The 57,671-nt window shown below is 62.1% G+C and carries 48 protein-coding genes and 3 pseudogenes (2 of these 51 running past the window's edge); 18 read left to right on the forward strand and 33 right to left on the reverse strand.

Translation table 11 applies throughout. The annotated features are described in order from the left end of the window. The 3 genes in view from DKB71_RS21415 to DKB71_RS21425 are tightly spaced (at most 60 nt apart) and all read left to right on the forward strand, a layout consistent with a single transcriptional unit that may run on beyond the window. Window positions 1–1,994, forward strand: the 3' portion of a protein-coding gene (locus tag DKB71_RS21415) for an Ig-like domain-containing protein (RefSeq protein WP_408597269.1). The gene continues 256 nt to the left of window position 1, outside the view; the window shows 1,994 of its 2,250 coding nt (coding positions 257–2,250); its start codon lies off the left edge, out of view; the stop codon is at window positions 1,992–1,994. Window positions 1,995–2,054: 60 nt separating this feature from the next. Beyond that, a complete protein-coding gene (locus DKB71_RS21420; protein WP_274076850.1) occupies window positions 2,055–2,516 on the forward strand; it encodes a curlin in 462 nt (153 codons plus the stop codon). Between the two features lie 27 nt (window positions 2,517–2,543). Further along, window positions 2,544–3,998, forward strand: coding sequence for a curlin (locus tag DKB71_RS21425; RefSeq protein WP_408597271.1), 1,455 nt, complete (start codon window positions 2,544–2,546; stop codon window positions 3,996–3,998). Between the two features lie 298 nt (window positions 3,999–4,296). Here the strand turns inward: DKB71_RS21425 and DKB71_RS21430 are convergent, their stop codons facing one another. The 21 genes from DKB71_RS21430 to DKB71_RS21530 form a co-directional block, all read right to left on the reverse strand. Continuing rightward, window positions 4,297–4,614 carry a DUF6124 family protein gene (locus DKB71_RS21430; RefSeq protein ID WP_408597273.1) on the reverse strand — a complete coding sequence of 106 codons (318 nt, stop codon included), beginning with the start codon at window positions 4,612–4,614 and terminating at the stop codon, window positions 4,297–4,299. 1,399 nt (window positions 4,615–6,013) lie between these two features. After that, window positions 6,014–6,886, reverse strand: a complete 873-nt coding sequence (locus tag DKB71_RS21435; RefSeq protein ID WP_274076680.1) for a CsgG/HfaB family protein — start codon at window positions 6,884–6,886, stop codon at window positions 6,014–6,016. 30 nt (window positions 6,887–6,916) lie between these two features. Then, window positions 6,917–7,336 carry a curli assembly protein CsgF gene (locus DKB71_RS21440; RefSeq protein ID WP_274076679.1) on the reverse strand — a complete coding sequence of 140 codons (420 nt, stop codon included), beginning with the start codon at window positions 7,334–7,336 and terminating at the stop codon, window positions 6,917–6,919. Further along, window positions 7,333–7,722, reverse strand: a complete 390-nt coding sequence (gene csgE, locus DKB71_RS21445) for a curli production assembly/transport protein CsgE (protein ID WP_274076678.1) — start codon at window positions 7,720–7,722, stop codon at window positions 7,333–7,335. Before csgE ends, DKB71_RS21440 begins: the two co-directional genes overlap by 4 nt. After that, window positions 7,719–8,258 (reverse strand): type II secretion system protein, encoded by a 540-nt coding sequence (locus tag DKB71_RS21450; RefSeq protein ID WP_323608251.1) that lies wholly within the window; start codon window positions 8,256–8,258, stop codon window positions 7,719–7,721. Before DKB71_RS21450 ends, csgE begins: the two co-directional genes overlap by 4 nt. Continuing rightward, window positions 8,233–8,607, reverse strand: a complete 375-nt coding sequence (locus DKB71_RS21455; RefSeq protein WP_323608250.1) for a type II secretion system protein — start codon at window positions 8,605–8,607, stop codon at window positions 8,233–8,235. Before DKB71_RS21455 ends, DKB71_RS21450 begins: the two co-directional genes overlap by 26 nt. 4 nt (window positions 8,608–8,611) lie before the next feature. Beyond that, window positions 8,612–9,085 (reverse strand): type II secretion system protein, encoded by a 474-nt coding sequence (locus DKB71_RS21460; protein WP_046815448.1) that lies wholly within the window; start codon window positions 9,083–9,085, stop codon window positions 8,612–8,614. A gap of 2 nt (window positions 9,086–9,087) precedes the next feature. Beyond that, window positions 9,088–10,920, reverse strand: coding sequence for a secretin N-terminal domain-containing protein (locus DKB71_RS21465; RefSeq protein ID WP_323608248.1), 1,833 nt, complete (start codon window positions 10,918–10,920; stop codon window positions 9,088–9,090). Beyond that, on the reverse strand, window positions 10,917–11,435 hold the full coding sequence (locus DKB71_RS21470) for a hypothetical protein (protein ID WP_408597278.1): 519 nt from the start codon (window positions 11,433–11,435) through the stop codon (window positions 10,917–10,919). The genes DKB71_RS21465 and DKB71_RS21470 overlap by 4 nt, the downstream gene beginning before the upstream one ends. Further along, window positions 11,435–11,983 carry a GspMb/PilO family protein gene (locus DKB71_RS21475; protein WP_408597280.1) on the reverse strand — a complete coding sequence of 183 codons (549 nt, stop codon included), beginning with the start codon at window positions 11,981–11,983 and terminating at the stop codon, window positions 11,435–11,437. The genes DKB71_RS21470 and DKB71_RS21475 overlap by 1 nt, the downstream gene beginning before the upstream one ends. Continuing rightward, on the reverse strand, window positions 11,970–12,515 hold the full coding sequence (locus DKB71_RS21480; RefSeq protein WP_274076671.1) for a PilN domain-containing protein: 546 nt from the start codon (window positions 12,513–12,515) through the stop codon (window positions 11,970–11,972). Before DKB71_RS21480 ends, DKB71_RS21475 begins: the two co-directional genes overlap by 14 nt. Before the next feature lies 1 nt (window position 12,516). Beyond that, entirely contained in the window at window positions 12,517–13,320 is an 804-nt protein-coding gene (locus tag DKB71_RS21485; RefSeq protein ID WP_323608243.1) for a hypothetical protein, read from the reverse strand. Then, complete coding sequence (locus DKB71_RS21490) at window positions 13,301–15,007, reverse strand: GspE/PulE family protein (RefSeq protein ID WP_274076669.1); 1,707 nt, start codon at window positions 15,005–15,007, stop codon at window positions 13,301–13,303. Before DKB71_RS21490 ends, DKB71_RS21485 begins: the two co-directional genes overlap by 20 nt. An 84-nt stretch (window positions 15,008–15,091) precedes the next feature. Further along, entirely contained in the window at window positions 15,092–15,625 is a 534-nt protein-coding gene (locus DKB71_RS21495) for a response regulator (protein WP_274076668.1), read from the reverse strand. Between the two features lie 221 nt (window positions 15,626–15,846). Further along, window positions 15,847–16,800 carry a peptidylprolyl isomerase gene (locus DKB71_RS21500; protein ID WP_323608241.1) on the reverse strand — a complete coding sequence of 318 codons (954 nt, stop codon included), beginning with the start codon at window positions 16,798–16,800 and terminating at the stop codon, window positions 15,847–15,849. 14 nt (window positions 16,801–16,814) lie between these two features. After that, window positions 16,815–18,365 carry an ABC transporter substrate-binding protein gene (locus DKB71_RS21505; RefSeq protein WP_408597284.1) on the reverse strand — a complete coding sequence of 517 codons (1,551 nt, stop codon included), beginning with the start codon at window positions 18,363–18,365 and terminating at the stop codon, window positions 16,815–16,817. Window positions 18,366–18,374: 9 nt separating this feature from the next. Continuing rightward, on the reverse strand, window positions 18,375–19,007 hold the full coding sequence (locus tag DKB71_RS21510) for an SCO family protein (protein ID WP_408597286.1): 633 nt from the start codon (window positions 19,005–19,007) through the stop codon (window positions 18,375–18,377). Then, window positions 19,004–19,672, reverse strand: a complete 669-nt coding sequence (locus DKB71_RS21515) for an SCO family protein (protein WP_274076664.1) — start codon at window positions 19,670–19,672, stop codon at window positions 19,004–19,006. The genes DKB71_RS21510 and DKB71_RS21515 overlap by 4 nt, the downstream gene beginning before the upstream one ends. A 13-nt stretch (window positions 19,673–19,685) precedes the next feature. After that, a complete protein-coding gene (locus DKB71_RS21520; RefSeq protein WP_408597288.1) occupies window positions 19,686–21,638 on the reverse strand; it encodes a cytochrome D1 domain-containing protein in 1,953 nt (650 codons plus the stop codon). 151 nt (window positions 21,639–21,789) lie between these two features. Continuing rightward, entirely contained in the window at window positions 21,790–27,627 is a 5,838-nt protein-coding gene (mnxG, locus tag DKB71_RS21525) for a manganese-oxidizing multicopper oxidase MnxG (RefSeq protein WP_408597290.1), read from the reverse strand. 205 nt (window positions 27,628–27,832) lie between these two features. After that, a complete protein-coding gene (locus DKB71_RS21530; RefSeq protein ID WP_408597292.1) occupies window positions 27,833–28,441 on the reverse strand; it encodes a lytic transglycosylase domain-containing protein in 609 nt (202 codons plus the stop codon). 206 nt (window positions 28,442–28,647) lie between these two features. Here DKB71_RS21530 and gspG point away from each other — a divergent pair, with 206 nt between their 5' ends. From gspG to DKB71_RS21545, 3 genes and pseudogenes are all read left to right on the forward strand, one after another. Continuing rightward, window positions 28,648–29,097: a type II secretion system major pseudopilin GspG gene (gspG, locus tag DKB71_RS21535; RefSeq protein ID WP_046815462.1), complete on the forward strand. Its 450-nt coding sequence runs from the start codon at window positions 28,648–28,650 to the stop codon at window positions 29,095–29,097. Between the two features lie 14 nt (window positions 29,098–29,111). After that, the gene (locus tag DKB71_RS21540) at window positions 29,112–30,299 is read left to right on the forward strand and encodes a type II secretion system F family protein (protein WP_323627758.1); all 1,188 of its coding nucleotides are present in this window, start codon (window positions 29,112–29,114) and stop codon (window positions 30,297–30,299) included. 150 nt (window positions 30,300–30,449) lie between these two features. Beyond that, window positions 30,450–31,001 (forward strand): annotated as a pseudogene (locus DKB71_RS21545) (hypothetical protein). Window positions 31,002–31,125: 124 nt separating this feature from the next. On the opposite strand, the gene DKB71_RS21550 reads toward DKB71_RS21545, so the two are convergent. The 5 genes from DKB71_RS21550 to DKB71_RS21570 all read right to left on the reverse strand — a co-directional run bounded on the left by DKB71_RS21550 (window position 31,126) and on the right by DKB71_RS21570 (window position 36,492). Continuing rightward, the gene (locus DKB71_RS21550; RefSeq protein ID WP_408597295.1) at window positions 31,126–32,022 is read right to left on the reverse strand and encodes a LysR family transcriptional regulator; all 897 of its coding nucleotides are present in this window, start codon (window positions 32,020–32,022) and stop codon (window positions 31,126–31,128) included. 135 nt (window positions 32,023–32,157) lie between these two features. Continuing rightward, complete coding sequence (ycaC, locus tag DKB71_RS21555; protein ID WP_274076656.1) at window positions 32,158–32,784, reverse strand: isochorismate family cysteine hydrolase YcaC; 627 nt, start codon at window positions 32,782–32,784, stop codon at window positions 32,158–32,160. 37 nt (window positions 32,785–32,821) lie between these two features. Then, window positions 32,822–34,660 (reverse strand): amidohydrolase, encoded by a 1,839-nt coding sequence (locus tag DKB71_RS21560; RefSeq protein WP_274076655.1) that lies wholly within the window; start codon window positions 34,658–34,660, stop codon window positions 32,822–32,824. Continuing rightward, window positions 34,657–35,259 (reverse strand): antibiotic biosynthesis monooxygenase, encoded by a 603-nt coding sequence (locus DKB71_RS21565; protein ID WP_323627756.1) that lies wholly within the window; start codon window positions 35,257–35,259, stop codon window positions 34,657–34,659. Before DKB71_RS21565 ends, DKB71_RS21560 begins: the two co-directional genes overlap by 4 nt. 312 nt (window positions 35,260–35,571) lie before the next feature. After that, on the reverse strand, window positions 35,572–36,492 hold the full coding sequence (locus tag DKB71_RS21570) for a LysR substrate-binding domain-containing protein (protein WP_408597298.1): 921 nt from the start codon (window positions 36,490–36,492) through the stop codon (window positions 35,572–35,574). Between the two features lie 157 nt (window positions 36,493–36,649). On the opposite strand from DKB71_RS21570, the pseudogene DKB71_RS21575 reads away from it, so the two are divergent. Both DKB71_RS21575 and DKB71_RS21580 read left to right on the forward strand, forming a co-directional pair. Next, window positions 36,650–37,063 (forward strand): annotated as a pseudogene (locus DKB71_RS21575) (helix-turn-helix domain-containing protein); the annotation flags it as partial. 130 nt (window positions 37,064–37,193) lie between these two features. Next, window positions 37,194–39,998, forward strand: a complete 2,805-nt coding sequence (locus DKB71_RS21580) for an ATP-binding protein (protein ID WP_408597300.1) — start codon at window positions 37,194–37,196, stop codon at window positions 39,996–39,998. On the opposite strand, the gene DKB71_RS21585 is transcribed toward DKB71_RS21580, so the two are convergent. Further along, window positions 39,963–41,447: an ATP-binding protein gene (locus DKB71_RS21585; protein WP_408597302.1), complete on the reverse strand. Its 1,485-nt coding sequence runs from the start codon at window positions 41,445–41,447 to the stop codon at window positions 39,963–39,965. The two genes, DKB71_RS21580 and DKB71_RS21585, sit on opposite strands and share 36 nt — an antisense overlap. Before the next feature lie 589 nt (window positions 41,448–42,036). Between DKB71_RS21585 and DKB71_RS21590 the strand changes: the two genes are divergently transcribed. Then, window positions 42,037–42,645: a DUF1062 domain-containing protein gene (locus DKB71_RS21590; RefSeq protein ID WP_408597304.1), complete on the forward strand. Its 609-nt coding sequence runs from the start codon at window positions 42,037–42,039 to the stop codon at window positions 42,643–42,645. 8 nt (window positions 42,646–42,653) lie between these two features. Here the strand turns inward: DKB71_RS21590 and DKB71_RS21595 are convergent. Beyond that, a pseudogene (locus tag DKB71_RS21595) lies at window positions 42,654–44,150 on the reverse strand (MFS transporter). A 339-nt stretch (window positions 44,151–44,489) separates the two neighbouring features. Further along, window positions 44,490–45,440 carry a GlxA family transcriptional regulator gene (locus DKB71_RS21600; protein ID WP_408597306.1) on the reverse strand — a complete coding sequence of 317 codons (951 nt, stop codon included), beginning with the start codon at window positions 45,438–45,440 and terminating at the stop codon, window positions 44,490–44,492. Between the two features lie 271 nt (window positions 45,441–45,711). On the opposite strand from DKB71_RS21600, the gene DKB71_RS21605 reads away from it, so the two are divergent. Next, entirely contained in the window at window positions 45,712–46,434 is a 723-nt protein-coding gene (locus DKB71_RS21605; protein WP_408597308.1) for a pirin family protein, read from the forward strand. Between the two features lie 68 nt (window positions 46,435–46,502). Here DKB71_RS21605 and DKB71_RS21610 read toward each other — a convergent pair whose 3' ends face one another. Beyond that, window positions 46,503–47,393: a LysR family transcriptional regulator gene (locus tag DKB71_RS21610; RefSeq protein WP_408597310.1), complete on the reverse strand. Its 891-nt coding sequence runs from the start codon at window positions 47,391–47,393 to the stop codon at window positions 46,503–46,505. 113 nt (window positions 47,394–47,506) lie between these two features. Between DKB71_RS21610 and DKB71_RS21615 the strand changes: the two genes are divergently transcribed. The 3 genes from DKB71_RS21615 to DKB71_RS21625 all read left to right on the forward strand — a co-directional run bounded on the left by DKB71_RS21615 (window position 47,507) and on the right by DKB71_RS21625 (window position 51,019). Beyond that, window positions 47,507–48,721 carry a YbfB/YjiJ family MFS transporter gene (locus DKB71_RS21615; protein ID WP_408597312.1) on the forward strand — a complete coding sequence of 405 codons (1,215 nt, stop codon included), beginning with the start codon at window positions 47,507–47,509 and terminating at the stop codon, window positions 48,719–48,721. A gap of 141 nt (window positions 48,722–48,862) precedes the next feature. Further along, on the forward strand, window positions 48,863–49,861 hold the full coding sequence (locus DKB71_RS21620) for an NAD(P)H-quinone oxidoreductase (RefSeq protein ID WP_408597314.1): 999 nt from the start codon (window positions 48,863–48,865) through the stop codon (window positions 49,859–49,861). A gap of 204 nt (window positions 49,862–50,065) precedes the next feature. After that, a complete protein-coding gene (locus DKB71_RS21625; RefSeq protein WP_408597316.1) occupies window positions 50,066–51,019 on the forward strand; it encodes an alpha/beta hydrolase in 954 nt (317 codons plus the stop codon). Between the two features lie 3 nt (window positions 51,020–51,022). Here DKB71_RS21625 and DKB71_RS21630 read toward each other — a convergent pair whose 3' ends face one another. Next, entirely contained in the window at window positions 51,023–52,837 is a 1,815-nt protein-coding gene (locus tag DKB71_RS21630; protein WP_408597318.1) for an ABC transporter ATP-binding protein, read from the reverse strand. Continuing rightward, window positions 52,834–53,874 carry an AraC family transcriptional regulator gene (locus tag DKB71_RS21635; RefSeq protein WP_274076642.1) on the reverse strand — a complete coding sequence of 347 codons (1,041 nt, stop codon included), beginning with the start codon at window positions 53,872–53,874 and terminating at the stop codon, window positions 52,834–52,836. Before DKB71_RS21635 ends, DKB71_RS21630 begins: the two co-directional genes overlap by 4 nt. Before the next feature lie 165 nt (window positions 53,875–54,039). Between DKB71_RS21635 and DKB71_RS21640 the strand changes: the two genes are divergently transcribed. The 4 genes from DKB71_RS21640 to DKB71_RS21655 all read left to right on the forward strand — a co-directional run bounded on the left by DKB71_RS21640 (window position 54,040) and on the right by DKB71_RS21655 (window position 56,563). Next, window positions 54,040–54,891, forward strand: coding sequence for a 3-hydroxybutyryl-CoA dehydrogenase (locus tag DKB71_RS21640; RefSeq protein ID WP_408597320.1), 852 nt, complete (start codon window positions 54,040–54,042; stop codon window positions 54,889–54,891). Continuing rightward, window positions 54,878–55,537 carry a TetR/AcrR family transcriptional regulator gene (locus DKB71_RS21645; RefSeq protein WP_274076640.1) on the forward strand — a complete coding sequence of 220 codons (660 nt, stop codon included), beginning with the start codon at window positions 54,878–54,880 and terminating at the stop codon, window positions 55,535–55,537. The genes DKB71_RS21640 and DKB71_RS21645 overlap by 14 nt, the downstream gene beginning before the upstream one ends. Window positions 55,538–55,627: 90 nt before the next feature. Then, window positions 55,628–56,041 (forward strand): VOC family protein, encoded by a 414-nt coding sequence (locus tag DKB71_RS21650; RefSeq protein WP_408597323.1) that lies wholly within the window; start codon window positions 55,628–55,630, stop codon window positions 56,039–56,041. Between the two features lie 93 nt (window positions 56,042–56,134). Next, window positions 56,135–56,563: a hypothetical protein gene (locus DKB71_RS21655; RefSeq protein ID WP_274076638.1), complete on the forward strand. Its 429-nt coding sequence runs from the start codon at window positions 56,135–56,137 to the stop codon at window positions 56,561–56,563. A 226-nt stretch (window positions 56,564–56,789) separates the two neighbouring features. Here the strand turns inward: DKB71_RS21655 and DKB71_RS21660 are convergent, their stop codons facing one another. Next, window positions 56,790–57,515: a sulfite exporter TauE/SafE family protein gene (locus tag DKB71_RS21660; protein ID WP_408597325.1), complete on the reverse strand. Its 726-nt coding sequence runs from the start codon at window positions 57,513–57,515 to the stop codon at window positions 56,790–56,792. Window positions 57,516–57,624: 109 nt separating this feature from the next. On the opposite strand from DKB71_RS21660, the gene DKB71_RS21665 reads away from it, so the two are divergent. Continuing rightward, window positions 57,625–57,671, forward strand: the 5' portion of a protein-coding gene (locus DKB71_RS21665; protein ID WP_408597326.1) for a LysR substrate-binding domain-containing protein. It continues 844 nt past the right edge of the window; only the first 47 of its 891 coding nucleotides appear in the window; it begins with the start codon at window positions 57,625–57,627; its stop codon lies beyond the right edge, outside the window.

A 57,671-nucleotide genomic window follows, 5' to 3' on the forward strand; every position in this document is an offset into this window, starting at 1 on the left:
ACGACACCCTGCCGATGGTGTTCCCGGATAACTGGCCACCGGAAACATTCTGGTTCCTCGCCGAAACCACCATCAACGATGTCGGTGGCTATGGCGTGGATGCCTACGTGGCCGGGATTGAAGCGGCATTCGCGTCCGAGAACCCTGTCGATGGCGATCAGGCCAGTTTCGCGCGGATTCGTCTGCGGATAAACGTACCAGTGGCCGGCGTCTACACCATCACCCACCCATACGGCGTGGAAACGGTCAACGTCACCACACCGGGGCGTCGGGCGATCAACATCACCCGTGACATCGGCATCGGCGCACCGGGTAACTTCGCCGGCGCTCTCACTGGCGAGGTCGGGCCATTCCTGCGCAGCGTCAACGGCCCCTATACCGAAGTGAACCCGGACACTGGCGCCATCGAGACCTTCGTCGGCGACCCGAATCTCACCGAAGCGGTAACGGGCAGCCCCAACAACACCAACTTCCTGCGTGTCCAGGGTCCGCCCGGCACCATCGAAACCAACCTCTTCACCGTATCCGGCAAGGTCCTCGACAGCCGTGCGCAAACCCCGGCGGAAATCAGCCGCGCCACTTACCGCCGCACGTCTACAGGTCCGGGCACCAGCAGTACCCGGGTAGAAGTGTTCGGCAAATCGGCCAACGGATCGAGCCTGTGCTTCCGTGAAACCGTGGCCCTGGTTCCCGGCCCACCACAGACGCCGTGCCTGACCAGCATGCTCGGCGACAACACCGGTCTGTTCTTCGGCCATCGCCTGACGGGTACCACCGTGCCTCCGGTGGTGGTGCTCACTGCTACCGATCCGAGTGGCACCACCCGGCCGACGGCAGTATCGAGCAAAGTCTCCGACGTGGTGAAAGTCCAGACCGCGCGCTACAGCTGGGACAATCGCAGCCTGCTGATCGAAGCCACCTCGTCTGACGAAGTGGTGGTGCCAGACATGGTTGCCCAGGGCTACGGACGGCTGACCAAGTCCGGCACCCTGCAACGCCTGACCGTCGCCGACCTGTCCCAGCCACCGGCCACCGTGACCATCAAATCGGCTTCGGGCGGTAACGATACCGAGCCCGTGGTGGTCGTCGGTACGGCACCGGATACCGGTGAGAACCAGGCACCGGTTGGCGTTGCCGACAGCGGTAGCACCACCTTCGGCGTACCGATCACCCTCAACGTGCTGACCAACGACGACGACCCGGACGGCGACACCCCACTCACCATCACGGCATTGACTCAACCGGCCGCCGAGCAGGGCACCGTGGCGTTGAGCGGCACCACAGCGGTCGTCTACACCCCGCCAGCGGTGGTCAATGCTCCACTGACCACGACCTTCACCTACAAGGCGCAAGACGCCAAAGGCCTGGCCGCGACCGCTGCGACGACCGTGACCATCACCGTGGCGCCTAACCAGCCTCCGGTGGCTGTCGCCGACGCCATTGCGACCCTGGGTGTGTCGATCCCGATCAACGTGCTGGCCAACGACACCGATCCGGAAGGCAACGTGCCGCTCGCCATCGCCAGCTTCACCCAACCACCGGCCACTCGCGGCTCGGTGACCAGCAACGGCACCGTCCTGACCTACAACCCTCCGGCCACGGTCACCACGGCGTTCACCACGACCTTCACCTACTTCGCCCGGGACAGCTTCGGCGCCCAGTCGACGACACCGGCCACGGTCACGGTGCAAGTCTCGCCACGGCCAGCCGCGGAAACCTTCGCAGTCACGGCAGCCACGGTGACGGCCCGTTCCAACAACCGCTTCAACTGGGACTTCTCGGGGACTTCATCGGTGACCACCGGCAACACCATCACCGTCCAGGTGACCACGCCGACCGGGCTGGTGACCCTGGGTAGCACCACGGTGCCACTGACCGGTCGCTGGAGGTTGACCGTCAGCAACTCGACCACGGTGATTCCGTCGGCGAACCCGACAGCCACCATCACCTCGTCCCAAGGCACTGTGCGCACGGTGCAGGTGATCTCGAACTGAGCCCTCGCCCCATCGGCCAGAGTGGTTGATGGGGCAAGCCTCTAACCAAAGGACAACGCCATGAAAACGCCGACCGCCGCCCTGCTCTGCCTGCTTCTGCTCTGCAGCAGCGCGGGCGTGCGTGCCGACGACTTGATGGAGAACGACGACCTGGCGCCCGGCGCCGACCTCGGCGAGCTGCCACCCCCGGTCGGCCAGCAAGCCCTGATCGACCAGAACGGCCAGGCCAACGTCGCGCTGTTGCAACAGAACGGCCAGTCGCTGCTCGGCCAGATCGTGCAGTCGGGCAGCAATCAGGAAGCCTACATCCTGCAGCAAGGCAGCGACCTGATGGCATTGATCAACCAGCAAGGTTCCGGCAACGCCGCGTCCATTACCCAAACCGGCAGCCACAACCGCGCGCAGATATCCCAGAACGGCAACAACAACGACGCCAGCATTGTCCAGGCCGGCACGGGTCAGCAAAGCGCTGTGACCCAGGCAGGAAATGGAATGAGCGTATCGGTCACCCAGTATCGCTAAAGCACTGCACCACCTGGAGGTTTCATCATGTTCAAATTGACGCCCCTCACCGCCGCCATCCTGGTCATCGTCAGTGCTCAAGCATTGGCCGACGACAGCGTGTCGACCCAAAACCAGTTCGGTGACACCAACATCGCCGATGTGAAGCAGATTTCGGCACCGTTCAGCACCGCCACCCAGAACCAGTCGGGTGCGGGCAACGATGCGGCCGCCGTGCAGGACACCGCCACCAGCACCATCGAGCAAAACCAGTCCGGCAACTACAACGCCGGCTACGCCGAGCAACTGTTCGAGAACAACAGCACCATCATCCAGAACCAGGCCGGTGACACCAACATCAGCCATGCCAGCCAGTCGATCGGATTCGGCGGTGGCCAGATCCTGCAGCAACAGGAAGGCACCGGAAACTTCTCGTTCATCTACCAGGACAGCCAGGAAAACTCTTCCGGCAAAACCTACCAGTATGGCGACAGCAACGAAGCCAACATCGAACAGATCCAGCTGGGCACGGCCAACAACGCGGTGATCATCCAGTACGGCACCGCCAACTACGCCACCGCCGAACAGATAAACCACATGAGTGGCCAGATCGACATCAATCAGTCCGGCGGCACCAACTATGCCTACGGTGACCAACGCTACGGCGACGGCGGCAACCTGACCATCAACCAGTACGGCGACGGTAACGGCAGCGAAGTCTGGCAGGACACCCAGGTCGCCAGCAGAACCACCATCGACCAGAACGGCCAGACCAACGAAACCATCGTCGACCAGAGCTTCGGCGACCACAACGTGGCCCAAGTGATCCAGGTCGGCGACCTCAACGCCATCTATGCCGACCAGTTCGAGTCCCTGGGCTCGACCGTGACGCTCAATCAACAGGGCGTCGGCAACATCCACTTCACCTACCAGACCGGCACCGACCAAGTGCTCTACGCCACTTCCACGGGCAACGACAACAAGGTCTACGCCAGCAACTGGAAAGGCCCGGTCACGCAAATGGGCGGCCAGTTCGGCAGCAACCAGCGCGCCACCGTCAACCAGAACGGCAACGGCAACGTCGCCAATTTCACCCAGAAAAACACCGGCCACATCATGACTACCAACCAGGCCGGGACCGGCAACAAGACCACGGTCAGCCAGGCCGATACCTACAACGAGCTGTACTTCGACCAGAACGGCACCGACAACATCCTCATCGCCGACCAGCGCGGCACCAACAACCTGACCCAGGGCAGCAGCACCGGCACCAACAACACCACCAACATCGACCAGGAAGGCACCGGCAACCAGGCGTTCACCACACAGCTGTATGGCGAAGACAACATGATCACCATCAAGCAGGCGGACACCATGAACGTGGCGTATGTGACCCAGGGGGGGACTGGCAACATCACCAGCGTGAATCAGAGTGGGATGACACAGACGGCGAATGTGCAGCAGTTTGGTACGGCTAACAGTGCGACTGTGATGCAGAAGTAATTGCATGGGGTGAAAGAGCCGCGGCCCTTGAGGGAGGGTCGCGGTTTTTTTACGCCTGCAGATATGCGCTCAAACCTTCAATTTTGGGACGACACAACCCTGTAGGAGCAAGCTTGCTCGCGAGGAGGTCAACGATGACGCGGGGAACCTGACACCCCGCGGTGCTCTCAGGTTTTTCGCGAGCAATCGAGCGTCGACCGGCTGCTCCTACACAAGGCGGCCTACGAGCCGACCTGATCGTGAGCCATACGCATTTCCCCTGGAGCTGCCGTAGATCCATGTGGAAGTGAGCGTGTGCTCAGCCCTGCGGATCGAGGTTATCCAGCGCCTGGTTTACCGCCAGGTCCGCAAGCATGATCACCTGTTGGATACCCAGCAGCATGCTGCGCTGGGGGTCGTCCACGAATGTCGCGAAATCGGTGGCCATGATGCTGGCGGATTTCAGGGATTCGCAGGCGTGGGCCAGCAGGTCTTCGGTGCTGATGTCTGGGGCGATGAGGAACATTGAGCTGGGGTTGTGGGGTGTGGTGGTTTTCAGGAGGGCGGGTTTTAGATGGAGGTTGGAAGGAGGATTTTCGGATTCTGATTCGGGGGGATTGGGGCTGGGCTTGGGCATGGTGAAACTCCTTGGTCAGTGGAGACGCCACACATCGCTGCTAAACGGAATGGGTGGCGACTGTACGCGGGTTAGCAGACCAGGGATCAAGGAACCCGGCGCACCGAAGTGCCCCACGCACAGCCACCATAGAGGGGTGACACTGGCGCGCCTTGAAATTGACCGAGCTGCTAAACCCGACCGCTGAAAATGCAGCGGCGCGGCAACAGTAGAGCCAGGGGAGCAAGGCACACAAGCCGGCGGATTCTGGCGTAGTTGTAGGCAACGGCGCAAGGCAATGTAGCCTCGTATTTTTCCTACAGATATTGCCTGGATCGGGTACAGACGTGGGAGATTGGTCGACTATCAGGCCGTCTTCGCTGGCAAGCCAGCTCCTACAAAAACGTGCCTCTACCGTGGTTTCGAGCGCGACATATACCTTGTAGGAGCCGGCTTGCCGGCGAAGGCGGCCTTGAGTCTGGTGCTGCTCTATCGGGCCGCTTCGCTGGCAAGCCAGCTCCTACGAAAATGTGCCTCTACCATGGTTTCGTGCGCGACATATACCTTGTAGGAGCCGGCTTGCCGGCGAAGGCGGCCTTGAGTCTGGTGCTGCTCTATCGGGCCTCTTCGCTGGCAAGCCAGCTCCTGCAAAAACGTGCCTCTACCATGGTTTCGTGCGCGACATATACCGTGTAGGAGCCGGCTTGCCGGCGAAGGCGGCCTTGAGTCTGGTGCGAGTCTTTCGGGCCTCTTCGCTGGCAAGCCAGCTCCTACAAAAACGTGCCTCTACCCTGGTTTCGAGCGCGACATATACCTTGCCGGCGAAGGCGGCCTTGAGTCTGGTGCGAGTCTTTCGGGCCTCTTCGCTGGCAAGCCAGCTCCTACAAAAACGTGCCTCTACCGTGGTTTCGTGCGCGATATATACCTTGTAGGAGCCGGCTTGCCGGCGAAGGCGGCCTTTAGCCTGGTGCTGCTCTATCGGGCCTCTTCGCTGGCAAGCCAGCTCCTACAAAAATGTGCCTCTGCCGTGGTTTCGTGCGCGACATATACCTAGTAGGAGCCGGCTTGCCGGCGAAGGCGGCCTTGAGTCTGGCGCGAGTCTTTCGGGCCTCTTCGCTGGCAAGCCAGCTCCTACAGGGGAATGCGTTCGCTTGGGATCAGGAATGGATATGTACTCGGTCAATAAATAATAGGTCGGCTGTCAGGACGCCATCGTCGGAACGCCGCCCGCAGCAAGCCGGCTCCTACAGTAGATCGGGGACAGCCGCGGACGATTGGTCGGCTATAAGGCCGCCTTCGCGAGCAAGCCCGCTCCCACAGTTGGGATCGGGTACCGCCGCGAGAGACGGGTCGGCTGTAACGCCGTCATCGCTGCGATGCGGCGACCGGACAAGCCAGCTCCTGCAAGGCCGCCCTCGGTTCACTCGTCCTCTCCCTCACCTTCAGGTACAACACGATTCTGCGTCAGGTAGCGATCCAGCGTCTCGTTCTGCGCAGGTTGGGAATTATCCCCCGCCACCTGCCACAAATGCCGCTCGATCCCCTGCGCCAGCATATGCCCCACCGCCGCCTCGATCGCCGACAACACGCACAACTGCGCCGGTTCGTTGGTGGTGTAGCCCACCTCGGCCTCGAGCAGTTTCTTGAACTCGATGAACTTGAATACCCCGGCACTGCGGGCCACGGAGTAGATGGTCTTGCTGGTCATGACGTTGGACAGCACCTGGCCGCTGCGCACGTCCACCGCCCGCAGGTTCACCGTGACCTGGTCGACGCGATACTCCCGAGCAATGTCGATGCCCAGGTAGCGCGCCCCTTCCCCGCCGCTGCGTACGTTGGTGTCGTAGGCGATGATCCCGCCTTCGAGCATCATGTTCGCCGCTTGCAGCGGTGGCAGTTCCGCCTGGATGTTCACCGGGGTGTTGGGTTTCTTTTGCGAGGCGCGGATGATCTTGCGTTCGGTCAACAGGTTCTGCAGCCCTTCACGCTCGAGCACCACGAACCAGCCGCTGGCCTGCAAGGCGTCCATCAGCATGCTCGCCGCGCCCTGGGTGACGCTGGTGGAGAACGAGCTGGCCGGGGTTGGCTTGTATTGCCCGGTCTGGTCGCGGAAGCCGTAGACCACCGCCATCAAGCGGCCCTTGGGTCGTGGCATGTTGATCAAGTCATAATAAGTCGAGGCCCTTGGGGTCAGGGTCGGGGTTTGCGAGTCCTGTTCGGCCGGCATCGGCTCGCGCAGACTGCACCCCTGTAATGCCGCCAACATCAGCCCCAGCGCAATTATTTTTTTCATGTCCTTAACTCCCCATAAACCCGCATCCCCTCAAGGGGCCAGGCCATTCACCTGGATTTCCGAAACTTCGCCCGTGGCCCGGTCGGTGACGTTGATCGTCAGCGCACCGGAGTCGTCGACCACGTCGACGATGAAGGCGTCCGTGGACAGGCTCCCCGTGTTGCCGGTGGAGATGTTGTCCAGCAGTTGCCCGAGCAAACGCGATTGCAACTGGGCGCTGAAGCGCTCCAGGGCCGAGGTCCCGGCCACCGAGGTGCGATCCTTCAAGTCGGGATCGTCGTAGTCGTTCTGCGCCTGGGCGTTGTTGAGCAGCCAGGTGCCGTTCAACGGGTTGCCGCCGAACGATGGGTTGACGGGCGTGTAGACCAGTTCCGTGCCCTGGGCCAGGGCGCAGGCGCCCAGGCCGAGCAAGCATCCACCGGCGCGCTGCAAAAACGTTTTCGCTTTCATAGTTCGTCCCTCTCAAGGTCCGTGGTGTCCTGCAACAAGGCTTCCAGCTTGCGCTGGACAATCTGCCCGCGTACCCAGTCGGCGGCGGCATAGGCCTCGTCCTTGAGCTCCACGGTGTTCGGCGGCAGGAAGCGCCGGTAAACCAGTCGTTGTTGAAATTCCACGGTCACCAGGCTGCCCCAGCGAGCCGAAGGTCGTTCGCGTACCACCAGGTTGAAATCCATCGGACTGGTGGCGCGCAGGCGTTCACTGAACGAGTAGTAAAATTCGTGGCCGATGTGCGAGATCGTGTCGTCGACGATAAAGCCGAGCATTTCGTCCTCTTCACCGGCCCAGGTCACAGAGGTGCTCAACACCAGGATCAAGGCCAGGCAGAAGCGCTTCATGGCTGCACCGCCTGGGACGCTGCGGACTGGCCTTTGGCCGGGCCCGAGGCGCCGTCGAGGAAGGCTTTCTCGGCCACGAACTGCCAGTCCTTGTAGCTGGCCATGCCGTTGAAGTCCGACCACTGGCTGGGAAAATCCGCCTGCTTCAGGGGCTTGTCCGTGGACGGGCTGCTGATGCCGGTAATGCGTCCGTCGAAGCCGCGCATCAGGAACCATTCGCCGCCGCCAATCGGGTCCGGGTATAGCTGGCGGATATGGTGCTTGGCGCCGGGAAAACGCTCGTCCTGCACCAGGTCGGCGAGTTCCCTGGGGTACTGGGCCAGGCCTGGCGAGCTGCGGTAATAGCTGCGCAGTGCCTGGGCGTACTGGGTGCCAACCCACAGCAACTGGCGTTCGCGGTCGCGGCGCGAGGCGGTGGACCACAGCTCGCCGGCACTGGCCAGGCCCATGCCCATCACCATGATCAGGAACAGCACACCCAGGTAGGTGAAGCCGTCTTGCCCCGCAGGCTTACCACTCGGAATAAAGGCTGCCATCACGGGCCCTCCCTGTGGCACCACTCTTGATATCGGCGACACCGCCGGCCACGCCATCAGGCGGTGCAACCATGACCCAGGCGTCCTTGCGTTCGGTGATCGGGTCCATCGGCGGATTGCGCAGGTAACGCTGTTCAACCAGCTGTTCGAGGGAGTCGGGATAACGTCCGGTGTCACCGTAGTAGTGATCCAGGGCTTCGCGCATCGCCGACAGGCTCTGGCGCAGGGTGGTCTCCCTGGAGGCCTCCAGGCTGTTGAAATAGCGTGGCAAGGCGATGGTCATCAGGGTCGCGATGATTGCCATGACCACCATCAGTTCCAGCAGGGTAAAACCCTTTTCCCGACGCATATGCTCACCACTCCCGGTAGGCGATGCCGTTGAGCCCTTTGCCGCGGGCCTTGGAGTAAACGTCAAAGACGTCCTCGCCCTCCCGCGGGTTCTGAGCCGTACTGTCGTAGGAGCGCACGCCCCAGCCACCTTCGTCGTCGCGCTTGACCGGTGCCAGCGGGTCATGGGGCACGCGCCGCAGGAAGTAGAACTTGGCGCCCTTGGCGCTGCGCACATCGCGCACGCCTTCCACCAGCACCTGCAGGTTCGGCGGGTAGCCGCTGCTGTTGAGCGACTTCTCGATGTAACCGGCGTCGAACGCGCGCTTGTAGGCGTCGATGGCATCGCGGATCTGGTACAGCGCGGTGCGCAGTTCCTGCTCTTTGCCCCGGCGCACCACGGTTTCGGTCAGCGGTGCGGCCATGCCGGCCAGCAGGCCGATCAACGACAGCGTCACCACGACTTCGATCAGGGTAAAACCGCGTTGCGAGGCGTTCATGATCAAGGCTTCCCGACGGTAACGGTGGTCGCGATCGGGGCGCTCATGCCATTGGTCCGAACCTCTTCGACTTCGACCTTCGAACGATCCGGCGCCTGGATGTGCATGCTGGTTTCGGTGCCGGTGGTGAACTCCATGTCCGACGGGCTCTGGTACGGCAGGTTGCGCACGATCCGCGGAGTGATCGACAGCACCAGCTCGGATTTGCTGACATCGTCCTTGTTGCTGCCGAACAACCGCCCCAGGCCAGGAATGTCGCCAAGGCCGGGAATCTTGTTGCCGGTGCTGCCATGATCGTTGCGCATCAGGCCGGCGAGGATCTGGGTTTCGCCGTCATGCAGGCGCAGGGTGGTCTGCGCGTTGCGGGTATCGACCTGGACCGGAATCGTGCCCTGGCGGGTCGGCTCCAGAGGCGTGGCGTTACTCACTTCCAGGGCCACCTTGATTGCCACTTCGTTGTTCAGGTGCACGGTGGGCTGCACTTCCAGTTTCAGACCGACATCGAGGTAAGTCACGCTTTCGGTGATCACCGGTCCCTGGGTCGACGGCACCGACGTGGCGCTGATGATCGGTACGCGCTGGCCGATGTGGATGCGCGCCTGCTCGCGGTTGCTGACGCGGATGACCGGGCTGGCCAGGGTGTTGATGTCCTTGTCCTGGGCGTTGATCTTGGCCTGTGGCGACGGCTGGATGGTGATCCGGCTGGAGTTGATGCCCTTGAGCTGATCGAGCAGGGTCACCGCCGAACCGTCGCTGTTGACCACGCCGAAGGTGTTCGGCCATTGCAGGCCAAGGTCGAGGATGCGCTGGGTGGCGACTTCCATCACTTCCACTTCCAGCACCACTTCGGGGTTGGACTGATCCTGGGATTGCAGGAGTTTTTCCGCCATGCGCACGGCGTCGCCGGTGTCGCGCATGGTCAGGGTATTGAGGCGTTCATCGACGAACACGTCGCGGGTCTTGAGCATGGTCTTGACCATGTTCAGCGCGGTGTTGGCATCGATGCTGGTCAGGTAGAAGGTGCGCATCACCAGTTCCTGGTAATCCTTGAGCTTCTGCGGCGAATCCGGGTAGATCAGCAGGGTGTTTTCGTTCACCACTTTCTGGTGCAGCTGGTTCTGTTGCAGCAGCAGTTCCACGGCGTCTTCGATGCGCACGTCACGCACGAAGATGGTGGCTTTCATGTCCGGGCGCAGGTCCTTGTCGAAGATGAAGTTCAAGCCGGCGACCTGGGACAGCACTTCGAAGATGGTCTTGAGGTTGGCGTCGCGAAATTCCAGGGTCACCGGTTTGTCCAGGCGGGTGCGCAGTTGCGGATAGGCCACCACGTTGCGGCTCTGCACCAGGCGGATATTGCTCTGCAGTTCCAGGGCGCCTTCGTTGTTCGGGTCCAGTTCGAGAATCTGTTTGACCTGACGCTCGGCGCCGTAGATGTCGCCGCGGCGCAGGTCGCCGCGGGCCAGTTCGAGTTTCTCGTCGAGGCTGCGCATGTGTTCGAGTTGGCGCATGGCGTCCTGGGCGCGGCGGTTGTTCGGTTCGATGGTCAACACCCGGCCGTAGGCCATGCGGGCCGACGCGAAATCACGCTGGGTGCGGTCCATGTCGGCCTGGGTCAGCAGTGCCGTGATCGCCCGGGCTCGGGAGCTGTTGAGGGCGATGTGCAGTTCGGTGTCGCGAGGGTTTTCCCGCAAGCCCTCCTCGATCCGGGCCAGGCCGGCTTCGTACTGCCCCTGCTCCATCAACTCGGAGGCTTCTTCCTTGGCGACCTGCGCCGAGCTGCACGCAGCCAGCCCGGCACAGAGACAGAGGCTCATCAGCAAACGGGATTTGTTCATTGCGCGCTCCCCACAGACAAAGTCTGGGACAAATGCAGAGGCAAATAGACCAGGCTCAGTTCCAGATCGGAAATCCCCTCGATCTTCCATGTTTCGTCGATCACATCCCCTTTACGCACGACGTAGATCTTCTCGCCGTTTTGCAAAAACACTTGCAGGTCGGTGCGGTCATCGATTCGCCCGATGAACTGGAAAGGCATCGGCGGTGCAGTGGGGACCTGCACCACCGGCGCGACGTTGACTGGTTTTTCGGTGACGCTGGCCAGGGTCGGCGCGGCCTTCCAGCTGCGCGCGGCGAACAGGTCGCCCGCCGGGCTCAGATCCTTGATCGCCACGGGCGCAGCGGAGGCTTGCGCGGCTGGCAACGCACCACGGTTCTTGCCTTTGGCCGGCGTGGCCACGGCGGCCACGGCAAGGTCGCTGTCGTCGGCCGGCTTGAAGTAGTCGGGCAACCAGGTCAGCGCCGCGGCCACGCCGAGGAACGCCACCCAACCCATAGTGCGTTTGCTGTTCATCATGACCTCGACAGGTAAAGGGTCATGCGGATCCGCCCATTGAGGTCGGTGTCGGCGATCTTCTTGCGTTGCAACTCCAGGTCTTCCACCACCACCGCCGGCAACTGGCCGAGCAAGGCGTGCATGAAGCGCCGCAGTTGCGGGTAGCTGCCCCGCACCGGCAACAGGATCTGGTAACGGGCCAGGTGGGTCTTGGGATCGATGCCCAGGGAGTACTCGCCCCGGGACAGGGTGATGCGTTCCTGGGCGGCCAGCGCATAGATCTTGTCGATGGCGACGGTAGCCTGGGGCTGGGTCGGCAACTTGCTGCGGAAGTCATCGAGCTGACGTTGCGGTACCACCGGTGCGGCGACCGAACCCTCTTCGACCTTGGCCAGGTATTCGCGGGCTTCGCGGGTCTGCTGGTTCAGCTGCTGCAATGACTGCCAGTCCGGCAACAGGCCGAACAGCCCATAGGTCAGCGCCAGCACCAGCATGGCCAACCCCGCCAGGCCAGGCACGCCCAGGCTTTGCAGGTATTCGTGGACGATCAATCTAGGGATTTGCATCGCCAATCTCCCAGGTAGCCGACAGGTTGAATTGCACCGGGTGTTCCGGCACGTTGGCGACGATTTCGTGGCTGAGCAACGACACGTCGGAGAGCTCGTCGCTGGCTTCGAGGCGGCGGTGGAAGTCGAGCATGGCGTCCAGGTCACGCGCCTCGGCGCTGATCCGCACCTGGCCCTTGCGGGCATCCGGGGTCAGGGTGAGCAAGGCAACGTTGTCCCGGGGCATGGCTTCCAGGGTGGCGAACAGACGCTCCCAAGGGCGGCGCAACTGCTGCGAGACCTTGCGCATCTCGGCCAGGTTCTGCGCCTGCTCGCGGGTTTCGGCCGGGGTCAGGCTGACCTTGCCACCGGTGTCGCCGGTGAGCACCCGTTGGGTGGTTTGCAGGTGACCTTGCTGTTGTTCGGCCTCACCGCTGAGGTGTTGCGCAAACACGATGCAGGTCAGCGCCAGCACCACGCCACCGGCCAGCAGGCTCCAGCCCAGGGGGCTCGAGCGGCGGCGTGGCTGAAAGTCGAGCATCAGCGGGCGCATGTCAGGCCACCGTCCGGGACATGACGTACAGGCAATCGCGCACGTTTGTCCGGCCTTCTTCGAGGGTGCGCAAGTGCACACCGGGCACTTCAGGATGGGAGTCGATGCGTGCCGGTGCGTGCAGGTAGACGTTCAGCGGCCGTTCGCTGGCAGAGGCCTGCAATTGACATTCGCGTCCGACCAGTGCGCTCAGTGCGGCATCGCTGTCGCTGCTGCCCACCGAACGCACCGCTGTCCAGCGGCCTTCGCGGGCCAGCAGCAAGACGCTGCGCACCGGCTCGGCGACCACGAACAGGAAGTCGCCGGCGTCGAAGCTCTTGTCGAAGTGATTGAACGCCGCCATCAGGTACGGTTGCACCGAGCGCAGGCGCAGGCCACGGCCGCTGACCAGGGTACGCAGGCGCTCGAGCAAATCCTGCGGCAGCGCCGTAGCGATGCGGTCATAACCGGCGGGTTCGGCCGACAGCACCAGGTCCCAGGGTTGGTTCGCCGCGCCGTAGAGGTCTTCCAGGCACAGCTGGGCAAACCCCTGCAGCTCTGCGGGGCTGCTGATCTGCTCGCTCCAGGGCACCAGGCAGAACCGGCTGAAGTGGCCGGAGACCACCACGGTCAACTCGGCACCGGCGCGGGCATGTTCGCCCAGCAGGCGGTCGAGGGTTTCCAGGGCGACCGCCCAGGCCATGAACCCTTCATCGATGAAGCCGACGCTGCCCAGCCACAGGGTGTCGCCACCTTGACGCTGACCGAGGCCGACACCGCTGGCGCCGAGCACGGCGACATAACGCTCACGAGATAAAAGTGACACGATTGATCTCCTCGAGAGTGGTCCGGCCTTGTTGCACCAGTTCCAGCGCCGACTCGCGCAGCAGGCGCAAGCCACGTTTGCAGGCGTGTGCCTTGATTTTCGAAATCGGTTGGCGCTCGACGATCATCTGCCGCAGCTCATCGTCCAGGTGCAGCAGCTCGGCAATCGCGCTGCGGCCGCGGTAGCCGGTGCCACGGCAATGACCGCAGCCCTTGCCGTGGACAAACTGGTAGTGGCCGACCTGTTGCGGGTCCAGGCCCGAGCTTGAAAGCTCTTCTTCGCTCGGCGTGTACGGCGTGCTGCAAGCGCTGCAGACCAGGCGGATCAGGCGCTGGGCCAGTACCGCATTGAGCGCCGAGACCAGGCTGTAGGGGTCGATCTCCATCTGGGTGAAGCGCCCGATCACGTCGAAGACGTTGTTGGCGTGGATGGTGGTGAACACCAGGTGCCCGGTGAGCGCCGACTGCACGGCGATCTGCGCGGTGTCGGGGTCGCGGATCTCGCCGACCATGATCTTGTCCGGGTCGTGGCGCAGGATCGAGCGCAGGCCGCGGGCAAAGGTCAGGCCTTTCTTTTCGTTGACCGGGATTTGCAGCACGCCCGGCAGCTGGTATTCGACCGGGTCTTCGATGGTGATGATCTTGTCCACGCCGTGGTTGATCTCGGTGATCATCGCGTACAGCGTGGTGGTCTTGCCGCTGCCGGTGGGGCCGGTGACCAGCACCATGCCGTAGGGTTCGGCGGCCAGGCGGCGCAGTTGGCGCAGGGTTTCCTCTTCAAAGCCCAGCGCCTGCAACTGCACGCCGCAGACCTTGTCGGCCAGGTCCTGCTTGTCGAGCACCCGCAGCACCGCGTCCTCGCCGAAAATGCTCGGCATGATCGACACCCGGAAGTCGATCTGGCGGCCGCTGATGCCGATCTTGAAACGCCCGTCCTGGGGCACGCGTTTTTCGCCGATGTCCAGTTCGGCCATGACCTTGACCCGGGAAATCACCTGCTCGGCGAACTCGTTGCCCTGGATCTTGCTGATGTTGTTGAGCACGCCATCGATGCGGTACTTGATCACCAGGCCGCTGCCGGTGGTGCCCAGGTGGATATCGCTGGCGTGCATCTTCAGCGCGTCGTAGAGGGTCGAGTTGACCAGCTTGACCACCACGCTGGAGTCTTCGCTGATGCTGGTCAGGGACAGGCTTTGCAGGGTGTCGATCTCGGTATTGCCGTCGGCCTGGGCGTTGAGCGACTCCACCGCGTGGAAGCTCTCTTCATGGCGCGCCAGGTAGGCTTTCAGGTCGTCGGCATGCACCAGGTACAGCGGCGCGCCGTGCAGGCAGTCGTCGATCCAGGCAAGGCGTGCAGTGTCGAAGGGGTCGGCAAACACGCCGATGACCGCGTCGGCGTGACGCAGCAGGATGAACTCGCGCTTGAGGCATTGGGCCAGGGTGACCCGGTCGAATACCGGGGTCGATTGGAACAGGCTGTCGGTGTCGAGCACCGGGTAGTGAAGGGTTGCGCCCAGGCACTGGATAAAGGGCATGGGGGCCAGTTCGCAGAGCACCCCGAGGGCTTCGAGCATCCGCTCGCCGGTACTGCCGGCCCGGGAACGGGCCTGGGCCAGTTGCTCACTGGAAAAACGAGTCGGTACAGAGTCCAGCGGTGGCACATCGACGACAAGGGATAGACGGTCCATGGCTTGCTCTCCAACACCCGGGGCTTAGAGCCCTGTCGGCGCGGCGAGCAATTGCGGCATGTGCCGGAACCTCTTGTCGCGCCATTACTCCCCGGTGAGCAATTGTTCGTCGTCTGGCGCTGTGGAGGCCGAGGTACTTCGTCGGCGATCTGCTAGCACCCAACTACCGTCGTACAACTGCAGCGGGAAACTCTCGGTCCTGCTCTGGCGTCGTTCGACAAAGCCTTCGGAACTGCTCACCGCCGCGTTGGGTTCGCGCTGTCGCCCCAGAAGATCAAGCACTGCACGCGCCAGTTCCGCCATCGGAAAGGGTTTGAACAGGATATGGCTGACTTCCAGTTGCCGGGCCCTTTCGCAAACCTCTGCGGTGGGGTGCCCCGTGATCAGCACAAAATGACACTTCCTGTTCTGGCGGACGGCATCGAGCACCTCAAAGCCTTCCATATCGGGCAAGCGGTAATCGAACACCATCACATCGGGTGCGAAGTCGCCGGCTTCAGCGATTCCTTGCGCACCGTCGTGAGCAATCCGGACTTCCAACCCTTGCGCCTGCAGGTAACCCTGGAGGTTTTCTGCAAGAAGTTGTTCGTCTTCAACAACCAGTACTTTGTTTAACAAGGTGGACTCCTTGAACCCCCAGGTCCGAGTACCGAACCTGGCGGAGTGCGCGCCTTGATAGGACTAACGCACACTTCATGCCAGGCTGAGTGCCGGTAATTTTATGTATTCATGTCCTTGAATTTAAAAGCAATGCCGTTTCGTCCACATGCCCCACCCCCCAAAAGCGGGGGAAAGCGAACGGACGTGCAGCGAAGCTTTCCCCCACTGTTGGGGAAAGCTCATTGATCGTCAATTCTTTCGATGCTGTTGCTTGCGCGCAGCTGCGCCAGCGCCTGCAGACGCGCCTGGACCTGTTTCTGTCGGGCAAGGTAGGCCCGAACCATTTCAAGTCCCTGCTCTTGTGTGACATCGGCGGCCTCCATTCGGTTCTCCAACAGGATCAAATGCCAGCCCACCGCCGTGCGCACCGGCTCGCTGACGGACCCGGGTTTGAGGGCAAAGGCTGCGGCTTCGAACTCCGGCATCATGCGCCCCCGGGCAAAGTAACCCAGGTCGCCGCCGGCGCTGGCCGAAGCGTCTTCGGAACCGCTGCGGGCGACGCTGGCAAAATCGGCGCCTTCACGGATGCTCGTGTGCAGTGCCTGCAAGCGTAGTCTCGCGGCTTCGACTGTGGAAGCGTCCGCCCCCTGAGGCACTTTTATCAGGATATGCCTGACCTGGATTTCCTCGGGACGGTTCATCTCGGCGCGGTGCTCCTGATAGAACGCCCGCACCTCTTTTTCGTCCGGCTCGCCGACCCTCGTGAGTTCAGTAAACATCTGCTGCGCCGCCAGGTCGCGGCGGGTGTACTCGATGTAAGAAGCCTCATCGAAACCGGCGTCTTCCAGGCGCCGGGCGAACACCTGTGGGCCACCCATGGCCTGGCGGGTCTGCTCGACCTGGTCCTGCACCGTGGCATCGCTGATCACCACCCCGCGCTTGAGCGCTTCCTGCCACAGCAGTTCCTTGTCGATCAGCGCATCCAGCGCCGCCGTGCGCAGCTGTTTGTAGGCGCTGGGGCTGCGGATGCTGGCGACCGCCCGGCCCTGATCCTCCAGGTATTCGGCGAAATAGCGCTCCAGGCGCAGCTGGGAAATTTCCTCGCCATTGACCCGTGCCACGGCCGGGCCATTGCTGCAAAACGCGGCGGGCACCCACAGGGTCAACAGCACCATTACAGTCGTGAGTTTCATCTTCGGCCTCCGGATCAGGGCGTGGCGGCAATGGGTTTGTAGGGGGCGACCAGATAGAAGCGCTGGTCGGGCAGGTCCACGGTGACCACATGGGCGCCGCTCAGGCCCAGGCGTCGGCCCGGCCCGAAACTGATCAGCGGGGTCAGGCCGGTATCGAAGTCGTGCAGGCCTTCCAGGGCACTGATGAGTTTTTCCCGGCTGGCATCGCGCCCCGCCTGTTTCATGCCCTCGCTGAGCAGCAGCATCGAACTGTAGGCCCCGACCTGCAGCACCGCATGTTCGCCGCCGAGCTTCTGGCGTTCGCGCAATTGGGTCAGGGCGGTGCGCCCGGTGCGCGTCCAGTCGCTGGGCACGAACGGATACGCCAGGAACACCCGCCGGGAAAACCCGCTGGGCACCTGCATCAGATCCCCCGCCACCTGGTTCGAGGCGGCGAACAGATAAGGCACCTGGCCCGCGGTCTGCAAGCGCGCGGCCAAACGACTGAAGCCGCCACTGCTGCCCATGTAGAACACCGAGCGCGAGCCCAGTGGCAACTCGTCCTGCGCCGTCTCGTAGGGTTGCAGGCGCACTTTCTGCCAGGCGTTGTCCTGCAGGTATTGGGCAAGTTTCTCCGCCGCCAGGCGCTGGCCCGGCTCGTTCGGGTAGGCGATCAGCGTCGGGCCCTGCAACACGCGCAGGCTGGTGGCGGCGTAGTTGGCCAGGGCAATCATCTGTTCGCGCAGCCCCGGCAGCGGCTCGAAAATCTGCCGACTGGCCTGGGCCGTGCCCTGCAACGACAGCGGCCCGATCAGGGGCACGCCGGCCTGCTCCAGGCGCGGGGCCAGTTCGTTATCCAGCGCCGGCACCAGCGGTGCGACCAGGGCGAACACCTGTTCCTGTTCGATCAACTGGTCGAGCGCATGCTCGGCGCTGACACGGTCGGGACCGGGATCGAGGATGGTCAGGCGCAACTGCCGGCCATGGATCCCGCCCGCTTCGTTGATCCGCGCCACGCTGCCCCGCAGCACCGCCGCCACCGTGGTGCCCTCCTCGCCCAACACGCCAGTGCTCGGCAGCAAGGTGCCCAGGTGCAGGCTGTCGGGGCTCAGGCCCGGATCGCGCTCGTCGGCCAGGCGCTTGAGGTACGCCGTCAGGTTGCGTTGATCGCTCATCGACAGGACGAACCGCGGCATCGCCGAATCCAGCCGGTTGTTGCCCGGGTCACGCCCCTCCTGGATCGCACGGGCCACAGTGCCCTCGGTGTAGGCTGGGTAGGCACGTCCGTTGATCTGCTGTTGGCCGTAGGTGCTGGTCAGCCGCGACCAGCTCAGGTCCGGCGGGCGCACCCCGCCTTCCGGGCGCCCCAGGCCATCGCTGCCGTGGCAGTTGGCGCAGGGCACGCTGGTGGCCGGCAGCAGCATGCCCGCCGCGCCGATCCGGGCCATGATCGGCTCACCGTTGGCGGATACACCTTCGCGGTACAGCCGCTTGCCCGCGCTTTCGCTGGGCGTCAGCGTTAACGCCTGGGCGCTCAGGCTGATGCCGCCGAGGAGAAGCAGACTGAGGATCAGGGCGTTTTTCATGGCCCTGGCTCAGCGACCGGCCACGGGCATTGCCAGCAACTGCAAGCGCTGGGCAATGGCGGCGGCCGGGGCATCGGGACGGATCTTGCTCCAGCGCTTGTTCGCCACGTCACCGACGATCAGCTGGGTGGAGTGCTGCTCGGGGGACGGTATGACCTGGCCGATACGGCCCAGGACCAGGTCCATCTGCGCTTTGTCGCCGGTAAGAAAAAGCCAGTGGGGCTCATCGACGCCCTGCTTCAAGGTGTAAGCCTTGAGTACCGCCGGGGTGTCCCGCAGCGGATCACTGGTAAGGGAGATAAAGGTGATGCCGTCCGCCTTGTCGCCCAGCACTTCGCGCACTTGCTTGAGCTTCTGGGTGATCAACGGGCAGGCATCGGTGCAACTGGTGAAAATCACATTGAGCAGCACCACGCGGTTTTCCAGCGCGTCGCTGTAGAAACGCAGGGTATTGCCGTTCTGGTCCTGCAACGGCGTATCGGTGAACCAGGTCTTGGCATCTCGGGTGCCAGCGGTCGGCTGGGCGGCGGCCGCCACCGTATCGGCGGCAGGCGCCGCGGGTGCATGCCCTTCGTGGGCCATGGCCAGGGCGCTGGCGAGGCAGGCGCAGAGGCTCAGGGCGAACCCGTGGAGAAGTCTCATGGCTGATGCTCCATGGCGATGGCGGTGTGTTTGGCATGGGTGTTGCGTTCACCGCTGAGCTTCTCCACCTGGCGGGTCAATATGTTCGGGTCGGTGAAGCCGTAGTAGCGGGTCCAGTGGCGACTGTTTCCGTCCCCCACCAGGATCAGCGGCGCATGGTTCTTGAAGTCGCCACTGAAGCTGCCCAAACCCTTGAGGGTTTCGTTGACCGACTGCGTGGAACCGGTCAGCCAGCTCCAGCCCGGGCCGTTCTGGAAGGCGCGGGCGTAGTCGTTGAGGCGCTTGGCGTCGTCGCGCTGTGGGTCGATGCTGATCGACACCAGTTGCACCTCGGTGCCGACCCGCGCACCCAGCTGTTTCTGCACCTTGCCCATGATCGAGGACACCACCGGGCAGACCGTGGTGCAACTGGTGTAGATGAAGCTCATGACCACGATCTTGTTGGCCACCAGGTCTTTTTCCAGGCGCACGGTCTTGCCGCTCTGGTCCACCAGCGCGACGTCGGCAAACTTGACCTGGGCGGTCTCGGAACTGGTGCTCTTGGCCGCCTGGGTGTGGCCGGCATGTTCGTCTACCGAGTGGGCCAGGGCCTGGCCGATGGCTAATTCCAACGAGCAGGCCAACAGGCAGATCGTCAGCAGTCCATGATGTGCGAATCGGTTCATGTCGATGTCCTCTTCAATGAGCAATGCCTGGGGTTACCCGAACGCTGGCAAAAGTCTGGTCGTCAAAATTCGCACCCAGGGACGCCGCACGCACGTGCAGGTACCAGGCGCCTTTTTGGTCAAGGGTGACCGGGGCTTCATAAATGCCATTGCCGACGTCCCGTGCTGCGACGTGCTGGGGCCGTGAACTCGGCGCGAGGAAGTAGCGCACCTGCACGTCCTTGACCCCGCTGCGCTGGACCTTCTGCTTGCCCTGGACGATACGAAAGCGCACGACATAAGGGCTGCCCAAGGCGGCCGTGGTCTTGTCGAGCATGAACTCCACTTTCGGCGCGCCGGCGACGGGCGGGAGTTTGTCGTTGGTCTCCACCACGGCGCTAAAGCAATGGATGATGTTGGGCTGGTTGAGCAGGAACGCCACGTCGAAGCGCCCCGCCGCCGGCAGCTTGATCCGCGAGCTGTACAGCCCCGGTTCGACCTCGCGCAGGCTGCGGTCGATGACCAGTGCTGCCCGCGCCACCTGCCCGCGATTGGGGTAGCCGGACATCGGCGCGTTCATGCCTTCGGCATAGAAGTAGGTGGTGTTGTCCACCGGGTTGACCACAAACACCGCGTTGTCGTCCCGCGACACCGCCAGGCTCGACGCCAGGGGCAGGTCACCGGCCAGCCGTGGTGGCTGCGGCCCGGCTTCGAAACCCTGGCTGATCGGCTTGCGGCCTTCGCCGAGGGACGCCAGGTTGATCATCGTCACCTTGGCCGAGGCCAGGCCGCGCACGTAGGCATAGGCCTTGGTGAACACCACCTGGTAGGGTTCGGCGGACACGTCCAGTTCATGGATCAGCGCATCGTTGGCCGCATCGATCACCGCGGCCTGGTTCTCCAGGGTATTGAGCACGATGCCGAAACGCCCGTCGGCGCTGAAGCCCATGGGGCCAAGGCCCTGCTTGACCTTGATCACCCGCCGCACCGACTGGCTCGCGGCATCGACCACGGTCACCGTGCCGTCCTTGCCATCGGCCACATAAGCCGCGCCGGACAGTGGCGAGTACGCCACCGACAGCGGGTGCGAACCGGTCTTGAGCTGTTTGGCGATGGTCAGGCTGGCGATATCGATGAGGCTGACGGTGCCGTCGTCGCGGTTGGTGACAAAGGCGAAGCGGCTGTCCTTGCTGAAGGCGATCTCGTGGTGGCCGCTGCCGGTGGCCAGATGCTTGATTATTTTGAGGCTGGCGGTGTCGATCACCGTGACCCCGGATTGCTCGGCCGACGGAGCATTGTTGCCCACCCACAGCAGGCGCTCGTCCGGTTGCAAGGCCACGCGCACCGGGTTACTCCCGGCGGCCACCGAGTCGATCAGCTTGAATTGCTCACTGTCGATCACCGCGACTTCGCCCGACGTCGGCATCGACACGAATACCCGCTTGTTGTCCCTGGGGGTGACCCAATCCATCGGCGGTTGCTTGATGTCGATGCGGGTCAGGGTGCTGGTGATACCGCCCACCGAGACTGACGGGTCGACCACCGAGACGCTGGCATCACGGTTCATCACCATCAGGAAATAGCTGTTGAGATCGAGCAGCGGCCGTGCGCCGATACTCGACTTGAGGAACACCCCGACCCGGGCCTTGCAGCTTTGTTCGCGGCCCTGGGCCTGGTCGGCGGCGACGGTTTCCGGGTCGATCCAGGCGCCGGGGGCGACGCCCGCCAGCGGTTGGCCGGACGCCTTGTCGGTGACCTTGAAACGCACGTCGGCAAACTCACCCTCGCGCAACACGCCGCCTTCGGCCAGCGGGCGCACTTCGAGGGCCACCGAGACGCCGTCGCGTTCAAGGGTCTGGTCGCTCCAGGTGTCGGGCAGCGCAATGTCGCTGAGCAGGGTCGGTGGCGATGTGCGCCACACCCCGAACCAGATCAGCGCGACCCCGACGATCAGCGCCACGCTGGCGATTTTGATGGTCCTGTTCATGTCACTTCTCCCTTTACAGATCTCTGCCTGCCTCACCGCCCCCTGTAGGAGCTGGCTTGCCAGCGAAGGCGTCAGCACATTCAACATTGATGTGTCTGACACTCCGTCTTCGCTGGCAAGCCAGCTCCTACAGGTGTTGCGTTTGCCTGCCCTATGGCGCCGGGGCCGGCTCTGGTTCGTTGGTCACCCGCAACAGCCCCCACAACCCGGAGGTGTTGCCGTAGGCGGCGTAATCGCGGAACAGGTAGTCACCCGGTATCGCGTTGACCCCCCCGGCGCTCGGCAGCATGAAGCTGAAGTGGGCTGCCGGCAGGACGCTCTCGCGGGCGCCGATGTACATCGACATCGGGTTGTAGCCGAACTTCACCGAGCCCACGCCAGGGGTGCCCATCGGATAGCCGCCGGTATCGCTCTTCTCCGACAGGAACGGGTTGGTCGACCAGACGTGCCCGTCCAACTGGAAGGTCGTGCCGCGACTGCCGCCGGTAGGCATCAGGATGTGCGTACGGAATGGTTGCCCAGGCCTCGCGTAAAGCACCGGCGTTTGCGGATCACCACCCACCAGCGCATTGCTGTAGGCCATGTGCGCGTTCACCATGTCGCCGTAGCCCGCGCCATCGGCGCGCCCGAACGGTGCATCCGGGGCCAGGCCGAAGCGGTACCACATGGGTTCGGTCCTGTAGTTGATGGCCATGCTCGAGTTGTCCTGCGGATCGTTCGGCACGCCGAACCCTTCCGCGGCAATCCCTTCCACAGGCCGACCATTGGCCCAGCGAATGTTCAAGGCCTTCTGCCAGACCATCGCAAAGTCGCGGTAGCTGGTTTGCCCTGGTGCGGTGACCGTGGCATTCACTTTGCGCATGTCGTCAACCCAGGTGGCGCCCGCCGGCAGGATGCTCGCCGCAGCGGCCAGGCCTTTTTGCGACTGCTTGATCACGTCCGCCGGAGTGAAATTCAACCCGCCGAACTCGATCGCCGTGGCGTTGATGTTGTCGACATTGCGTCCCAACTGAGTGATCGGTTTGCCTTCACGCTCCAGGTGCCCGGCGTAGTACTGGTAGGTACGGGTCGGGTAGGCTCCGCTGCTGCCGACACGCGGTGGCACGGTCTGGGTCGGGTTGGCGCCGACGTTGGTGCCGTCGGATTTGGTGATGTCGTACGCCAGCAATTGCGCGTGCAGACCCACGTGGCTCGACGGCCGCATCAGGTTGTTGCTGAAGGTGGTCGAACCGGTGCCACTGTTGCGATCACGCTTGACCATGCCTTGCATCACCGCGGTCTGGGCCAGGTCCGGCATCACGCTCGGCAGACGGTTTTCCAGGGTGACATTGATGCAGTCACCGGCCGCTGCGCGCAGCACCAGGGGTTCGACTGGCACACCGGGTTTGAGCTTGCCGGTGGCAGGGTCGAGGTCGGCCTTGCGCACATACAGGATCGCGGTCGGGTCATGCAGCGGCCCGCTTTGCCCGCCGATGGTGATGGTTTCACCGTCTTCAGGGTCGAACACAGTGACCTGCGGAATGCTCACGGTCCGCGAGTTGAACACCAGGGTGCCGCCGGCCGGATTCAACGGCCCGCCGACATGCTGGCCGAGATTCGCCGGATCACCGATGGTCAGGCCCAGCGGGTTGCCGAGGATGTCGTTGGCCAGCGCCGCGACCACTTCATAGTTGCGCTGCGGGGTCGGACGGGTGCCGATGCCGTTGGGGTTGGCGCCGTACCGTGGGCAGATGCCGTCGAAGGCCACGGTGTTGCGCATGCCGGTCGGTTTCGGATTGGTCGGCAAGGCGAACAGGTCGTTGCGCTGGGTGGTGTAGTTGCGCATCACGCCCCAGATTCCGCTCCAGTAGCCTTCGATCGAAGCATCCATCGAGTACAGGTAGTCACCGGTGGTGGCCGCCGAGCTGGACAGCATCGACACCGGCGCAATGAAGCCCATCTGCTCGGAGATGCCGATCATCTGCGACGCGCGCCAGCCGGAGTTGGAGCTGTTGCCGAAACCGGAACCGCTTTGCAGCCACTTCACGCCGTGCAGGGTGACGTTGTGCTCCTCCTCGTGACCACCGGCATGCACCCGCAGCCGCACGTTGTCGCCGGTGTAGGTCCGCAGCATCGGGGTGAACGGATCGCCAGGCTCGGCGCCGCCCTTGTTGATGTGCGGCGGGAACAGCGTGGTGCCGCCGGTTGGGCCGGTGGCCGCGGTGATCAGGTTCGGCGCCAGGTTCATCGCCGGGATCGCACGGTCGGTACGGCTTTGCATGGCGTACGCCAGGTCGCCGCCCAGGCCATCGGCCTGCATGCCGCGCTTGCCGTCCGGGCCGACCTTGTTCGGGTCGTACACCCGCAGGGCCAGCGGTTCGTTGCGGTAATTGACCACGAACATGCCCGGGTCATCCACCGAGATGGCTTGAGGGCATGGCCGGGTCGGGCAGCCGGGCAGCATGCCGCCCTGCATTTCGACAATGCCGTCCAGCAAGGTACTGGCGTTGTTACGCACAGGCGGGTTGATGGCGTAGCGGAAGCTGTCCGCCGTAGCCGGGAAGGCTTGTGCATTCGGCTTGCCGTCCGGGCCTGCGCCGACGTACACACCGGCTTCATACGCGTGCTGGAAGTCGCTGTACTCGAGGAAGAACTCACGGAAGCTGTCGTTCTTGCCATCGCCGTCGATGTCACCGGTATTAATCACCGCTTGCCACGAAGTCGGTCCGCCGTCCTGACGCGCGCCGCTGTACAACGGCTCGCCGGTCTCGGCGTGGAACCAGGTGGAACCGGCCGGTTCTGCCAGTACGGTGGCGTACAGGCCAATCTGTTGGTGAGTCGATGGGCCGAGGTGGTCGTGGGTGAAGATGGTGCCCAGGCCACGGTCGACGCCTTTGGCGTTCACCACCGGATCGACGAACCAGCGCTGCATCGCGGTACGCGCGCCGACCCAGTCAGCCCGGCCATATTGACCGAAGTACGGGTGGTTCTTGGCTTTCGGGCAGGCCGGCGTGCCGTCGCGCGGATCAGCCCCCTCGCACTGGTTGAACTCGCGGATGGCGAGGATGCGCTCTTGCACCGCACCTGGGGAGAGCACGCCGTCTTCGTAGTTCCAGCCGTTGGACGAACCGTCGGCCGACACCAGGTCCCACTTCGGCAGGTGAATGTGCTGGCCGATCACGTCGGTCGGCGTGCGCACCTGATAGTCGTCCATCTCATAGGTGGCCGGCACCAGGTTGGTTTGCTGGTATTGCACGCAGTCGAAGGTGTTCATGCGCATCACCAGAGGTTCTGGCGGACGCTGCTTGGTGATCACCGGCCAGGCGTCTTCCCAGAGCGCGAGGATGCGCGCTTGCGGGAAGTGGTAGCCGACCTTGTTGTACACCGCGTCGAACTGGATGTTGGCCGCCTTGTAGATGCGCGGACGGTCGGCGGTGAAACTCGAGGAGCCAATGAAGGACATGCCGTCGAGCCGCTCACCACTGTTGAATTCACCGATGCCGGCGCTGCTGCCCAGGCGTTTCTGCCGGTCGTCCATGCACGGTTCATAGAATGGCGCACCGGCCATCGGCAAGGCGCCGTTGGTGCGGAAAGGCCGTGCGACGATCTGGTTGCCCGGCAGCAGCGCGTAGCTTGGGTGGTCCTTTTTGGCGTGGAAGGCCATGGCCGCTTGCTCGACTTCAGTGCCCTCTTCCGGCAGGTAGATCGGCTTGGCACGCGTGACCGTCTTGGAGAAATCCAGCGAGGTGGTAATGGTCTCGGCCTCGCCACCGGCAGACATGCCGTCCAGCACATGGCGGCCCAGGCCACCGTCCCAGCCACCGGACTGAGCCGGGTCAAGGTTGGCCCACAAGGCTTTGCCCGTGGCTTTCAAGGCCTGCGCCGTGGCAGCGTCGAGCATGTCCAGCGGCGGAGTCGGTGGGCGTTGGCCGACCGAGCTTTCCATGCCGCCGATCCAGAATGGATACCCAGGGTTTTTCAGGGTGCCGTCGGCGTTGCGGTTGGCTTCACTGCGATCGACCAGGGCCAGGGAACCGATGGCCTGGGCGCCGCCGCTGCCGCCATGGTGCTCGCCGTCATCGTCGCCCTCTTCTTCATCGTCATCGTCGTTGGCGGCCAACAGGCCCTCGCCGATTTTCGGTACCACGGCGACTTTGCCTGGCATCGGTGCCATGGCTTTGCCGGGCAGCGGCACTACCGCAGGGATGGGTGTGCCAGCGACGATTTCGCCATCGGGCAAGGCCCGTGCGCCCGCCGCGGGTTTACCGCTGCGCAGGGCATAGGGCTCACTGTGGAAACCATCGTTGCCTTGTTGCGAGACTTCCAGTTTAGTGCCTTCTTCAAACACGTCGTGCACCCGCCACATGGCCCACATGCCCTGGGCGAAGTGCGGGTAGAAGTGGCAGTGGTAGATCGCGTCGCCCGCAACCCGGTTGCGGTTGCCCGAACCGCCGTTGGCGATTTCATAGGTGTAGCCGGCGCCCGCACCGATGCCCTGGGCGTCCACGTAGTCCGAGTTGTCATCGTTGGGGTTGAACAGCCACTGATGCCCGTGCAGGTGGAAAATGTGCTGCTCATGGCCGTTGTGGGTGTTGCGGAATTTGACGAAGTCGCCGATGTAGCTGTGGTTGACGTTGGACGGCTCGGACGGGTACAGCGCCATGGTCGCCTTGACGCCCACCTGGTCGGCGTTCGGAGTCTGGCCCGGGGTGATGCCTTCCAGGCCGGCGTTGGCCGGCACGTCCACCAGCATCGCTACGTCGCCGACGGTGTGGGAGCTAAGGAAGAATTCTTCGTAGGCGCAGGACAGGCAATCGTGCATCGGACCTACGCCGAGACGGTTGGCGACCACTTCGGCGCCCATGCCGCCGGAGCCATAGTTGATCATGAAGGAATCGCGGGTCGGCTCCAGCACGTGGGCCATCACCGGGTCGGCCCAATAGGCCGGGAACGCCTGGGTCGCTGCGGTTTCATCCTGGAACTGCGAGGCGAAGTCGCGGAACGGTTCCAGCCGATTGGGAAGCGCCGGGTTGCGTTTGCCCACCGATTCCAATGGATAGGTGGAGGGCGGGAAGCTGCCGTCGGCATTGCTGCCCATGACGATCGCGTCGCTCTCGCTGGAAATGATCTCATTGCCGTCGACCATGTTGATGATCGGCGTGCCGGCCTTGCCTTCACGGACCCACGGCTCGCGTTGCGGGTAGCGGGCCTGGTAGTCGACGATCGGCTGACCGGCCGGGGTGCGCCCTGTGGTCGCCAGGCGCATTTCTTCTTCGGTCACCGTGTTGCGGTAGGTGCGACCGCCCTTGGGCACCACCACGACCTGGCCGAACAGACCGTTGGCGACGTTGCCGGCCGCACCTTCACCACCGAAAGTTGCGCCACGGCTGCTGGCGGCGAACACCCCTTCGCGCTCGGCGTACAGGGTGTATGAGCGGCTGGCGCCCGGAGCGATCAGGCTATTGGCATTGCGCCCGGTGAACGAAGCGATGTCGTCGATGCTGTTGACCGCTTGCATGCCGTTGACCTGGAAACCGACATGGCGGTCGGCCACTTGCTCGTCGACCTTGAAGTTTTCGTTATCGCCCACTTCGATGCCTTCTTCTTCCTCACCCTCCTCTTCCTCGCCACCGTCGTGGGAACCGGGGTTGGCCTGATAGGCCAGCAGGTTCTGCAGGTTGATGGTCAGGCAGTCACCGGCGGCCACCCGCAGCACCAGCGGACGTGGACGCTTGTCGGGACGCAGCGAAACCTTGCCCGGCACCGCCGCACCACCCTGGGCCAGTGAGACGTCATGGTCATCGACCACATCGCGACGCAGGGCGAACATCATGCCGTTGACGTTCTGCGCACCGAGGCGGTTGAACATCAGCGGCTGGTCCAGCGCCACGACGTTGGCCACCAGGTTGCGCTCACATCGCGCTGCCGCTTCGGCGACTTCGATGCCGAGCATCGATGCGGCCAACAGCAGCCAGGGAAGGACGGATGGAGCGTGGAATGTGCCGGTCATGATCACGGGCCTCGCTGTGGGTGCTCACAGGGAATAATTCTCGACAAAACCCTTTGAGCAATCTGTATGCCATAAAAAATTTATCGTTATTTCAAACAGTTACAGTCGCCATTTAATTCATCGGGGGATATTCCCCACCCATTCCCCACTTTTGCGTCGGGGCCACCATGCCCCAATGTTGGGGAAACTCGCCCCAAGCTGTTCGTCATAGCGGGGCATCCGCCGCCAGCCCCTGCAGGCGCCGGTATTGGCGCAGCACACTGGGCACATAACGCTGGGTTTCGGCGAACGGCGGGATCACCCCGCCACGGCTGAGCACCGCTTGCGGCCCGGCGTTGTAGGCGGCCACGGCGAGGGCGATGTCGTTGTCGAACAGGGTCATCAGGCGCTTGAGATATCGGGCTCCGCCCTGGATGTTGGCCTTGGGGTCGTAGACGTTTTTCACCCCCAGCTCGCGGGCGGTGTCGGGCATCAACTGCATCAACCCGCCCGCGCCCCTGGGCGATACGGCGCGGGCGTTGTAGCTCGATTCGGTCTGGATCACCGCGTGCAGTAGCGCGGCCGGCAACTCGTTGTCCGTGGCGGCCTTGGAGACCAGCTCGGCATAGGGGCGCGAAGCGATCATTTGCGGCTGCTGATCGAGGCTGACCGCCGCCACTTCGACCTCTTGCACCACCCGTTCGTAGTGGCGGCCGGGGCGATGGACGTTGGACAAAACGAAGTCGCCCTTGGCGTCCCTGGAAACAAACACATCGGCCTGGACAGCACCGGCCAGCAGCATCATGCCAAGCAATCCTGTGGTGAGAGTTTTCATGGTTCTACCTCCCCTGACCGGCCCCGAAAAATGGGGGTAATGCCCCAATGGCCAGTCGCGTATCAGCCATACGCAAGCACTGTGCCGAAAGCGCGAGTGGCCGGAATACGGGGGCTGCACGAGGATGTCGTGGGCTTGAGCGGGGCTTTGCATGGCAATTGCATAGGCGTATATCGCGACCCTTCTGCCGACTGTGTGAGGTCAACATGAAACAGCGTCTGCGTTTCGCCCCGCGTGCTTTTCCCCCTCGAGCCGAGCGCGGGTTCACATTGCTTGAACTGTTGGTGGTGCTGGTGGTGCTGGGGCTGTTGGCCGGCATCGTCGCGCCGAAATATTTCGCGCAACTGGGCCGTTCCGAAGTGAAGGTGGCCAAGGCGCAGATAGAAGGCCTGGGCAAGGCCCTGGACCTGTACCGCCTGGAGGTCGGCCATTACCCGTCGACCGAACAGGGGCTGCAGGCACTGGTCACCGCCCCCAGTGACGAAACCCGCTGGACCGGTCCGTACCTGCAGAAAAAACTGCCGCAGGACCCCTGGGGCCGTAACTACAACTACCGCTACCCTGGCGAAAACGGCGAATACGACCTGCTGTCCATGGGCAAGGACGGCCAACCCGGCGGCGAAGGCGAAAACGCCGAAGTCACCAGTTGGCAATGACGGGAATGGCGACCATGCGTTTTCACCTCAAAGCGGTCGGCAAGGCCGGTGTGGTTTCAATGACTGTCGAGGCACCGGGTGACAGCGAAGCCCGGCGCATCGCCGAGGACCAGGGCCTGCGGGTGGTCAGCCTGCACGCCGAGCGGCACTGGCGGGCGCTGCGCCCCAGGCAGCGTGAGACCTTCAACCTGGTGTTGTTCAGCCAGGAACTGACCACCCTGCTCAATGCCGGCCTGCCGTTGATCGATGCGCTGGAAAGCCTGGCGGAAAAAGAGAATGCGCCACAGGCCCGCAAGACCTTGAGCGAACTGGTGCGCCTGCTTTACGAAGGCAAATCGTTTTCCCAGGCGTTGGGCCAACTGTCGGCGGTGTTCCCCCCGCTCTACGTCGCCCTGGTCCAGTCCAGCGAGAAGACCGGCGCCGTGGGTGAAGCCCTGGGCCGCTACGTCAGCTATCGCCAGCGCATGGACGAGGTTCGCCAGAAGATCGTCAGCGCCTCGATCTACCCCATGCTGTTGCTGGTGGTGGGCGGTGGCGTGGTGTTGTTCCTGATGGGTTATGTGGTGCCGCGCTTCAGCCTGGTGTTCGAAGGGCTGGGCTCGAACCTGCCGTGGCTGTCGCAGATCCTCATGAGCAGCGGCATGTTCCTGCACGCCCACCAGGGCGAATTCTTTGGCGCACTGGCGACGATCGTCATCGCCCTCGCCTTCCTCCAGCGCCAGCCTTCATTTCGTCGGGGCCTGGACCGCTTGATCGAGAAACTGCCGGCGGTGCATCAACGCATCTTCATGTACGAACTGGCGCGCTTCTACCGCTCCCTGGGCATCCTGCTGCAAGGCGGCATCCCCCTCGTCACCGCCATGGGCATGGTCCGCAACCTGCTCACCCCGGCCTCCCGCCTGCGCCTGGACCAGGCCTGCGAAAGGGTGCGCGAGGGGCAATCGCTGTCGACGGCGCTGGAACTCAATCACCTGGTGACCCCGGTGTCCCTGCGCCTGCTGCGCGCTGGCGAACAGTCCGGCAACCTCGGGCAGATGATGGAGCGTAGTGCGGACTTCTACGACGAAGAAATCAGCCGCTGGATCGAATGGTTCGTGCGTTTGTTCGAACCCTTGCTCATGACTTTCATCGGCCTGCTGATCGGGGTGATCGTGATTTTGATGTACATCCCGATTTTCGAGCTGGCCTCAAGCATTCACTGACGCCTCTGGGACGGGCCTGCCCGAAAAATCTCAGTCTTTTTCCCCGTGACAACGAATAAAGCCGGACCCAGGCGTGTTTACCCACTGAATATGGCAGCACGTTGCATTGTTCATCAACGTTCCAACTTGAATTAAAAGACGGAGAACGACATGCACATCAACAAGCTATTACTGGCGGTAGCGATTGGCGCGGTCTTATCGGCGTCTACCGTCCTGATTCCGGACAGCCTGTCCGGGGTATCAAGTGCCCAGGCGAAAGAAGGTGGAAGTGGTGGGGGTGGCGGTGGCCACGGTGGTGGTGGCGGCAGTGGCGGCAGTGGTGGCGGTGGCGGCGGTCACGGTGGTGGCGGCGGCAGTGGTGGCGGCGGCGGCGGTCACGGTGGTGGCAGCGGTGGCGGTGGCGGCGGTAATGGTGGTGGCCACGGCGGAGGCGAGTGGTGGCGGCGGCGGTGGCAATGGCGGTGGTCACGGCGGCAATAGCGCCGGCAGCGGTCATGGCGGCAGCGACCATGCTTCGGGACACGCCGGCAATACCGCCTCGAACTCCGGACGTAGCAGCACCCACTCTGAACCGGGTGACGATCGCATGGCGTTCATCAGGCCGGGCATGACGACAATGGGGTTCACCGCTCCGGCGAGGTCGGTGACGATCGCGGCCTGCATGCTGCTGGCGAACCCGGCGACGACAAACGCGTCAACTGACTTGCAGTAATCCCTGTGGGAGCGGGCTTGCTCGCGAAGGCGGAGTGTCAGACAACATCAATGTCGACTGTGCCATCGCCTTCGCGAACAAGCCCGCTCCACAGTGGATGTGTGAACCGCCGACCTACAACACAACTTCCGTCTGATCCAGCCGCTCGCGCAAAAACTCGATCAGCGCCTGCACCGGTCGCGACGCCTGGCGATGCTGCGGATACACCGCCGACAGCGTCAGCGGCTCGGGACAAAATTCATCCAGCACCGCCACCAATCGCCCATCCTTCAACGCCGCCCCGACGATAAACGTCGGCAAATAGGTAATCCCCATCCCGGCAATCGCCGCGTCCTTGAGCAACTCGCCATTGTTGACCCGCATCCGCCCGGTGACATTGACCATCAACGGCTTGCCCTGCCCTTCGAAGCGCCATTGCACCTGACGCCCGTGGCCGTACGGCAGGCAGTCATGCTGGTTCAGGTCTTCAGGTTTGTCCGGCGTACCGCGCTCGGCCAGGTAAGCCGGGCTGGCGCAGTAGACGCGCTGGATGGAAGCGATGCGCCGCGCGATCAACGTCGAATCTTCCAGCGTGCCGATGCGCAGTGCCAGGTCGTAGCCCTCGCCGAGCAAATCCACCGGGCGATCGCTCAGGTCCACCTCCACCGTGACGTCACGATAACGCTGCAGAAACTGCGGCAGCAGGCACCCCAGATGCGCCAGCGCAAACGACAGCGGCACACTCACGCGAATGGTGCCGCGCGGCTCGGTGGTCTGCCCGGCGATGCCCTGCTCTACCTGCTCGACTTCGCCCAGCAGGCGCAAAGCCGATTCGTAGTAACTTTGCCCCAGGGGCGTGACATCCAGCCGCCTTGTCGAGCGATTGAGCAGCCGCACACCCAGACGCGCTTCGAGCTGCATCAGGCGCCGGCTGACAAACTGCTTGGACAATCCCAACTGATCGGCGGCGGCCGTGAAGCTGCCGGAATCCATCACCTGGCAAAAAATACGCATATCTTCGAACGGGTTCATTGTCGCGCCTTGATTGACAGTCCGACACTTTACAACGTTTACAAAGCAAAAGATCGCAGCCTCCGGCAGCTCCTACAGTTGTACGCGTTCCCCTGTAGGAGCTGCCGAAGGCTGCGATCTTTTCAGCCTGTCGACTTACTTCGAAGTAAAGGTCGTGTAGCTGTTGATCAGGTTACGGTAGTTCGGAATGCGTTCCGACAGCAGGTTGGCCAGGCCTTCCATGTCGTTGCGCCAGTCGCCTTGCAGCTCGCAGGCAACCGAGAACCAGTTCAACAACTGGGCGCCGGCGGCCGACATGCGGGCCCAGGCGGCTTGTTGAACGGTGGTATTGAAGGTGCCGGAAGCGTCAGTCACCACGAACACTTCAAAACCTTCGGCCAGGGCCGACAGGGTCGGGAACGCCACACAGACGTCGGTGACCACGCCGGCGATGATCAGTTGCTTGCGACCGGTGGCCTTCACCGCCCTGACGAAGTCTTCGTTGTCCCAGGCGTTGATCTGGCCAGGGCGTGCAATAAACGGCGCGTCCGGAAACTGCGCCTTGAGCTCCGGCACGATCGGACCGTTTGGGCCGCTGTCGAAACTGGTGGTGAGGATGGTCGGCAGTTCGAAGAACTTGGCGATGTCGCCCAGGGCCAGCACGTTGTTCTTGAACTCATTGGGCGAGAAGTCCTGGACCAGCGAGATCAGGCCGGTCTGGTGATCGACCAGCAGCACCACTGCATCGTCTTTGTTCAGGCGTTTGTAAGGAACGTTGCTCATGAAAAACTCCTTGGTGGATGGTTGTCGCTTAAGTTGATTAGAAAGCAAAACACGAGCAGCCGAAGGCACCCCAGAACCCGGCGAAATCACTCACCGGCGCATTCGACAGACGCGCCCGCTCATGGCTGTGGGAGTGCACCGCGCAGGGTCCGCTGCACTGGTGAACCTGCGCCTGCAACGGCGAATTCGGCCGCCAGTGGCCCGGTACCTTCACCACCGGCGACCAGTCCGGCAGCACCGGCACGCTGGCGGGCCCAAGTTTTTCGAAATCATCGGCGGCATACACCACCTTGCCGCCGACCACGGTCAGCACCGACTCGATCCATTTGATCGCTTCGTCCTCGACGCTGAAATAGTCCGCGCTCAAGGCTGCCACGTCCGCCAGTTGCCCGACCTTGATCTGGCCTTTCTTGCCCTGCTCGGAGGAGAACCAGGCGCTGCCGTGGGTGAACAGTTCCAGGGCGGTCTGGCGCGACAGGCCCTCGGCGTGCAATGCCAGGCCACCGACGGTGCGGCCGCTGACCATCCAGTACAACGAGGTCCATGGGTTGTAGCTGGACACCCGCGTGGCATCGGTGCCAGCGCCGACCGGTACACCTTCGGCCAGCATGCGCTTGATCGGTGGCGTCGCCTCCGCTGCCTTGGCGCCGTAGCGCTCGACGAAGTATTCGCCCTGGAACGCCATGCGGTCCTGGATGGCGATGCCGCCCCCCAGCGCCCTCACCCGCTCGATGTTGCGGGGGGTGATGGTTTCGGCGTGGTCGAAGAACCACGGCAAGCCGTTGAACGGGATGTCGCGATTGACCTTCTCGAACACGTCGAGCATGCGGCTGATGGATTCGTCGTAGGTGGCGTGCAAACGGAACGGCCAGCGCTGCTCGACCAGATGGCGCACCACCGGTTCCAGTTCGTCTTCCATGGTTTGCGGCAGGTCCGGGCGCGGTTCGAGGAAGTCCTCGAAATCCGCCGCGGAGAACACCAGCATCTCCCCGGCGCCGTTGTGCCGCAGGTAGTCGTCGCCCTGGTGCAGGGTCACGCTGCTGGTCCAGTTCTTGAAATCGGTCAGTTCTTCCTTGGGTTTCTGGGTGAACAGGTTGTAGGCGATGCGCACGGTCAGTTGCTGGTCCCTGGCCAACTGCTCGATCACCTGATAGTCGTCCGGGTAATTCTGGAAACCGCCGCCAGCGTCGATGGCACTGGTCAGGCCGAGGCGATTGAGTTCGCGCATGAACTGGCGCGTCGAGTTGACCTGGTACTCCAGCGGCAACTTCGGCCCCTTGGCCAGCGTCGAGTACAGAATCATCGCGTTGGGCCGCGCCACCAGCATGCCGGTGGGTTCACCGTTCGAGTCCCGCACGATCTCGCCACCCGGCGGGTTCGGCGTGTTGCGGGTGTAGCCGGCGACCCGCAGCGCGGCGCGGTTGAGCAAGGCGCGGTCATACAGATGCAGGACAAACACCGGGGTATCGGGCGCGGCCTGGTTCAACTCTTCGAGGGTCGGCATGCGTTTTTCGGCGAACTGGAATTCGTTCCAGCCACCGACCACCCGCACCCATTGCGGCGTGGGTGTGCGGTCGGCCTGATCCTTGAGCATGCGCAGCGCATCGGCCAGTGACGGCACGCCTTCCCAGCGCAGTTCGAGGTTGTAGTTCAGACCGCCACGGATCAGGTGCAAGTGCGAGTCGTTGAGGCCAGGGATCACGCAACGGCCCTTGAGGTCGATCACCTGCGTGCCAGAACCGCGCAAGGCCATGGCCTCGGCATCGCTGCCGACCGCGACGAAGCGGCCCTCGCTGATGGCGACCGCAGTGGCGCGTGGGTTTTCACGGTCGACGGTATGAAATTGGCCATTGAACAGAATCAGATCGGCGTTCATCGCGTTTCCTTGGGCGCAGTGGAAGAAGACAGCCAGGGCGCGAACAGGCGCGTCGCCATCGGCATGAACAGGTACACCACCGACAGCACGATGGTCAGGGTGATCAGGAAGGTCGCGACCACGTAGTTGGAGAGCACGGCGTTGAGCCGCAACAACGGCCCCCACAGCAGCGGCACCAGCAAGGTGTGCGGCAGAATCACCAGCAGCGTCACCACGGCCTGCTTCCAGCGCGGCGGTGGCGAGCCCGACTCGACCTGGGGGGCGAACCAGAATTCGTTGACCGGGTTGACCTCGGTCTGGTCGCCGTCGGCCAGCATCGGCGTGGCTTCGTTGACCAGCGCCTGGCGTTGCGGCGAATCGAGCCAGCGCTGCATCGCGTCGGTGGAACGGAACCGCAGGACGCAGGTGTACATATCCAGGCCCGCGTTCTTGCCGCGCATCACATCCACGCCCAGGTGCCCCTCCTGCTGTCCGGCGACACTGACGATGTTGCGCAGCCAGGCCTCGTAGGGCACTTCATAACCGGCCCTGACCCGGTGTTTGATGACCAGGGTCACGACCTCCTCGAAAGGCGAGTCGAGCACGTTGGAATCAGGCATGGCGGAGGGCTCCGGCGAGACAATATTGAATTGAATAATGCCGGGGCGAGGAAGGAAAAAATTGAATGTACGTGCTCTTATTGCGAGGGACCCCGAGCCCCCTGTAGGAGCTGGCTTGCCAGCGAAGGCGGTTTTACATTCAACAATGTTGCTGACTGACCCACCGCAATCGCGAGCAAGCTCTCTCCCACAGTGGTCCGAGTACATCTGTAGGAGATAGGTTGGCCTGGTAGCCGCCTTCGCTGGCAAGCCAGCTCCTACAGGGGTTGGGTACATCCGCGAAAATACAGGTTGGCCGGCAGGCCGCCGCGGTCACGCCGGGATCGACAGCGGCTCCGACATGAACTGACTGATCCGCGACCGCAACCAGCGCTCCGCCGGATCATTGTCATGCACCCCGCTCCAGGCCATCGACAATTGCGCCGCCGCAATCTCGAACGGCGGATCCTCGGCACGCAAGCCACACCCCTCCACCAGCGCACACGCCGCATAATCCGGCACCGTCGCAATCATCTCGGTGCCGGCGAGCAACGCGCGCAAGCCACTGAACTGCGGAACGCCCAACACCACCCGGCGGGTGCGGCCAACCTTCGCCAGATCCAGGTCGATATTGCCGCTCAGGTCCCCGGAAAACGACACCATCGCATGGGGGCGCGCGCAATACTCATCCAGGGTCAGCGTCCCCGGTCGCGTGTCACCGCGCAGCACTTTGCAGGGAATATCCCGCAGTTTCTTGCGCTTGGCATTGGCCGGCAGGTCGGTGGTGTAGCTGACGCCCACGGAGATTTCCCCCGACGCCAGCAACGCCGGCATCAGCAGGTAATTGGCCCGGCGCACCACCACGACAATGCCCGGTGCCTCTTCCTGCAGCTTGCTCAGCAGAGGCGGAAACAGACCGAACTCGGCATCGTCCGACAGGCCAATGCGAAAGACGTCGCAACTGGTCGCCGGATCAAATTCCTTGGCGCGACTGACCGCGCCGGAAATGGTGTCCATGGCCGGTTGCAGCTCCTTGAGAATCGCCAGCGCCCGCGCCGTCGGCTCCATGCTTCTACCGTTGCGCAACAGCAAAGGGTCGTCGAACAGATCGCGCAACCGCCCCAGGGCCGCACTCACGGCCGGTTGGCCCATGAACAGTTTTTCCGCCACGCGGGTCAGGTTCTTTTCGAACATCAGCGCTTCGAAAATCACCAGCAGGTTCATGTCGACGCGACGCAGATCGTTACGGTTCATAGGCACGGTTCCCTTGTGTGTCAAGCCAGGCGCGAGGTGGCGATTGTGTCTGACTTTACCCAGGACTGCCCACCCTGCATGAGGAATTAACAACGTTTAACTCGCGCGCCAGAGCCTTGGGGTTCAAGAATGAATCCTACCCATTCGGACATTCGCCATGGCTCAGTTCCAGCAAAGCGCCGCTCGCGCGACAGTCGCGCAGCCCCGGGAAAAAAGCGCCAGCGGCCTCGGTCCGCAGCGCGAACAGTTGGTGAAACAACTGATCCTCGATCGCCTCGGCGAATCCCTGCAAGTGACCGAACTGGCCCAGGCTTGTTCGCTGTCGCGCAGTCATTTCTCCCGCGCGTTCAAGTGCAGCACCGGCTGTTCGCCACAGGAATGGATTCGCCAGCAACGCATCGCCCGGGCCAAGCAACTGATCCAGCACACCGACCTGAGTCTCACGCAAATCAGCCTCGAATGCGGCTTCTGCGACCAGGCTCACTTCTGCCACATGTTCACCCGCAGCGAGGGCATCAATCCGTTTGCGTGGCGTTGCCGGGCCGTACGCGCCCTCCCCACATCACCTGCCTGCGGGCAGCACCCGGATCATCGAGCGCCGAGTAGAACCGCTGTGATAAACGACGCATTGCGCGCCGGCAAAAATATGAGGAATATGCTCCATAAGTGCGTTCCAGACGCATTCACACAGGAGCAACCCGTTGACCCTCGCCCTCGAACAGGCTGTGCATTTCGGCCCCTACCGGATCTACCCCGGACAACGTCTGGTGCTGGAATCCGACCGGCCCCTGCGCCTGGGCCGGCGCGCCATGGACATCCTGTTGATCCTGCTGGAACACGCCGGCAAGGTGGTCAGCAAGCAACAGCTGATCGCTGAAGTCTGGCCCGACAGCGTGGTGGAAGAGATCAATCTGCGGGTGCACATGGCCGCCCTGCGCAAAGCCCTCGGCGACGGCCAGGCCGGCCAGCGCTACATCGTCACCGTGGCCCAGCGCGGCTACAGCTTTGTCGCGCCGTGGTCGCTTGCGCCCATCGAACACCGTCCGCAAAATGACCTGGTTGAATCCAGCGGCCATAACCTGCCCCTGCGCCGCGCCCGCCTGATCGGCCGCCAGGTGCTGGTCGACAGGCTGGTGGCGCAACTGCCGCGCCAGCGCTTCATCACCCTGGTCGGCCCCGGCGGCATCGGCAAGACCAGCGTCGCCCTGCGCGTCGCCGAGCAACTGATCGGCCACTACCGCGACGGCATCCGCCTGCTGGACCTGACGCCGATCAACGACCCCTCGTTGATCACCGGCCATCTGGCGACATTGCTGGGGTTGTCCCTGCACGACAGCGAACCGCTGAGCACACTTGCCACGTTCCTGCGCGAGCGGCATATGCTGCTGGTCATCGACAACTGCGAACACCTGATCGACAGCGTGGCACTGCTCTGTGAAAGCCTGCTGGGTGGCGCGCCGCAGGTGCACATCCTCGCCACCAGCCGCGAGAGCCTGCGCGCCGAAGGCGAATTCGTCCAGCGCCTGGAACCGCTGGAATGCCCCCCACCCATCACCGTGCAGGACCGCACCCAGGCCCTGGGTTTTTCCGCCGTGCAGCTGTTTATCGAGCGGGCCATGGCCAACCACGACAGCTTTGAACTGACCGATACCGAGTTGCCGCTGGTCATCGAGATCTGCCAGCGCCTGGACGGCATTCCGCTGGCCCTGGAACTGGCGGCCGCGCAAGTCGCCAACCTTGGCCTCAGCGGCTTGCTGGCGCAGTTGCAGGAAAGTTTTCGCCTGCTCGCCCACAGCGGCCAGACGACCCTGGGCCGGCATCAAACCCTGCGCACGACGCTGGACTGGAGCTTCAACCTGCTCACTGCCTGCGAACAGACATGCCTGCGGCGCCTGGGCATCTTGCGCGGTGGCTTTACCCTGGAATCGGCCGCGGCGGTGATCGTGGGCGAACACATCGAACCGCGCGAGGTGTTTGGCTCGATCATGCAACTGGTGGCCAAGTCGCTGCTGATCGTGGACGTCGGTGACGAAGGGGTGTTCTACCGCCTGCTCGACACCACCCGCCGTTATGCCCTGGAAAAACTCGAACAGAGCACTGAACTGCCCGACACCCGCAAGCGCCACGCCGAACGATGCCTGGCCCTGATGCAGCAGGCGCAGGACGACTGGGAACAGATCCCCACCGGTCTGTGGATCGAGCGTTATGCCCGCAGCCTCGAGGACATCCGCGCGGCGCTCGACTGGGGCCTGTCTGCATCAGGGCCGCAGGCGCTGGCGATCCGCCTGACCGCGACGTCCACGCCGCTGTGGCAGGAACTGTCGCTGCTCAACGAGTACGGCGGTTATGTGCGCAAGGCCCTGGCCCTGCTCGATGCCGCGCCCGAAGTCTGCCCACGGCTGCAAATGCTGCTGAAACTGGCCCTAGGCAGCACCTGTTACCACGCCCAGGGCGGCACCGTCGAAACCGTCGAGGCCTTCGTCAGCGCCCGGGCTTTGGCCGAACACTGCAAGGACGTAGCCGGACAACTGCGCGCCATCTCCGGGCACCTGGCGGTCAACCTCAGTTGCGGCCACTATCAAATGGCCCTGGAACAGAGCGAGCAATTCGATCGCCTGGGGTTGCATGGTGACCCGATGCTGTCCCTGAGTACCCACCGCCTGCGGGTCCTGGCCCTGCACTTTGCCGGCGATCAGCAGCGGGCCCGGATGAACGCCGAAGAGGTGATCCAGCGCATGGCCCACAGTGGTCATCTCAATCGCTTCACCCATGGATTTGGCGTGCAATACGACCAGAGCGTCGCCGCGCTGACCATCCTCGCCCGTATCCTCTGGATCCAGGGCCAACCGGAGCAAGCCTGGCGTACGGCCCGGCAGGCACTGGACATCGCACTGCAGATCAACCATGGCACGTCCATCTGTTACACCCTGGCCCTGGCGGGCTGCCTGATCGCCCATTACAACGGCGACGCCCGAACCGCTCGCGAACTCTTGCACCTGCTGCTGGAACAGGCGCAGAAACACTCGGTGCTGCTGTTCCATACCTGGGCTCGACATTATGCGCAGGTTATCGACACTGCCCAGGCCGATGCGTCGCCGCGTCCCGCTGTGGGCCTGATCAAGGAACTCATGATCACCCTCGACAGCCGCCTGATTGATGACGACTTGCTGCAACGCGCGCAAACCGGTGCGGCGTGCTGGAGCACCGCGGAGATTCTGCGTGCCAGGGCCGATGTGCTGCTGGCCGCTGATTGTCCGGTGCAAGACTGTGCCGCCGAGATCATATTGATCAAGGCGCTCAACGTGGCAAAAACCCAGGGCGCTCTGGCCTGGGAGCTGCGCAGCGCCACCTCGTTGGCGCGGCTTTGGCAGCGTCAGGGCCGCGACCGGCAGGCCCGGGAGCTGCTGTCGCCGATCCACCAGCGGTTTACCGAAGGCCATGCCACACCGGACCTGGCCACCGCGCAACGCCTACTCGGCGAGCTCCACAGCCACGAGTCGGCTTGATGGCCGGTGGGTGTGACTGACGTAGCCGGCGTAGCGCATTTCGAAGGTGCGCAAGGCGCCGCTCTGTTCGAGTTTTTCCAGGGCATAACAACGGGTGGTATTGAGGAAACGGTAGCGCGTCACGCCGCGCAGTTGCTCCAGTGCCAGCAGCGATTTGAGCGCCAGGCTTTGCATCACGCTGCTCAGGCTGGACGGCGGCAGCGTCGCGCAACTGATCACGGCGATCGCCGCGTCGAGGGTGAACGCCGCTTTGAACACCGCCAGACGCTGCAACACGGTTTGCTCCATCGGGCTCAGCCGCTCATAGCTCCAGTCCAGGGCCGCCTTCAGGGTCTGGTGTCGCGGCACCGCCGTGCGCCGCCCCTGGGTCAGCAGCTGAAAACAGTTGTCCAGTTGCGCTTGCAGCCCCACCAGCGCCAGCGCATCGATCTGCGCCGCCGCCAGCTCGATAGCCAATGGCAGCCCATCGAGTCGACGACAGATTTCGCGCACGACCTTGAGGTCCTGCTCGCGCAGGGCAAAGCCTTGCTGGCGGGCGCGGGCACGGCTGACGAACAACTGCACGGCCGAATAGCCCATGACCTCATCGACACAACGTAACGCCGACCTCGGTGGCACCAGCAGCGGCGGCAATGGCAAGAGTTCTTCGCCGGTGGCCAGCAGCGGCTCACGACTGGTGACGAGAATCGACAGGCGCGGTGCCGAAATCAACAGCTGCTCGACCAGTGCCCGGCAGCGCTCAAGCAGATGCTCGCAATTGTCGAGGACCAGCAACGCATGCCACTGTCCCAGCGCGTCCAGGGTCGTACCCACGTCCAGTTGCAAGGTGCGCGTCACATAGTCGACCACCTGTGCCGGGTCGTCGATCATCGCCAGATCCACCCGCCACACGCCATCGCGAAAGTGCTGCAACAGCAATTCGGCGACACGCAGGGCAACGGTGGTCTTGCCGATGCCACAGGGCCCGACCAGGGTCATGCAACGGCGCGCTGGCAACTTGCGCACCAGACTGCCCACCACGGCATCGCGACCGATGACGGGTGTGAGTCGTGCCGGCAGGTTGTGGGGGGATGGTGCAAAGGCGTCGCTGGCCAAAGGCGTGAGTTCCAGCGCCTGGCGCACCGGCGCGACAAAGCTGTAGCCACGCTCGGGGATGTTGACGATGTAGCCGTGCCCGTCGTGTCCGTCACGAAAGGCCCGGCGCAGGGCCGCGATGTGCACACGCAGGTTGATGTCCTCGACCACCGTTCTCGGCCAGACCCGGGCAATCAGATGGTCCTTGCTGACCACCGAGCCGGCATGTTCAACCAGCACCTGCAGGATATCCAGCGCACGCCCGCCCAGGCGCAGCGGCTGATCACCCTGGCGAACCAGTCGCTGATTGACGTGGAAGGCGTAGGGGCCAAAGTGCAGCACCGTGTCGCTGATTACATTTCTGAGGCTGTTCATACGCTTTCACCCGCTGGAAACCTGCTCGGCACATGACAGGCTCCGTACCTTCCTTGCAATGAGTTCAGCGGTATCTTGGCAGGCTCTGGTGACGGTACAACCGTCACGGGGGGAGCGTCACGGCCATCTGGGTGCGCACAACGGACAAGCGTGTCAGCTGAACTGCTCGCGGTACTGGATCGGGGTCAGGCCGAGCTTTTCACTGAACAGGAAACGCATGTGCCGCACGCTGCCGAAGCCGTAATGCCATGTGGATAGCCGTCTGCTTTTGCTTTTAACGCCAAAGACTTTCAGACATTTACCACTTGGACGTAGGACTTTTCCCAAAAGCAATTAAGCAGTCCAAATAGCTGAGGCACCGAGAGCTTCACCGAGGGTATTCTCACCTAATAAAAAATCGTGCAGACGCCAACTTTTTTACAATTCAACTGTGTGTTATCGCATACCAAACAACCATACACCTTATCGAAACCCAGTCATTCCCGATCCGGCGAATCAGCCCAGTGCTCACCTCAAAATAAACTTTGTGCGCCAGTTCAAAACAATAAAAAAGTGAAACCTTAAGGAAAATACCAACAAGGATTAAACAATGAAAATCGGACATCTAAATTGGTTAGTTAAGCCCGTGGGCTACCAATCGATAACAAAGCGCTGCCCTAACTGCGAAATTAGAAAATTATTTTATCCTTCAGGTTGCTTTCGCGTCAACGCACAGAAAAAGACGCTTGACGTATGGAATATCTACAAGTGCGAAAAATGTGACTATACGTGGAACATCGATATATTCTCCCGCATCAACACCAACAAACTCAATTCAGAACTGCACGAGCACTTCCTGCATAACAACCTCGATCAAGTTCGACGTTGCGCTTATGACTACTCTACCTTGAAGAAAAACAACGCCAAACTCGGTCCCACTCCGGAATTTTATCTTGAGGGCCCGGATCCCTATGCACTTAATAATGGAGCTACCGTCCGCATTGAAGTCCTTTTCGAGCACCCTATACCGGTACGTCTGATCAATTTGCTGACACGTAAGCTTTCGCTTTCCCGTAGTGAGGTGCTAAAGCTTCTAGAGCACAAAGTGCTATTGGATATTACCTTGGACGAATTGAATAAAAAAATCAAACGACCGTTTTCATTTTCTCTAGATTTTAAGCGACTGATTGATCTTCACCCGCCAGCTTCAGATTCCTGACACACTCTTTAAACAGGCAAAGATTTAACAGAACGAGTAAAGTTAAAGCGAACCAGCACCGCAACTATCAATAGCAAGACAATAGTCGCTCCCATTACCGAAAACACGGCATTATCGAAAGCCAGTCGTGCATTCATGACCAGCGAATCACCAACCGCACCCGGCAACTATTCGGCCATCAGTATCGCGCTATCGATACCATCTCGGGCCAGTTCTGCATCAATGGAGCTTTCAGGAATAAATAATGTTCGACTGTAAACAACCGACATCAAGCTGCCCATGATTGCAATACCCAACCCCCCTCCCAATTCATATGATATTTCTTCGATTGAGGCTGCCATTCCGGCACGCTCGGGCGGTGCGGCGGACATAATCGTATTTGATGCAGCCGTCATACTGGCTCCAACACAAGCCCCTAGCAGAAATAAACAAGATACTTGCAGGTACATGGAGTAGGAGAAGCTGAACATGAACAGGGCAATGCCCGCAGCGTACACAGTCAGCACACACGACAGAAAACGGTCGCTCCTGAAGCGCGGCAGAAGCCAACCACACAACGGACTGCCAACAATGGCGCCTAAAGACAAAGGCAAGAAGTAAAGCCCGGTCTGCAACGGAGAAAGCTCCAGAACCAGTTGCAATCGTTGACTAAGGACCAGGTTGATACCCATCAGACACCCGGCTACCACCAACCCGGCCAGAACCGCAGAGGAAAACGCAGGGTTGCGAAAAACCTGCATATCAACCAATGGAAATTCGCTGTTGCGTTGGCGACGGGCGAACAGCAGGGCAAAGGAAATGCAGATCAGCAATGCCAGAATGACATCCGCATAGGAAGGCATCTGCTTGGCAAATTCCTTGATCGCATACGCGAGACTTATCAACACCACCGTGATTTGTAACGAAGCAACCAAGTCCCAAGGTTGAGCAGAATCGTTCTTGATATTTTTGATCAGCAATCCCGACAACAAACATGCTATCAACACAATCGGAACGTTGATCAGAAACACCGAGCCCCACCAGAAGTACTCAAGCAGTGCCCCGCCCATCAAAGGACCAGCAGCAGCACCTCCGGAGGCAACTGCTGCCCAAATGCCAATGGCAATAGAGCGTTCATCTTCATCTTCAAAAGACAAACTGATGATTGCAAGTGTCGCCGGCATCATGGCTGCCGCCCCGACACCCAAAAGTCCACGAGCAAGAATCAAAACAGCGGAAGTTGGTGAGAATGCCGCCAGTAGTGACGCCACGCCGAAAATGAGCAGGCCAATGATAAAGATTCGTTTGTGCCCGATCCGATCCCCAAGCGTGCCAGCCCCTAACAAAAGGCCCGCAACCACCAATGGATACATATTTACGATCCAAAGCTTTTCTGAGGTAGAAGCCCGCAGCTCATGGGTTAAAGTGGGCAGCGCGATATATAAAACCGTCATATCAATCGCCACCAGAAGAAGTGCAATCGAAACAACAGCCAATACAAGCCATCTATATTTATCTACATGCATCTTCGCCCCCACCTAACTTCCTACTTTTAGTGCTTGCGGCAATAACAGCGCCCTCACAACCCCAACAACCTAACCACAAGCCCGATACACAATCAACAGACACAACGCAAAACTCGAGCAAGAAAGTCAAAAGAAGAACACGCTGTAGGAATTATCTCTGCACTTCCACAAACACCTCACATGAAACTCATTTCGTTTCGACTTTACACACAACTTCTTTCAGAACATGCGCCTGCACCTCAGGATAAGCCTCATCGAAAAGGAGAAGATCAGTAGCTATTACGGATCAGGAAATCCGTCTATTAGCTAGCGTTCAGAAAATGTAACGGCTAGAGGACACTAGTTGAACTGCTCACGGTACTGAATCGGGGTCAGGCCGAGCTTTTCACTGAACAGGAAACGCATGTGCCGCACGCTGCCGAAGCCACTTTTGAACGCCACGGTCTTGAGCGGCAGGTCAGCGGTTTCCAGCAGGTTCCTGGCGCAGTCGATGCGTGCGCTTTGCAGGAACTCCATGGGGGTCATGTTCACTTCCCGGGCGAAGACCCTGGCGAAGTGGCGCGGGCTCATGTTGGCCAGGCTCGCCATGCGTTCGATGCTGAAAGCTTCGTCCAGGTGTTCGAGCACATGGTTCTGCACCCGGGTGATCGGTGTTTCATGGGGCGCCACTGCCGCCATTAGCGGGCTGAACTGCGCCTGGCCGCCCTGGCGTTTCATGACCACCAACAACACCTTGGCCACGTCCTGGGCGACTTTCTTGCCATGGTCGGCGGCGACCACGGCCAGCGCCAGGTCAATGCCGGCAGTGACGCCGCCGGAGGTGATGAGGTTGCGGTCCTGGACGTAGATCTGGTCGGTTTCGACCGTCGCCTTGGGGAATGCCTTGATCATCCGTTCGGTGTAGTGCCAGTGGGTGGTCACGCGATAGCCGTCGAGCAAACCGGCGTGCCCCAGCACGAACGCCCCGGTGCAGATCGAGCCAAAGGTCTGCGATCGACTGACATTGCGCTTGAGCCACTCGAGCAAGGGCGGATGTTTTTCGTTGTAGGCACCGGGGCCGCCGGGCACCAGCAGCAGATCAAAGCCGTCACAGGCCTGCTCGACCGGCATGTCCGCCTGCACCCTCACCCCATTGGACGCCCGCAGTGCGCCGGGCTCGGTGCCAAGGGTCGTCAGCACATAGTGGTCGTCGGGCTTGAGATAACGATTGGCGATGGAAAACACCTCCATCGGCCCGGCCATGTCGAGCAGGAGAAAGTCGGGGAACAGCACCATTGCCACGGTTTTCATGGGTTCAATCACTGAAATCAAGGAAGGTCTTTGTGCCGAACACCGAACCTGTGGGAGCGAGGCGAAGGCGGTGTGTCAGTCACCAAATTTGTTGAATGTAACACCGCCTTCGCGAGCAAGCCCGCTCCCACAGGGGTACTGCGTCCGTAGGTACACAGCTGTCAACCTGAAAGAGACAGTATTTCAGTTTTCATCTACTTATTGCACCAATGGATTAACATTAACCTTCTCCTCACTCGGACGAATCAACGTCCCAAAAGGAGATTTCATCATGCTGACCCTTCGCAAAGCATCGGATCGTGGCCTGGCCAATCACGGCTGGCTGAAGTCGTTCCATACCTTTTCCTTCGCCAGCTATCGCAACCTGAAAGAACAGGGTTTTTCCGATCTGCTGGTGATCAACGATGACCGCGTGGCTGCCGGCAAAGGCTTCGGCCAGCACCCGCACCGCGACATGGAGATTTTCTCCTATGTGCTCGAAGGCGCGCTGGAACACAAGGACACCCTGGGCACCGGCTCGGTGATCCGTCCCGGCGATGTGCAGTTGATGAGCGCCGGCAGCGGCGTGGCGCATAGCGAGTACAACCACTCGGATTCGCGGCCCGTGCACTTCCTGCAAATCTGGATAGTGCCGGACGTTAGCGGTGCCAAGCCACGCTATCAGCAGGAGCATTTCAGCACCCAGAAGAAACGCGGTCGCCTGCAATTGATCATCTCCCCCGACGGCGCCCAGGGTTCACTGACGGTGCGCCAGGATGCGCGGGTGTATGCCGGCCTGATCGATGGCAAGGAAAGTGCCACTGTGGAACTGACTGCCAATCGTTATGCCTATGTCCATGTGGCTCGTGGTCGCGTTGAGCTGAACGGTGTAGCACTGCAGGAAGGCGACGGCGTGCGGGTTCGCGAGGAACAGTTGCTGACCTTGAGCAATGGGGTGGATGCCGAGGTGCTGGTGTTCGATCTGCGTGCGAATGAGTTGCCAGAAATGCCATAACCCTGTGTGCGAGCCTGCTCGCGAAGAACGGAAGGACAACGCGGTTTTCCATGGAGCACGCGTTATCGTTAACGTCCATCGCGAGCAGGCTCGCTCCCACAAAAGGCTTCGACAATTTCCTCAATCACCACCCGGACCCTCGCCGTATGCCGAAGGTCCGCGTGGGTCACCAGCCACACGTCATAGGGCAACGGCCGAGTACGCTCCGGCCACAGCCGGACCAGTCCATCCCTTTCCCCCACATACACCGGAATTTCCCCGATCCCGATCCCCTCGGCAATGGATCGCCGCACCAGCAGGCTGGAACTCAGGCTTGCGACAATCCGCCCGCGCCCCACAGGTTCACTGACCAGCGTTATGTCCTTGCCGCTCTGCAGATACGGCTGATACACCACCAGATCATGCCCCTCGAACGCCGATCCCGGCTCGGGCACACCGTGGGCATTGACATAGGCTTGCGAGGCGAACAGGCCCACCGGCCAACGGGCGATTCGCCGCGCGATGAGGTCCGGATTGTCCGGCCGGGTATTACGTACGGCGATGTCGGCTTCGCGTTTGGCCAGGCTGAGGATTTGCGTCGAGGCGTCCAGTTGCACCCGCACGTCGGGGTGACGTTGATGCAGTCGAGCGACGGCCGGGATCAGGAAGTCGATGGCCATGGAGTCGGTGGTAGTGACCCGCACGGTGCCCGTCAGCCGGTCGTCGAGGCCCTGGATGCGGCGCTCCAGTTCCAGTGCCGAATGCTCCATTTTCTCGATGGCGCGCATCGCCGCTTCGCCGACCGCGGTCAACGCATAACCTTCGGAGGTGCGCAGGAACAGCGTCGCTCCCAATGACTTTTCCAGCGACGTGATGCGCCGGCCCACCGTGGCCTGGTCGACACCCAATACTCGCGCGGCGCCGCGCAACGTTGATTCGCGGCAGACCGCGAGAAATACCCGTGCGTCATCCCAGTTCATGGAGCTCTCCATCTGATGCATTTGCGCATCACCATAACGCGAAATCGCAGCGCTGGTGCATCACTAAACCTGGTTAAGCTGATCACCAGTGAAAAACTTGCAGGAGAGCACCCATGCTCAGCCCCCTGAACACCCCACGCAACGCATTCTGGCTACCGATTTTTGCCGGCCTGTGCGCCAGCCTGGTCAGCATTGGCCTGGCGCGTTTTGCCTATACGCCGTTGATTCCCTCGCTGATCCAGGCCCATTGGTTTTCCGCCAGCGACGTGGTGTACCTCGGTGCCGCCAACCTGGTGGGCTACCTGATCGGTGCACTGATCGGCCACCCGTTGGCGCGTCACACATCCAACAAAACTGCGCTGCGGCTGATGATGCTGGCGGTCACCCTGTCGTTCTTCGCCTGTGCCTTTCCCTTGTCGGTGAGCTGGTTTTTCGGCTGGCGTTTGCTCTCGGGCGTCGCCGGTGGCGCGATCATGGTGCTGGTGGCGTCGACGGTGTTGCCGCATGTGCCGGCCTCGCGCAAAGGGCTGGCCAGTGGCGCGATCTTTCTCGGCATCGGGCTGGGCATTGCCGGGTCGGGGACGATCGTCCCGCCGCTGCTGAGCCTGGGCCTGCAGCAAACCTGGTTGGGACTCGGCTTGCTGGCATTGATATTGACCGCTATCAGCTGGTTTGGCTGGCCGTCGGATGCGCCCCAGGCAACGATGACAGCGACGGCCGATGCCGCGTCGACCCGCACCCACCCGGGTGTCTACTTGCTGTTTGCCCAATACGCACTCATGGCGGCGGGGCTGGTGCCAGCCATGGTGTTCCTGGTGGATTACGTGGCTCGCGGCCTCGGTGCCGGGCCACAGGTCGGCGCGCTGATCTGGGTGATGTACGGCCTCGGCGCGATTGTCGGGCCGGTGAGCTATGGTTTTCTCGCGGATCAACTGCGGGCGAAACCGAGTATCCGACTGGTGCTGGTGGTGCAAGCGATTGCCGTGGCCTTGCTGTCGATCTCCAGCTCTTTCGCGGCACTGGCGCTGCTGGCAGTGATCCTCGGTTCGTTTCCACCGGGCATCGTGCCGCTGGCACTGGCGCGGGTTCACGAATTGGTCCCCGGGCATCATCAGCAACAGGTGGTGTGGAGTCGCGCCACCGTATCGTTTGCCACCTTCCAGGCCATTTCCGGGTTTGCTTATTCCGCCTTGTTCAATGCCAGCGGCGGCCATCATGGGCTGATGTTCGTGATTGCGGCCGGGGCGATTGTTTTGGCGTTGTTGCTGGAGTTGGCGGTGCGTTTATCGAGTCGGCCTGACTCTCTTGTTCAGGTCAGTTGCCCATGAAGATCAAAAGATCGCAGCCTGCGGCAGCTCCTACAAGGAACCTGCATTCCCATGTAGGAGCTGCCAAAGGCTGCGATCTTTTGATTCTCCGCGCGAAAGCGCGGTCTCATTTAACGGACACTTTGCCCACAGGTATATGAAATGAATTTGCCCAAAGACATGACCCTGATCGAAATCACCCAACCCGGTGGCCCTGAAGTCCTGCAACCGCGCCAGGTGCCCTTGCCCACTGCAGGCGTCGGTGAAGTGCTGATCCGCGTGCATGCTGCCGGGGTCAATCGCCCCGACGTTCTTCAACGAGCCGGCAAGTACCCGATGAAACCCGGCATGAACCCAAACCCAGGTTTGGAGGTGGCCGGCGAAGTGGTCGCCGTTGGCGCAGATGTCAGCGAGTTTATCGTCGGCGACAAGGTCTGTGCGCTGACCAATGGCGGCGGTTATGCGCAGTATTGCGCGGTCCCGGCCAGCCAGGCGCTGCCGATCCCCGAAGGCATGGACTGGGTGCAAGCGGCGGCGATCCCGGAAACCTTCTTCACGGTGTGGGCCAATCTGTTCGACATGGGCGGCGCCAGCAAAGGCCAGCGCGCGCTGATTCACGGTGGCACCAGTGGCATCGGCACCACCGCCTTGATGTTATGCCGCGAGTTCGGCGTCAAGGCATTTGCCACGGCGGGCAGTGAGGAGAAATGTGTGGCGATCCGCCAATTGGGCGCCGAAGCGATCAACTATCGCGATCAGGACTTCGTCCAGGTCATCCAGGAAAAAACCGCCGACAAGGGCGTCAATGTCATCCTCGACATCATGGGCGCTTCGTACCTGAACCAGAATATCGCGGCATTGGGAATGGAAGGTCGACTGGTGATGCTGGGCTTCCTCGGCGGTGCCGTCGGCAAGGATGTCGACCTGCTGGCGATCATGAGCAAGCGCGCGACAGTCACCGGCTCGCTGCTGCGCCCGCGTACCCGGGAAGAAAAAGCCTCGATTGCCGAACAATTGCGCGAATACGTATGGCCGGTGCTGGCGGCCGGGCGTTGCCTGCCGATGATCGACAAGGTGTATGCGCTCACCGAGGCCTCCCAGGCCCATGCGCGAATGGAAGCTGGCGATCACATCGGCAAGATCGTGCTGCGCGTCGACTGATAGCGCCGCAAAACCCTGTGGGAGCGGGCTTGCTCCGGGCGGCGTTCCGACGAAGGCGGAGCATCAGTCTCACTAGTGCTGACTGACACATCGCCTTCGCGAGCAAGCCCGCTCCCACAGGGTGAACGACCGTCGCATTTTTCCCCACCCCGCGCGCGCATCTGTTAAAACGCGGTCTTCATGTCCCTACCGGTGAACCACCCAATGCCCTCTGCCCTCCTCACCCGTCTACGCCTGCGCTGGCTGCCGCTGCTGTGCATGGCCGCGCTGGTCGTCGGCTTGCCCGTGGGTTGCGGCGCACTCAAGTACAAAGAGCGCGAGTTGCTGTTCCGCATCGAGCCGGGCACGGCCGGCTGGTATCGCGGCCTGCCGCAGGATGTGCAGGAATTCGACATCAAGCCTGCCAGTTTCAAAGCCGGGCAAAACCTGCATGCCTGGTGGTGGCCGGCCGCGCGCCGTGACGCGCCGTCGATCCTCTACCTGCATGGCGTACGCTGGAACCTGACCGGCCAGGCCTTTCGCATCGAGCAGTTGCGCGCCATGGGCTATTCGGTGCTGGCGATCGACTACCGCGGCTTTGGCCAGAGCAAGGGTGACTTGCCGTCGGAGGCCAGCGTTTACGAAGATGCCCGCGCTGCCTGGGAACGTTTCAGCACGATGCAACCGGACCCCGGCAAGCGCCTGATCTACGGCCACTCCCTGGGTGGCGCGGTGGCCATCGACCTGGCCGCAGACTTGGCCGCGCAAGCGAAAAAGCAGCATGGCGCCGTTCCGGTGCGCGGCCTGGTGATCGAGTCTACCTTCACTTCCCTGGGCGATGCCGTGGCGGAAGTGGCCGACAACAACCTGCCGGTGAACTGGCTGCCGGTGCGCTGGTTGCTGTCGCAGAAGTTCGACTCCATCGACAAGATTGTCGACATTCACATGCCGTTGCTGGTGGTCCATGGCCTGGCCGACCGGTTCATGCCATCGAGGTTCAGTGAGCAGCTGTTCAATGCCGCCAACGAACCCAAGCGTCTGTTGCTGATCCCCGGCGGCACCCACAACAACAGCATGAGCCTGGGCGGCAGCCAGTATCGTCAGGCGCTGGAAGGCCTGATGAAGGCCAAACCGCAGATCGCCGGGCCGATGGTCTCGCGAAGCGCCCAGGATTCCTGAGGGTTATCGATAGCCCCGTGCCTGCAGGTCGAACAGCTGCGCATAACGCCCGCCCCCCGTGACCAGCGTGTCGTGATCACCACGTTCCAGAATCGAGCCCTGATCCAGCACGATGATGTGATCGGCGTTGCGCACGCTGGAAAAACGGTGGGAGATCAGCAGGGTCATGCGGCCCTGGGTGTGCTGGCTGAAATGCTCGAACACCGCCGCTTCCGCCGCCGGGTCGAGTGCCGAGGTCGGCTCGTCGAGGATCAGGATATCGGCATCGCGGCGCATGTAGGCGCGCGACAGCGCGATTTTCTGCCACTGCCCGCCCGACAGCTCCAGCCCACCGGCAAACCAGCGCCCCAGTTGCGTGGCGTAACCGCGATCGAGCCGCTCGATGAACGGCGCGGCCATGCCTTCGGCGGCGGCTTGCTGCCAGCGTTGCTCGTCCTGGAACGCCAGGGTGTCGCCCACACCGATGTTCTCGCCGACGGAAAACTGGTAGCGAATGTAGTCCTGGAAGATCACCCCGATGCGCCGGCGTAGCGCATTTTCCTCCCAGGCCTGCAAGTCGCTGCCGTCCAGCAGGATGCGTCCTTGATCGGGACGGTAGAGCCGGGTCAAGAGTTTGATCAGCGTGGTCTTGCCCGAACCGTTCTCGCCCACCAGCGCCACACTGTGCCCCGGCACCAGGTGCAGGTCGATACCCGCCAGCGCGTCGCGACTGGCACCCGGGTAACGGAAGCCGACGTTCTCGAACCGCAGGCCATCGCCAGGCACCGCGCCCACCGTGAGATGGCCCGTGGCCGCGACCACGGGCTCGGCCAGGTATTCATAGAGGCTCGACAGGTAGAGGCCATCCTCGTACAGGCCGCTGATGGCGCTCAGGCTGCTGCTCACTGCCGCCTGCCCCTGCTTGAACAGCACCAGGTACATGGTCATCTGGCCGAGGCTGATGTTGCCGTGCACGGCGTCTACCACCACCCAGGCGTAGGCCAGGTAGAACGCCGCGGTGCCCAGCAGGCCGAGGACAAATCCCCAGCCATCGCGACGCAGGGTCAGCCGCCGGTCCTCGGCATAGAGCCTGGCAAAGGTGTCGCGGTAACGCTGCAACAGCAGCGGCGCGAAACCGAACAGCTTGACCTCCTTGATGTAGCCCTCATGGGACAGCAACGTCTCGATGTAGGTCTGCTGTCGGCTCTCCGGCGCACGGCGGGTAAACAGGCGAAAGGCATCGCCGGAAAAGTGCGCCTCGGCAAAAAACACCGGCAACGCGCCGACCACCAGCAACACCAGCGCCCAGGGCGAAAAATGCACCAGCAACACCCCGAAGCTGATCAGCACGATCAGGTTCTGGATCAGCCCCAGCGACTTCATCACCAACGCCAACGGCCGGGTCGAGGCTTCGCGCCGAACCCGCACCAGCTTGTCGTAGAACTCCGAATTCTCGAACTGCACCAGCGATAACGTCTGGGCCTTTTCCAGAATCATCGTGTTGACCTTCTGCCCCAACTGCACCCGCAACAGCGACTGCTGCACCGACAGCGCACGCTGGGCACCCGACAGCAAGGCCAGCACTCCCGCCTCCATCAGCACATAACGCACCACCGGCCACAAAGACGCACTGCCCTGCTGCGCATGCAATTGCATGGCAAAGACCACGGCATCGACAATGCGCTGGCCCAGCCATGCCGCTAAAGCCGGAAGCACACCGGCAATGAGGGTCGCCACCACCAGACCCAGAAACAATGCGCGCGAGGTGCCCCAGACCAGCAGCAAGGCACGCTGGGATTGGTCGAGCAATGAGGTGACGCGGGCAAATACCGGGCTCACTCCAAAGGCTCCGCCAAGGTATCGAGCCGCTCCCCCTGAAACCGCGCCCGATACCGCCCCGGACTCTCCCCCGTCCACTTCTTGAACGCCCGGTGAAATGCGCTCGGCTCCTGGAAACCCAGTTGTTCGGCGATGTCGCCGATACTCGCCTGGCTCTCACGCAACTGTTCGAACGCCACCCCACGGCGTACTTCGTCCTTGATCTCCTGATAGGAGCAGCCCTCGCGCTCGAGTTTGCGGCGGAAGGTACTGGGGCTCAGGTGCTGTTCGAGGGCAAAGGCCTGCAGGGTCGGCCACTCGCTGTAATGGCTGTTGCGCAAGCGCTGGTGCACCTGTGACGCCAGGCCGTGCTGGTTGCGAAAGCGGATCACCAGCCATTGTGGCGCGGTGCGCAGGAACACTTTGAGCGACGCCAGGTCCTGGACCACCGGCAGGCGCAGGTAGTGACTGGCGAACTCGATTTCGGTGCGCTCGGCGCCGAAGGTCAGGTTCGGCCCCCAGAGCAAACGGTCATCGCTGAGGGACAGGCGCCCGTGACGAAAGTCCGCGCGGTCGATCGGGATGCGTCGTCCACCCAGCCAGCACATAAGGCTGATCATCAACACCAGGAAGGTCTCTTCGCCGAAACGGCTGACGTCTTCGTTGGCCCCCTGGCTTTGCAGGCTGATGACCGCTCGTTTGCCGCGCACGGTCAGGGTGCCGCGAAAATCGCGCAGGAACAGGCCGAAGTTGACCAGGCACTGGCGCATGGCCTTGTGCAGATCGGGCTCCTGGATCAACGCCCGGCAAATCAGGGCGAAGCTGCCCGGCGGCATGCCGTGGGAATCGAGGCCGAAGAATTCGTCGTCGAGCTCGCGGATCTGGATCAGCCACAGCGCTGCGAACGCGCTGGCCGGTACCCGCGACGTGGGTTGCGCAATCACCGCCGGGTCGATGCCGGCCTGTTCGAGCACAGCCCGAACACGCTGCGGATCGTCCCCCAGCCCCTGGATCATTGCCTGCACGAAGTAGGCGGCCACCGAGTCCTTTTCCCGCATGCGAACGCTTCGCTCCCCATCACCCGAAATGGCAAAAAACATCAGTGCCGTTGAACAGTTTCGGCATAGGACAACCACCCTGCCGGCTCTAGACTCGCGGCAATAGTACGCTTTCGGCCATACAGGCGGCCAAGGTATCGCAGGGTTTATCGAAAGGACGGCAACATGAATCTGCAAAACATTGGCGTGATCGGCGCCGGCACCATGGGCAACGGCATCGCGCAGGTCTGCGCCCTGGCCGGTTTCAACGTGACCCTGGTGGACATCAGCGAGGGTGCCTTGCAAAAAGCCCTCGCCACCGTCGGCAAGAACCTTGACCGCCAGGTCGCCAAGGAAACCCTGAGCGCCGAGCAGAAAAACGCCGCCCTCGACAAAATCCGCACCAGCACCGATTACAGCAACCTGCGCGACGCGCAACTGGTGATCGAAGCCGCCACCGAGAACCTCGAACTGAAACTGCGGTTGCTGCAACAGGTTGCCGCACAGGTCGGCGCCGAGTGCGTGATCGCCTCCAACACGTCGTCGCTGTCGATCACCCAGCTCGCGGCCAGTGTCAGCCAGCCGGAACGCTTCATCGGCCTGCACTTCTTCAACCCGGTGCCGGTGATGGGCCTGATCGAAGTCATTCGCGGCCTGCAAACCAGCGATGCCACCCATGCCCTGGCGCTGGACATGGCGACCCGCCTGGGCAAGACCGCGATCAGCGCCGGCAACCGCCCGGGGTTCGTGGTCAACCGGATCCTGGTGCCGATGATCAACGAAGCGATCCTGGTGTTCCAGGAAGGCCTGGCCAGTGCCGAAGACATCGACGCCGGCATGCGCCTGGGCTGCAACCAGCCTATCGGCCCCCTGGCCCTCGCGGACCTGATCGGCCTGGATACGCTGCTGGCGATCATGGAGGCCTTCCACGACGGCTTCAACGACAGCAAATACCGCCCGGCCCCATTGCTCAAGGAAATGGTCGCTGCCGGTTACCTGGGACGCAAGACGGGGCGCGGCTTCCATGCCTATGCCTGAGCGTTGTTCGCGTTTCGCCGAATACCGGGACAAGGTGCTGGAGCTGTTCGCCAGCAAGGGTTTCGGTCAGGTCGGCATGCGCGAGCTCGCGACGTGCCTGGGGCTTTCCCCGGGCTCGTTGTATCACCATTACCCAAGCAAACAGCACCTGCTGCTGGACTTGATCGAAGAGTTCTACGAAGAGCTGCTGGCCACGCTGGGGCGTATCAAGCAAAAGGCGCCGGGTAAACGCGACCGCCTCAACAGCCTGATCCGCGCGCACCTGAACCTGCATCGCGACATGCCCTGGCATTTTCGCCTGGTGGAACGCGACAGCGGCTGCCTGAACGACGAGCAACAGGCACGGGTTCGACATTTGAGCGAGCAGTACCAACGCCAATTGATGGTGATACTCGGCGCCCGTTCGCGGTTCAGCGAATCGGGCCTGCTGGCGGCAGGTCATGCCATCGCCGCCTTGCTCAACAGCGCGCCCAGCTGGCTGGCGTCCCATGCGCTGGAAGAAGGCGAGCACAATGAGCTGCTGGAGAACATGGTCGGCGGCGCCATCGAGCGTTTGCTGGCGCCGAAGCGCCCAAGCGAGGCTATAAGCCTGGCCCGGCCTATCGAGAATCCATCTAAAAAAACCCAGGCTCCCACCGCGATTTAGCGCTTTGCTTGCCCAGTCAATCTCATCGGAATTCGCGCTGGTACCCGGCGTCCAATCCGATGTGTATCTTCAATGACCGGGAGCAGCACCATGAAAATCAGTCCCTACCTCATCTTCAATGGCGATTGCCGCGCCGCCTTCACGTTTTACCAGCAATGCCTGCAAGCCCAGATCGAGGCGATGATGACGTTCGGCGAAACACCCGCCGCCGAGCACGTCCCCAAGGAACATCACGACCTGATCATCCACACCTGCCTGAAGGTAGGTGACCAGATGCTCATGGCCTCGGACACCACCCCCGACCGTCCGACCCCGGGCATGAGCGGTTGCTCGATTTCCCTGAACGTCGACAGCATTGCCGAAGCCGAGCGGGTGTTCAACGCACTGGCAGAAGGCGGCAAAGTCGACATGCCACTGGAAGCCACGTTCTGGGCCGCACGCTTTGGCATGCTGGTCGACCGCTTTGGTGTGTCGTGGATGGTCAATTGCGAAAAGGATCAGTGACACTGTGAAGACCGGCTGTCTGGCAACTCCCGGGCCGTCTGCTACCGTCAACTTTTAACCCCTGTAGCAGCGGCCCTTCGGAGAAAACCCACCATGCAAGCCCATGACGCGTCATGGTCCACCCGTTTCAAACTGTCCTTGCTGGCGGGCGGGCTCACCGCCGCGCTGCTGGCACTCAGCGGTTGCGCGACAGTCGATGCCCAGACCACCGCCTACGTCGGCGTGGAACATCCCGCACCGACGCTGCCCAGCGAAGTCGTGGTGCTGCGCACCGAGCCCCTTCGCCCGCACGTTCGACTGGGCGAAATACTGATCGACGCCAGTGTCGACCCCGCCCCGCCGATTACCGAGGTTGAAGAAAAATTGCGGGAAGAAACCGCCAAGCTCGGCGGCGATGCCGTGGTGGTGGTGTATGACCATATCCAGGCGGTCGGTGCCTATGTCAACGGGCCGCTATGGGCGCGCGACGTGCAGACCATCGAGGGGCGCAAACTCAAAGGGATCGTGATCAAGTACAAGTGAGGCGCGGGGATTTTTCGTCGAAAATGACAACGCGGGGCGCAATGTCAACCGCGCGTAGCTGCCAAAGGTGCCCGATCGAGAAGCATTCATCGGGCATTATTCCTCTCCTCTTCCGTGAAAAATGATCATGACAACCCTGTGAAGGTACGAATGGCGACCCGCGCGAGGATCTTGCCAGGCCGCAATCCGAACGCCCGCCCCTCGGAAAGCATCGTGTTGATGTTCCTCAGGTCAATCCTCCTGCTATCAAAGAAATGCCCGAAAGCAACATTAAAACATCCAGAAGTCTTTGAAATGTGGTCAAGGACATTTTTATCGTGATGAACTTACCGATCGACATACCTGCAGCGAGCGAGAGTCCAATCAGTACTCCTTTCAGTACGACGTTCAGGGGAAGACCTCCAATCGCTTTGAAAGTAATTGTCTTGCTCAAGTAAATAATGAACGAGGCGGCAGCTTCGGTTGAGAGCAATGGCCCTTTCAATAACCCGTATGCGGAAAAAATCGGAATGGTCAGCGGCCCGGTGGAAAGAACAATACCGGTGAGGTAGCCAACAAGAGCGCCTGTGGCGGAGAGTTGCCAAAGCGAAAGGGTGAAATTTTTTGATTTTGCCCAATGGCGATAGGGAATCATTAGAAGAAAAAATACCCCGAGAGCTATATCAATCCAGGTCGCTTTCAGACTCCAGAGTGTGTGCGCACCAAAAGCCGATGCCGGCGCTCCTGTCACCGAATAGGCTAAAAACGCCTTCCAGTGAATGTCCTTTCGCCAAAGGATAACTTTTGAGATATTGCCGACGATTGCTGCCACCGCCATGATCGGCACTGCCTGCTTAGGACCGAAACAAAGGACGAGTGCAGGCAGAAGCATGATGGAGGCCCCCGTCCCGATTACACCACTGACAACTCCTGAAATGACCCCGATAAACAAAACGAGTAAATATTCTGTCATTTGTCATCCACTGCGGATATTTGGTTTGTGAAGAAGCCACTTTAGTGACTTTTAGAAATTGAATCAGTGTGCTAAAAACTCATCTCCCAGTGATAGTTGGTGCGCAATCATGTATGAGCTTCCTCCATTATCAGCGATTCGGACATTTCTGGTTGC

The sequence above is a fragment of the Pseudomonas sp. PLMAX genome (assembly GCF_046042685.1).
GTDB classification, from domain to species: Bacteria; Pseudomonadota; Gammaproteobacteria; order Pseudomonadales; family Pseudomonadaceae; genus Aquipseudomonas; species Aquipseudomonas putida_AE.

Bases quoted from the DNA above. Each gene is read 5' to 3' on its own strand.
- DKB71_RS21420 (WP_274076850.1), top strand. From the start codon at position 2,055: ATGAAAACGCCGACCGCCGCCCTGCTCTGCCTGCTTCTGCTCTGCAGC.
- DKB71_RS21425 (WP_408597271.1), top strand. From the start codon at position 2,544: ATGTTCAAATTGACGCCCCTCACCGCCGCCATCCTGGTCATCGTCAGT.
- DKB71_RS21430 (WP_408597273.1), bottom strand. From the start codon at position 4,614: ATGCCCAAGCCCAGCCCCAATCCCCCCGAATCAGAATCCGAAAATCCT.
- DKB71_RS21435 (WP_274076680.1), bottom strand. From the start codon at position 6,886: ATGAAAAAAATAATTGCGCTGGGGCTGATGTTGGCGGCATTACAGGGG.
- DKB71_RS21440 (WP_274076679.1), bottom strand. From the start codon at position 7,336: ATGAAAGCGAAAACGTTTTTGCAGCGCGCCGGTGGATGCTTGCTCGGC.
- csgE (WP_274076678.1), bottom strand. From the start codon at position 7,722: ATGAAGCGCTTCTGCCTGGCCTTGATCCTGGTGTTGAGCACCTCTGTG.
- DKB71_RS21450 (WP_323608251.1), bottom strand. From the start codon at position 8,258: ATGGCAGCCTTTATTCCGAGTGGTAAGCCTGCGGGGCAAGACGGCTTC.
- DKB71_RS21455 (WP_323608250.1), bottom strand. From the start codon at position 8,607: ATGCGTCGGGAAAAGGGTTTTACCCTGCTGGAACTGATGGTGGTCATG.
- DKB71_RS21460 (WP_046815448.1), bottom strand. From the start codon at position 9,085: ATGAACGCCTCGCAACGCGGTTTTACCCTGATCGAAGTCGTGGTGACG.
- DKB71_RS21465 (WP_323608248.1), bottom strand. From the start codon at position 10,920: ATGAACAAATCCCGTTTGCTGATGAGCCTCTGTCTCTGTGCCGGGCTG.
- DKB71_RS21470 (WP_408597278.1), bottom strand. From the start codon at position 11,435: ATGAACAGCAAACGCACTATGGGTTGGGTGGCGTTCCTCGGCGTGGCC.
- DKB71_RS21475 (WP_408597280.1), bottom strand. From the start codon at position 11,983: ATGCAAATCCCTAGATTGATCGTCCACGAATACCTGCAAAGCCTGGGC.
- DKB71_RS21480 (WP_274076671.1), bottom strand. From the start codon at position 12,515: ATGCGCCCGCTGATGCTCGACTTTCAGCCACGCCGCCGCTCGAGCCCC.
- DKB71_RS21490 (WP_274076669.1), bottom strand. From the start codon at position 15,007: ATGGACCGTCTATCCCTTGTCGTCGATGTGCCACCGCTGGACTCTGTA.
- DKB71_RS21500 (WP_323608241.1), bottom strand. From the start codon at position 16,800: ATGAAACTCACGACTGTAATGGTGCTGTTGACCCTGTGGGTGCCCGCC.
- DKB71_RS21505 (WP_408597284.1), bottom strand. From the start codon at position 18,365: ATGAAAAACGCCCTGATCCTCAGTCTGCTTCTCCTCGGCGGCATCAGC.
- DKB71_RS21510 (WP_408597286.1), bottom strand. From the start codon at position 19,007: ATGAGACTTCTCCACGGGTTCGCCCTGAGCCTCTGCGCCTGCCTCGCC.
- DKB71_RS21515 (WP_274076664.1), bottom strand. From the start codon at position 19,672: ATGAACCGATTCGCACATCATGGACTGCTGACGATCTGCCTGTTGGCC.
- DKB71_RS21520 (WP_408597288.1), bottom strand. From the start codon at position 21,638: ATGAACAGGACCATCAAAATCGCCAGCGTGGCGCTGATCGTCGGGGTC.
- mnxG (WP_408597290.1), bottom strand. From the start codon at position 27,627: ATGACCGGCACATTCCACGCTCCATCCGTCCTTCCCTGGCTGCTGTTG.
- DKB71_RS21530 (WP_408597292.1), bottom strand. From the start codon at position 28,441: ATGAAAACTCTCACCACAGGATTGCTTGGCATGATGCTGCTGGCCGGT.
- gspG (WP_046815462.1), top strand. From the start codon at position 28,648: ATGAAACAGCGTCTGCGTTTCGCCCCGCGTGCTTTTCCCCCTCGAGCC.
- DKB71_RS21540 (WP_323627758.1), top strand. From the start codon at position 29,112: ATGCGTTTTCACCTCAAAGCGGTCGGCAAGGCCGGTGTGGTTTCAATG.
- DKB71_RS21550 (WP_408597295.1), bottom strand. From the start codon at position 32,022: ATGAACCCGTTCGAAGATATGCGTATTTTTTGCCAGGTGATGGATTCC.
- ycaC (WP_274076656.1), bottom strand. From the start codon at position 32,784: ATGAGCAACGTTCCTTACAAACGCCTGAACAAAGACGATGCAGTGGTG.
- DKB71_RS21560 (WP_274076655.1), bottom strand. From the start codon at position 34,660: ATGAACGCCGATCTGATTCTGTTCAATGGCCAATTTCATACCGTCGAC.
- DKB71_RS21565 (WP_323627756.1), bottom strand. From the start codon at position 35,259: ATGCCTGATTCCAACGTGCTCGACTCGCCTTTCGAGGAGGTCGTGACC.
- DKB71_RS21570 (WP_408597298.1), bottom strand. From the start codon at position 36,492: ATGAACCGTAACGATCTGCGTCGCGTCGACATGAACCTGCTGGTGATT.
- DKB71_RS21585 (WP_408597302.1), bottom strand. From the start codon at position 41,447: ATGAACAGCCTCAGAAATGTAATCAGCGACACGGTGCTGCACTTTGGC.
- DKB71_RS21590 (WP_408597304.1), top strand. From the start codon at position 42,037: ATGAAAATCGGACATCTAAATTGGTTAGTTAAGCCCGTGGGCTACCAA.
- DKB71_RS21600 (WP_408597306.1), bottom strand. From the start codon at position 45,440: ATGAAAACCGTGGCAATGGTGCTGTTCCCCGACTTTCTCCTGCTCGAC.
- DKB71_RS21605 (WP_408597308.1), top strand. From the start codon at position 45,712: ATGCTGACCCTTCGCAAAGCATCGGATCGTGGCCTGGCCAATCACGGC.
- DKB71_RS21610 (WP_408597310.1), bottom strand. From the start codon at position 47,393: ATGAACTGGGATGACGCACGGGTATTTCTCGCGGTCTGCCGCGAATCA.
- DKB71_RS21615 (WP_408597312.1), top strand. From the start codon at position 47,507: ATGCTCAGCCCCCTGAACACCCCACGCAACGCATTCTGGCTACCGATT.
- DKB71_RS21620 (WP_408597314.1), top strand. From the start codon at position 48,863: ATGAATTTGCCCAAAGACATGACCCTGATCGAAATCACCCAACCCGGT.
- DKB71_RS21625 (WP_408597316.1), top strand. From the start codon at position 50,066: ATGCCCTCTGCCCTCCTCACCCGTCTACGCCTGCGCTGGCTGCCGCTG.
- DKB71_RS21635 (WP_274076642.1), bottom strand. From the start codon at position 53,874: ATGCGGGAAAAGGACTCGGTGGCCGCCTACTTCGTGCAGGCAATGATC.
- DKB71_RS21640 (WP_408597320.1), top strand. From the start codon at position 54,040: ATGAATCTGCAAAACATTGGCGTGATCGGCGCCGGCACCATGGGCAAC.
- DKB71_RS21645 (WP_274076640.1), top strand. From the start codon at position 54,878: ATGCCTATGCCTGAGCGTTGTTCGCGTTTCGCCGAATACCGGGACAAG.
- DKB71_RS21650 (WP_408597323.1), top strand. From the start codon at position 55,628: ATGAAAATCAGTCCCTACCTCATCTTCAATGGCGATTGCCGCGCCGCC.
- DKB71_RS21655 (WP_274076638.1), top strand. From the start codon at position 56,135: ATGCAAGCCCATGACGCGTCATGGTCCACCCGTTTCAAACTGTCCTTG.
- DKB71_RS21660 (WP_408597325.1), bottom strand. From the start codon at position 57,515: ATGACAGAATATTTACTCGTTTTGTTTATCGGGGTCATTTCAGGAGTT.